Below are 50,676 nucleotides of genomic sequence, written 5' to 3'. Positions count from 1 at the left end.
CATCCAGAGGACTAAATGCGGGGGTATCTCACCTCGTGGGAGGGGGAATCGAGGGCCGGACCTGCGGGTTCCCCGGGCATGGCTTCCGCACAGCAGTTGCACCTCGGGGTCGCGCTCGACGGGGCCGGGCAGCATCCGGCCGCCTGGCGGGTGTCCGACGTCCGCCCGGCCGCCTTGTTCACCGCCGCCCACTACCTAGCCCACGCGAAGCTCGCCGAAGCGGCTTCGCTCGACTTCGTCACCCTCGACGACACCCTCGCGCTTCAACCCGGCGGTGAAGAGGTCGTCCGAGGCCGACTCGACGCCCTGCTGACCTTCGCCGCGCTAGCCCCCGTGACCAACGGGATCGGCCTCGTCCCGACGGTCACCACCACCCACACCGAGCCGTTCCACATCTCGACGGCAGTCGCTTCGCTCGACTTCGCGAGCCGCGGCCGCGCAGGCGTCCTCGCGGTTCCCTCGCGCACTGAAGCCGAGGTCGCGCACTTCGGCAGGCGCACGTTGCCGTCCGAGGTGGACGCCGAAGCGGAGAACGCCGAGGTCGTCGACGTCATCGCGCGCCTCTGGGACAGCTGGGAGGACGGCGCGATCATCCGCGACGAGCCGACCGGTCGCTTCATCGACCGCGAAAAACTGCACTACGTCGACTTCGAAGGCCGCTTCTTCAGCGTCAAGGGACCTTCGATCACGCCGCGCCCGCCGCAGGGCCACCCCGTCGTCGCGGTCTACGGCGACTCGCCCTACGCGCACGGCGCCGACATCGTCCTGATCGACGAGATCCGCGGCGTCCGCGAACGTTTCCCGGACGCCAAGCTCCTGGCCGGCCTGTCGATCGTGCTCGCCGAGACCGAGCAGGCGGCCATCGACCGCCGTCGCGCGCTCGAGGCCCGCGCACCTTTCCCGCCGGGCCTGAGTTTCACCGGCACCCCCGCCGACCTCGCCACCGAACTGCCCCGCATCGCCGCGTCGGGCGGCCTCGACGGCTTCCACCTCCGCCCCGCCGTCCTGCCCGACGACCTGGCGCTCTTCACCACCGAAACCGTCCCCGCGCTCCAGGCCGCGGGCGTGTTCCGGCGGACCTACACCGGCACCACCCTGCGCGATCACCTCGGCCTCGGGGTCGCCGCCAACCAGTACGCGGAGGCGTGACAGATGCCCAAACAGGTCAAACTCGCCGCACACTTCCCCGGCGTCAACAACACGACCGTGTGGAGCGACCCGCGTTCGGGTAGCCAAATCGACTTTTCGTCCTTCGAACACCTCGCGCGAACAGCCGAGCGGGGCAAATTCGACTTCCTGTTCCTCGCCGAGGGCCTGCGCCTGCGCGAACACGCGGGCAAGATCCTCGACTCCGACGTCGTCGGCAGGCCGAACACCACCACCGTGCTGGCCGCGCTCTCCGCGGTCACCACCCGCCTCGGCCTCGCGGGCACGCTGTCGTCGACCTTCAACGAGCCCTACGAGGTCGCGCGGCAGGTCGCGAGCATCGACCACCTCTCCGGCGGTCGCGCCGCGTGGAACGTCGTCACCTCACCGGACGGGTGGACCGGGCAGAACTTCCGCCGAGGCGGCTTCCTGAAACGCGAGGACCGCTACCGCCGCGCCGAAGAGTTCCTCGCCACCGTGCGGGAACTCTGGGACAGCTGGGCACCCGGCGCGCTGGTGGGGAACAAGGAGAACGGCGTCTTCGCCCGCGACATCGGCCATTTCGTCCACAGTGGACCGCAGTTCGACATCCGCGGCGAGTTCACCGTCCCGAGGACGCCGCAGGGACAGCCGATCGTCATCCAGGCCGGTGATTCCGACGAGGGCAGGGAATTCGCCGCCAAGACCGCCGACGTCATCTTCAGCCGCCACGGTTCACTGGAAAGCGGCAAGGAGTTCTTCGCCGACGTCAAACGACGCCTTCCCGCCCACGGCCGCGAGCCCGGCGAGCTGCTGATCATGCCCGCCGCGACCTTCGTCCTCGGCGACACCGAAGAGGACGCGCACGAGTACGCACGGGAGATCCGCTACCAGCAGGTGCGCCCGGCCACCGCGATCCAGTTCCTCGAACAGGTCTGGAGCCGCGACCTCTCCGCCTACGACGCCGACGGCCCGCTGCCCGAGATCGACCCGGACCCCGACGCCGAACCGCTGACCTGGGGTCGCGTCCGGCACGAGAAGGATCCGCTGGCCGTGGCCGCGAAGTGGCGGGCGATCGCGGAGGAGAAGAAACTCTCGATCCGCGAACTGGTCATCGAGGTCACCGCGCGCCAGCAGTTCGTCGGCACCGCCCGCCGGATCGCGGAGTCGATCGACGAGTACGTCCAGAGCGACGCCGCCGACGGCTTCGTGCTGGTCCCGCACCTGACGCCGGGCGGTCTGGACGCCTTCGTCGACGACGTCGTCCCGCATCTCCAGGAACGGGGTGTCTTCCGGACCGACTACACCGGGGACACCCTGCGGGAGCACCTTTTCAGCCGGTAGCGCCCTGGGTGCGCGCGACGTTCATCAGATATTCGCCATAGCCGGACTTGGCCAGCTTCGCGCCGAGCGCGAAGCACTGGTCCGCGTCGATGAAGCCCATCCGCAGCGCGACCTCCTCGAGGCACGCGATCCGGACTCCCGTCCGGTGTTCGAGGACCTGCACGAACTGACCCGCTTCCAGCAGCGAGTCGTGCGTGCCGGTGTCGAGCCAGGCGAACCCGCGGCCGAGGTCGACCAGGGTCGCGCGGTCCTGCCGCAGGTAGGTGAGGTTGACGTCGGTGATCTCAAGCTCGCCGCGCGGGGAGGGCTTGAGGTTCCGAGCGATCTCCACGACCTGGTTGTCGTAGAAGTACAGGCCGGTGATGGCCTTGTTCGACTTCGGCTTCTCGGGCTTCTCTTCGATGGAGACGAGCTTGCCGTCGGCGTCGATCTCGCCGACGCCGTAGCGCTGGGGATCCTTGACCGGGTACCCGAACAGCACGCAGCCGTCGAGCGCGGTCGCGGCGGCCTGGAGCCTGCTGGAGAACCCCTGGCCGTAGAAGATGTTGTCGCCGAGCACGAGGGCGACGTCGTCATCGCCGACGAAGTCCGCGCCGATGACGAACGCCTCGGCCAGCCCGTTGGGCGCGGCCTGCTCGGAGTAGCTGAAGCTGAGCCCGAACTGACTGCCGTCGCCGAGCAGCCGCCGGAAATGCGGCAGGTCGACCGGGGTCGAGATGATCAGGATCTCGCGGATCCCGGCGAACATCAGCACCGAGATCGGGTAGTAGATCATCGGTTTGTCGTAGACCGGCAGCAGCTGTTTCGAGATCGCCTGGGTGATGGGATGCAGACGCGTCCCACTTCCCCCGGCCAGCACGATGCCCTTCATGCGCAGCCCCCACTCCGTAGCCGTTCTCTCGACGACTCACACTACCGGGTGGCTCAGAACGCCGGGCCCTTCGCGAAATAGGCCTTGCAGCCCAGGTTGTACTCGGTGGAGATCTGCAACACGTTCTTGCCACCGTCGACAGGCAGGAGCGTCGAGCTGTAGTTGGGGCAGAAGTTGTTGTAGATGCCGGTGATGTGCACCGGTGCGGGCAGTTCGTACCAGTTCCCGGCACCGAAGTTGTCGTTCGCGAGCAGGACCTGGCCGTTCTTGTCCTGCGGGACCCCGGCGGCGTTGGTGTAGATCTGCCCGACCATCACCAGCCGCACCCCGTTCGGGCCGCCGGGGAACAGCGTGATCGTCTGCGCGTGCTGGAAGTAGTTGCCGCTGGCGGTGTTGACCCTGGTGCCCGGATCCTGGGGATCGCCCCAGTTGGCGCCGTCGGAGGAGATCTTGAAGTACGGGTCGCAGTAGCGATTGCCGTAGTTGCAGATCTCGTACGCCAGGTAGTACCGGCCGTCGGGGAGGCGGCGGATGATCGGCATCCCCGGCCGCACCCGATGGGGCGGGATGGCCATCGTGCGCTGCTTGGTGCCCCAGTTCACCCCGTCGGTGGAGGCGACCCGGTTCATCACCTGCGCGAACTGCGGTGCCTCGGTCTCGTCGGCGTAGTGCAGCCACAACGTGCCGCCCGCGTCGACGACGAACTCCGGCTCCCAGATGCCGTCGTGGTTGTGCGAACGGGCGGCCTCGGACAGGAACGACCAGGAGCGACCGGCGTCGCGGCTGTACCAGATCTTGATGCCGATCCGACGCTGCGGGCCGGCGTCCTGCCGGTAGCTCGCGGCCCACAGAAGGGTGCCCGCGCGGAGCCTGCCGACACGCTGAGGCAGCTCGTACAGCGTCCCGCAGCACATGCCGTAGCGGCCGTCACGGTCGCGGACCTCGCCGATCTTGTGGAAGGTCTGGCCCTCGTCGGTGCTCTCCATGATCGGCGTGAACTTGCCGCTCGCGTCTTCGCTGGTCAGCGACGCGACGATGCGGCCCTTGCCGATCGCGGAATGTTCCAGGCGGATGAGCCGGGCGTACGAACCGTAGCCGGGCACGAGCTGTTGCCGATCCGCGGCCTGCGCGGACGTGAACAGGGACGCGATCACGGTGAGTGACAGCGCGAGAGCGAGTGCTGAGCTGAAACGGCGCTTCATCGAGACCTTCCTTGAACGCGATCGCCGGATTACAACACGGGCATTTGTCCTTTTCGGACTCCAGCGAAGGCGTTGCGGCAGAAACCCACGCCTGGGTGGCCTGAATCGCTCGGCCGGGTGGACCGGTAACGCTGGGCTATCGGTCGGCGAAGATCCCATGACCGAACAACTAGGGGGAGTCCGTGATCAGGCGCTTGTGCGCGGCGTCGGCCGCCGTGCTGCTGACCGCCGGCCTGGTGGCCTGCTCGCCGTCGAATCTGGGCCGCGTCGTCCCGCAGGCGGCCGCTCCGGAAGGGCTGCGCTCACCTTCGGCGACCCCCGAACCGCCGCCGACGTCCACCACCACCCCGCGACCCGGTCCGCAGCCGGAGGAGAAGCATTCGGGCAAGGGGAACGCGTCGGTCCCGATGGCCTGGCCGACGCGCCTCGGCTTCGTGACCTTCGACTGTCCGAAGTGCTCCGGGCACGTCGCGGTCAACACCGAGAACGAGCTGATCGTCAACGACATCGGCCCGTACAAGGGCACGCAGTGGATCAACGACATGCCCGGCTACCAGGCGAAGACGTTCACCATCAAGGCCAACGCCGCCTGGACGCTGACCATCACCGACGAAAGCGGCCTGCCCGTGCTCGAACCGGGCAAGCCCCTCTCGGGCAAGAGCGAAGCGGTCTTCGCGGTGCCTGACGCTGTTTCGTCGGTCGCCGTCACCACGAAGAACAGCGGCCGCACCGCGGTGTGGGTGCACAGCGGCGACTACTCGGATCTCCCCGTAAACCAGCTCGGCGACTACAAGGGCGACGTGCCCGTGTCCGGCCCGGCTTACCTTTCGGTGGAAGGCGACGGGACCTGGACGGTCACCGGGTCGTAGGTATGACGAAGGCCACCTTCGAGACTTCCGAAGGTGGCCTTCTTCGCCGGGATCAGCGGTAGTTCGTGAACTGCGTCTGGCCTGGGGTGATGGGCTGGCGCGGGGCTCTGAGCTGCGGGTTTGTGCCCGTTGCTTGCCGTAATCGGTCGTCGCTGGTTGATGTCATCTGTACCGGATTTGTACCGGCGGCCTTGAGGATAGGACAGGACCAATGAAAGATGCCCTGATAGCCATCTCGCCATCAGGGCATCCAGTCATATGCGAGCCTCTAGACAGGCAACGCTAGCTCTCCTCTCAGGCTGTGGCGGTGTCGGCATGTGCATGACCGAAGACCATGCTTCGGGGGCTCGTCTGAACTGCACACCCTTGTCGCCACTACGCTGCTAGCGAGCTTCAGGTCGCGACTGGCCTAGCCGCGCCTGACTCCGGTGAGGTTGCCCTCAGCGGATCACTGCCCACGATACATCGCCTGCGCTATGAGCGCTACGTGCCCCTGACCACGTCGGCCAGATGGGGCTTGTGCATATGCGAGGTAGTCTTATCGGCGTCTCGGCCGCTTGGCAGTTCGGTTTTTACTGCCACTCTTCTGGGTGGTTGCTGGCCGTTCTGCTTGCCATACCAGTTTTGCTGACTTGCCCGCGCTTTGTCCTCGCCTGACGGATGCGTCGGGGTACACGTTGCAGTAGGAGTTCCGTGCGAATTTCCAAACTTCTGAACTTGTGTGGAGGCTGCTTGCGTCGTTCGAGCTGACTACATCCCAATGGAATCCTGCTCGTAAATCCACGCCTGCCACGGTCGTTTTCTCGCGGCCATGAAGGGCGTTGGGGGTGTTCCACTGACGTCCGTCTTCATCTGTTCTTTTCGTTGCTCTTCCGTGAACTTTTTCGAACTCTGTAATTCCGGTGTCAATATGGAGGTCGGACCAGTCGTGATTAGGACTTATAACATGAAGCGGCATGCAGCGTGCATCGCGCTCGCCTGCGCAATCTGTCGAGTTCATCCACGACGAGAATCCTTCAAGAAAGACTTTTGGATCGAAGTTTGAATCGACTCGGCCGAGCGGCAGCCAGAATGCTTTATAGCGCACGAACCTTTGAAGTTTCTTGGTGTTGCGCATTGTGACAGCCGCGGAGGGGTTTAGTCTTATTGCCGGGTCGCCTATTTGTATCACTGCAGTTGGGTGACGATGAATCACCTGATAGAGATCGTTTGCGTCCAAGGGTTCGATCAATTCGAGGATGCGGCCGCTATTCTCTCCTTCGAGGACGCGGGTGTCAACGGTGCGCCTCGTTCTAACGAGCCAGTCTTGCCTTTCTGCCCATGTCTGCACAGAGCGACGTCCCTGCTCCTGCTGGGAATTTTCTTTTCTTTTCGGTGGGGCGACGAAGAAAATTAGAGGCTTTGCGTTGCTCCACGGAGGCATCCTATGCTCCCGTGTTGATCGCACGCGCCATTACGCTCGGGCTAAGTCGAAGATCTGTCAGCTCTTCTTTGGTCATCACGGCAACGCATCGCTGGACAAGGGCGCGTAGCCTGGTGAGCTCCGTGTCGTTGCTAACGCTGCTGTTTGCTGCCTTGGCTGGCTGACGAGGTTCCTCGGTTAGCAAATCATCGGGTAGAGTTAATTCGTTCTCGTCGAAAAATCGACGGATACGGTCTAGAACTTCTTGGCGGAAGAAACCGGCCCATTGGCCTCGAAGGGGGCTTGGCAAAAACGTGTTGCTGTAATTCCTTTCAAGCCATTCGTTGAGAATCTGTTCGGTAATGCCGGTCGCCTTGACTTCTTCTGCGAATTTGACCCTCATTCGCGCAACGGTGTCGGAAGAAAGGGTCGGCAGTTTGGGATTCGCGTCTTCGGCGTCGGCAACGCGTGCAATACGAGCAACCGTGTCCCATACGTAGCTGTTCTCGCTACGGTAGTCTACAATCGCTCGCCACAAATCGGGCCGAACTCTGGGGTTACGCCTGTGGGCGGCTTCTTCATGCTCGCTCGAAGATGGTTCAGGAAGGGATTCGGTGGCTGTAAGTGTGACTAGTGGAGGCGTGCTAGCTGAATCTACGGAAAGCAGATCGGGGAACAGGTGGACGAATTCAAGTATTGTAGAAACGCCGTAATCGCGCTCCTTGAATGTTCGATCAGTCGCGTCGAGAATGCGATTCTTGAGGACGGCTGTAGTCATGACGTTCCAGTTCGGACGTCCTGATGAGCGTGCTTCTGTGAAGGCGGCGAGCACTAAAGTTCGACCCTGCGCGATTGAAACTGCATTGTTGACCGTCTCAGGTGTCGAATCTTCTGCGTGCTCAGACATGCTGCTTACTTTAGCTCGCTGAGGCAGTCTGTACAGTCGCGGTCCGGCGTCTGCATCCAGTAACAGCCAGGTGGGTGGCCGATGCGCCGTCGAGGTTCATCAGCTTGCCGCCCGAAGTCCTGACCGGCGTGTACCGGGCTGATCTGAACCGTCGTCCGATCACTGCGCCACTGCCCATTCCTTCACCTGCTAGTGGGTGGCCTCTCGGCATCTCGTCGACCCGGCGTGATAGCCCTCCGGGAGGTCGACGCGATGCCGTCTGTCCACCCACGGACGCAACGTGCGAGCCCCGCCGGCCATCTCGGAGACCTGCCCGTCCGGCGAGGACATCTCTTCTCGAATCCGCGGCTTACACGAACCCTTCGGCCCTCTCGCCCCGGCCGACTCGCGGGGGACCGGCCGCCAGGCCGCACGCCCCCGCGAGGGCTTGGCCGAGGCAAAGAGCTGGGGCCGAGCGGCCCCGGAGGGGCCGCCTTGATCCAGTAGAGAAAGTTCTCCAAGCGCCCGACTCACCGGCACGCGATCAACGAAGATCAGCCCGCCGGGAACTCGTAAGCAAGCTCGTACTTGTCACCGGACAACCGCATGTCGTTCATCTCAACGGCTCGACCCTCTGTGCTGTAGGCAATCCGCCGAACCGCAAAGATCGGAGTGCCGTTGTCAAGCTGCAGCATGGACGCTTCTTCGGGAGTCGGCATATCCGCCCGCCGCACAGAGTTGAGCGCCTCAGCCGGAGCAGGCTCAGCCGGGCAGCCCGCGCCGAGAACAAAGGCGCGTTCCTCGGGGATGCCGAGGCGGAAGAGGTTCACGCGCTGCACGACGCACTTCCCGAGCGATACCGGCCGATCGTCTACCTGGCGGCCGGTTGCGGCTGGCGAGCTGGCGAGATCTTCGGTCTGGAGCGCGATGCGATCAACTTCGACACGATGGAGGTCGAGGTGCGCCACCAGCTCACCGTGGTGTCCGGTCGCACGCCCTATCTGGCCCCTCCGAAGACGAAGACCAGTCGCCGGGTGAACGAGCTGCCGACACTGGTCTCGAACTCGCTGCGCGGCCATCTGGAGACCTTCCGGTCGCTGCCGGAGGAGATTGACGACGAGACCGACCCTCGCCGGCCGATTCGGCGACCCGCCGACCTGGTGTTCACGCGGGGTGATGGTCGGCCGATCCACCGGGCTGACTGGTCGTACATCTGGCGTCCGGCCGTGAACACGGCTGGCCTGCCGGAGGGCTTCGGTCTCCGCGACCTGCGGCACTACTTCGCCACGGTGCTGATTCTTCGGTGGAGCGAACGTCAAGACCGTTCAGCTCGCCATGGGGCACACGACGCCCACAGTGACGCTCAACACCTACGTCGGCTACTGGCCGGATGCCGTCGACCAGACGCGCACGCTCGTGGACTCCGCGCTGAGTTGTACCGGGGTTGTACCCACGGGCACCCGCTGACGGATACCCGCAGGTCAGAGCCCATTGATCACCGGTAGTTCGTGAACTGCAACGCGATCTCGAAATCCTTGCCCTTCAGCAAGGCGATCACGTCCTGCAGCTGGTCCTTCTTCTTGCCGGACACCCGCAGCTGGTCGCCCTGGATCTGCGCCTGGACCCCCTTGGGGCCCTCGTCGCGGATGAACTTGGCGATCTGCTTCGCCTTGTCCGACGCGATCCCCTGAAGGATCTTGCCGCCCACCTTGTAGATCTTGCCGGACAACGCCGGCTCGTCCGCCTCGAACGCCTTCAGGGAGATGCCGCGCTTGATCAGCTTCTCCTTGAACACCTCGACCGCCGCCAGCGCGCGCTCTTCGGTCTCGGACTCGATCGCGATCGCTTCCTCGCCGGACCAGTCGATCTTGGTCCCGGTGCCCCGGAAGTCGAACCGCGTACCGAGTTCCTTGCTGGCCTGGTTCAGGGCGTTGTCCACCTCCTGGCGATCGACCTTGCTCACCACGTCGAAAGAGGGATCCGCCACGTGTTCTCACACCTCGTACTCGCTTGTCAGGAGCTTCCACCCTAGCCCTGCGGAACCCGGTTGACCGGCCCGCCACGGCATTGGGTATTCTTTCGTCTCGACCGGGCTTGCCCGGCCACGGCGAGTTGCCCGAGCGGCCAAAGGGATCTGACTGTAAATCAGACGGCTCAGCCTTCGGGGGTTCGAATCCCTCACTCGCCACACAGAGCGGCCTCGTGACCTGGTCACGGGGCCGCTCTTGTTTCGTCAGGGCCCTTACCGGCCGCGATCCCGCCTCTGCGGCCAGGCCGGGTGGGGGTTCGGTTCGGCCAGGTCTTCGAGGTAGGTGTGCTCACTGAAGTCGTCGTCGGTCACGGGCGCTTTACGGGCGCGCCGGGGCGCGGCCACCGGCTCTGGTGCCGCTTCGAGTTCGGCGGCGATCTCGGCCAGCTGCGGCCACAGTTTCTCCTGGGCCTTCGGCGCGAACAACGCCTGCGCGAGCGGATGCTCGCAGGTCCCGGCGGCGACCTCTTCCCAGCTGAACTTGCCGTCCCGGACACAGCCGGCCGCCCGGGTCAGCCGCGGCGAAGCGCCGGGCCGTTCCGCCGCGAGGCGGAACACCTCGGCCGTGAACTTCGACGCGTCGACCATGAACGCCACCTCCGTCGTACCCGCGCCGCTACGCGGAGTAAGACGACCCTACCGAGCCCGGTAGCGCAACAGCACGATCCCCGAGGCGAACGCCCGATCCTCGACCAGCCGCAGCTTCGGCACGCCGGCGGCGTTCTCGAACAACCGGCGACCTTCCCCGGCCACGACCGGGTAGACGAACAGCCGGTACTCGTCGACGAGCCCCTCGGCGATGAGCGCGTGCACCAGCGAGATGCTGCCGGTGGTCACGATGTCCTTGCCCTCGGCGGCCTTCAGCCCCTCGATCTCCGAACGAAGCTCGCCGGAGAGCACCTTCGTGTTCTCCCACTCCGGCTCCGTCAGCGTGCTGGAGACCACGTACTTGCTCACTGAGTTCAGGTAAGCCGAAATCCCTGTCGTGTCTTCGGTTTGCTTCGGCCAATAGCCGCGCATGTCCTCGAAGGTGACCCGTCCGGTCAGGAACGCGTCGGCGTTCTCACGTTGTTCGCGCAGTGCGGCCAGGACATCCGGCATGTCGGCGTCCGGATCGCCGCCACCCGGGCTGAACCAGTCTCCCGTCAGTTCGATCACGCCGTCGATCGTGCAGTTCTCGGTGACGATCAGTTCCCGCATGCGCCAGACCGTACCGCCGCCCTCCGACAAGAATGGACCGATGACCGAGCCGCTGCCCTGGCCCGCCACGCCGCCGGCCCACGGATCCGTTGTCCTGCGCGAATTCACCGAAACCGACGCCTCGCTCGCCCTCGAACTCGGCGAAGACCCCTACATCCCGCTCATCGGCAGCCTGCCCGCGCATCCGACCCCGCGGGAAGCCGAAGACTGGGTGCTGCGGCAACGGAGTCGTCACAGCGAAGGACGTGGCTTTCCCTTCGTGATCACCGTCGACGGGATCGCGGTCGGCACGATCGGCCTTTGGCTGCGGAAGCTGTCCGAAGGCATCGGGATCCTGGGCTACTCGGTCTCTCCAAGGCACCGGCGACGTGGGGTCGCGACCGATGCGCTCAAGGCGATCACCAGCTTCGCTCGGACCGTCCCCGGTGTCGAGCGGATCGAGCTGTACATCGAGCCGTGGAACCGCGGCTCCTTTCGCGCGGCCGAAAAAGCGGGCTACCGGCGCGAAGGCCTGCTGCCCGCTCATCACGAGATCGGCGGGGTCGCGCGGGACATGCTCCTCTACGTGTCGCCGTGAACCGCGCGCCTCGACGGGTACCAAGTCTCACCCGCGGGCTCGCCCGCCATGTTCCAGCTCCACGACACCTTGGGCGTGACGCGCGCGTAGATGCCCGGGCCGAAGACCCCCGTGCGTTCGACGGGGTCGGCGGCCTCGCCGTAGATCCGGACACCGCGCGCGACGAACGGGTCCAGTGAGACCAGGTCGTCGATGACCAAGGCGACTTTTCGTTGCCCCGCTTGGATGTTGCGGAACTTTCGGGTCACGAGGACCGACGCGCCCGCGCCACCGACCCAGAAATGCGTCCCGTCGAACTCGAACGCCAGCGGGACGACGTCGGGCTGCTCGCCGTCCTCGGACAGGGTCGCGAGGCGAGCCAGGGGTTGGGAGCGCAGATACGCGATCTCGTCCTCGGTGAAGGCCATGACGTCATTCTCCTCGGCTATGCCGTGAGCGCCTGCGCTCCGTTGAGCACCAGCATGTCGGTCACGAAGCAGACCAGGGTGCCGTCGGCGGCTCGGCCGATCCAGGTCGGGTAGCTCCCGTCTCCCCAGCCGGTGGCGAACGCGATGATGTTGCCGTCGGCTCCCTCCGGGGTGATGTCGACGTGGGGATCCACCTCGGCGAACTTCTCCATGAGGTCGTCGTCCACCTCCTCGGGGAGGGCGTCGGCGTCGGCGAAACAGCCTGTCCCGCTGTCCACGCCGTAGCCGTAGAACTCCCCGTCGCCCAGGAAAAGCGCGTTCTGACCCGGCCAGAGCGCGACTTCCCAGGTGGCCACCTGTCCGTCGGCGACGACGAGTTTCGCGGCGGCGACCCGCTCATGGGCGGGTTCGTCGACGAACCGGATCACGGAGAGCTCGACCCGGTGTTCCCCGGGCGGGACCGTGACCGTGAAGTGGTCGGAGTCCGCGTCCAGGAAGGCCGGATCCGAGGCGACGAGCCTGCCGCTGGACATGCGGAGCCTCCCGGCGTCCTGAAGCTCGACCTCCACGAGACCGCTGCGCAACGCGAAACGCGTGCCCGCGGTGAACATCTCCACCATGCCGTTGGGCCGCAACGGAACCGACGGGCGCCAGGGACGCGCTTCGAGAGGAAGCGGTGGATCGGTTTCGGAAGCCTCCGGCGTCCGCAGCGTCAGCGGCCCCGAGTTCGCGAGAGACTCCCACTCACCGAAGGCGGGCTTCGGCGTGGTCAGCTCGGACACCGGCTTGTGCGCGCGGCCGCTGCTGGAGCCGCCCGCGTAGCCGTCGGGCGCCTGGTGCATCCAGCCTTCGCCTTCGGGGCCGAAGGACATCTCCACGCGGCCGGCGGTCTGTTTGTCGAATTCCTCCTGGTCCGGGGTTTTGTAGGTCCACTGCTCGACGCGTACGAGGAACAAGCTGCCGTCTTCGAGCAAGCGGTACTCGAACGAAGCGCGTCGCCTGCCCTGCTCGTCGACGTGCCAGCAGCGCGCGAAATGGTGCTGCCACGCGATTTCGAGCAGCACCGACGGCGACTCGGTGCCGGGACGAACCAGCGCGACGGCGTACTGCTCACCAGCGGCGTCGCGTTCCCGGGCCGTACCGGGTGCGAGCCTGCCGACCAGAACACGGGCGGCCGGATCCCAGCCCTCACAACAGATGACTTCGAACGAAGTCCCCTCAGACATGCAGCGGACCCTAGCGGGCGCCACCGACAGAACACTAGGAGTTACACGCGGATCGCGTAGTCGCCGAAGGCGGGCTCCAGCAGTTCGAAAGCGCGCTGCGTCGCCTTCGTCAGCGCTTCGGCTATCTCGTCGTTGCTCTCGCCGGCGTGAGACCGCCGCAGGACCTCGCGGAAGAGGACGCGGTCGATCGCGTTGAGTTCGGCGGCCGCCATGACCGGGGTGACGTCGTCCGCGTCGGCTCCGGTCTCGGCCGCGAGCAGCGTGGCGAGCGCTTCTTCCCGCAGTTCGTGCAGTTCACGCAGCCGCGCGGTCAACGTCGGGCTCTCCAGCACCATTTTCGCGAAAACCTGCCCGGTGAAGCCGATCACAGGCGAGTGCTCGGCGACCGCGGCCAGGAAGACGCGCCGGAGCGCGGCCAGCGCCGACTCGCCCGGCTCCCGATCGCGAACGGCGTTGGCCAGCCCGTTCGTGAACTCCTCGTGCTGATCCAGCGCCAGGTCTTCTTTGCGTGCGAAGTAGTTGGTGACTGTCTTCTTTGCGACCCTCGCCGCCGTCGCGATCTCGGCGATCGTCGTCTCCTCGAAGCCCTTCTCGATGAAGAGGAGAGTCGCCTTGTCGGAGATCAGCTGCCGTGTCTCCTGCTTCTTGAGCTCCCGTAAGCCCACATCCGTGCTGGTCATGAGCGAAGTTTACCACCGTCGTAAAAATATCCTTGACTTACCGTAGGTCGGATGTAAACTTACGTCCGTACTACCAAACAGCGAGAGAAGAGGCTCCTTGACCGCTCGAATCCCCCAAGGCAACGAAGGCACCAACCGCGCTCAGGCCCGCCGGAACGACCGCCGCCATCAGCAGCCGTTCCCCGGCCGCTCGACGCCGGTGCGCCGCTCGACCGGTGTCCCGCGCCGCCGGTCGTACTGACCGATCAGCTCGTCCCAGAACTCACCGCCGACCGAAGGGGATAGCCCATGAACGTCCTTGCCTCCACCGTTTCGCTGACCGTCGACGACGTCGCCGCTTCCAGCCGCTTCTTCACCGAGCACTTCGGTTTCACCGAGCAGATGGCCGCGGAGGGTTTCGTCTCCCTCGGGCACGAGACCGCGAAGGTGGCCATCGTCCTGCTCCAGGCGGGGATCGAGGTCCTGCCGGAGAACCTGCGACAGGTGCGCGCGTCCGGCGTGATCGTGGCCTTCACGGTCGAGAATCTCGAAGTCGAGGAAAAGCGCCTGCGCGAGGAAGGTGTCGAGATCACGCTGCCGCTGCGGGAAGAGCCGTGGGGAGAACGCCTCTTCATGGTCACCGACCCGAACGGCGTGCCCGTGGAACTCGTGGAATGGGTGCAGCAGTAAGGAAACGTCGAAGCGGGGCTCAGTCCACAGTGGACCGGACCCCGCTTTTCGGCTACTTCATCGCGGCGAGCTGGATCAGGTTGCCGCAGGTGTCGTCGAAGACCGCGGTGACCACGGGGCCCATGTCGACGGCGTCCTGGGTGAACTCGACGCCCAGTCCCTTGAGGCGCTCGACCTCGGCGTACACGTCGTCGACGGCGAACTGGGTGAACGGGATCCCGTCGTCGGCCAGGGCCTTCTTGAACGGCTTCGCCGCGGGATGCCCGTCCGGCTCCAGCAGGAGTTCGACACCGTCGGGGTTGTCGGGGGAGACCACGGTGAGCCAGCGGGCGTCGCCGGTGGGCACGTCGGTCTTCTTGGTGAACCCCAGCTTTTCGGTGTAGAAGGCCAGCGCCTTGGCCTGGTCGTCGACGAAGACGCTGGTGATGTTGATCCGGATCACGGGTTCGGTTCCTCTCGGTCGATGGGCCACCGCTCGACGATCGACCGCAGCGGACTCGTGTCGATGTGGTGGAACTTGTAGCGGCCCTGTCGCCGGGTGTGCACCAGGCCCGCCTGTTCGAGCATCGCGAGATGCTGCGAGATGGCCTGCCGCGAAGACGCCAGGCCGTGCTTCATGGTCAGCCTGCCGCAGATCTCGAACAGGGTCTGACCGTCCTTTTCGGTCAGCTCGTCCAGGATGATGCGCCGCGTCGCGTCGCCGATCGCCTTGAACAGGTCGCCGTCCACGACCCCGTTATAGGCAAGTCGTCACTTGCCTGTCAAGCCGAGGTCAGGAGCCGAGGTAGCGCAGGATCGCCAGGACTCGGCGGCTGTAACCGGCCGTGCTGGCCAGTCCGAGCTTGTCGAAGATGGCGTTCACGTGCTTCTCGACCGCGCTCAGCGACACGAACAGCGACTCGGCGATCCCGGAATTCGTGTGGCCCTGTGCCATTTTCTCCAGCACCTCGCGTTCGCGGGCGGTCAGCTTCGCGAGCGGATCGGTGTGCGTCGTCCGGGCCAGCAGCCGCCGGACCACCTCCGGATCGAACGCCGCCCCGCCCGCCGCGACCCTGTCGAGCGCGTCCAGGAATTCGCCCACCTGGGCGACCCGGTCCTTGAGCAGATAGCCGACGCGTTCGCCGTCGCCGGTGATCAGCTCGGCGGCGTAGCGCTTCTCGACGTACTGCGAGAGCACCAGGACGCCGATCCCCGGCCAGCGTTTCCGGATCTCGAGCGCCGCGCGCAGGCCTTCGTCGGTGTGGGTCGGCGGCATGCGGACGTCGGTGACGACCACGTCCGGCTGGTACGCGGCCGTCGTCGAGACGAGTGCGCCGCCGTCGCCGACCGACGCCACGACGTCGTGTCCCTCTTCGATCAGCAGCCGGACAAGACCTTCGCGCAGCAGGGTCGAGTCCTCGGCGAGGATCAGCCGCACGGCAGCACCGCCGTCACCACGGTCGGACCGCCGGGCGGACTCCTCACGATGAACCGGCCGTCCGCCGCCGCGACGCGCCGCGCGAGGCCGGAGAGGCCGCCACCGGACGCCAGCGCCCCGCCCACACCGTCGTCGGTGATCCGCACCCGCACTCCGACCTCGTCCCGCTCGGCCTCGATGTCGATCCGCGACGCCGCGGCGTGCTTGATCGTATTGGTGACCGCCTCGGAGGCGACGAAGTAGACGACGGTCTCGATGGCCGCCGGTGGCCGTTCCGGCAGGTCGACCCGCAGGTGGACCGGCACGCCGGAACGTTCCGCGAGCGCCTCCAGCGCGGGGTGCAGCCCGTCCGAGTCCAACGCGATCGGGTACACCCGCCACGAAACCTCGCGCAGGTCTTCGAGAGCGCGCTGGGATTCCTCGTGCGCCTGCCGGAGCAGGTCCGACGCGTGGTCCGGATCGCCGGTGCGCCGCGCCCGGCCGAGCAGCATCCCGAGCGCGACCAGCCGCTGCTGGACGCCGTCGTGCAGGTCCCGTTCGATCCGGCGGCGCTCGCCGTTGACCGCTTCGACCACCTCGGCCCGGCTGGTCGCGAGTGCGGAGACCCGGCGGCGCAGCTTTTCCTGTTTGCTGGGGCCGAAAAAGCGTCGTGCCAGCTTGCGGTCCAGTGTCGCCGCACCCAGAAGTCCTTGCAGAGAAAGAAAGATGAGCAGTGCGCCGAAAAGCGCGGTGGTGATGGGGTCGTACCAGTCGGCGGGCGCTCCACCTCCGGGAGACTGACCGTTGAACAGCTGATAGGTGATGATCACGCCGGAGCCGGTGCCCAGCAGGATCATCACGAAGATCCCGGCGCTGAGCAGTCCGACGACGCAGCGCGGGATCAGGTAGACCATCGCGCGGCGCTCGTCGTAGAGGATGGTGTTCCGATCGCCGAAGTACTTCTCCAGTCGTTGGCGCTCCACTTCGGACAGCACGTGGGCACCGGCGAAGACAGGCTCCCGCAGCGCGGGGATCGTGAGCGCGAGGCCGCCGAAGAGCACGTAGAAGAACTCCGCGAACGCGGTCATGGCGCCGATGGCCAGGCCCAGCGTGCCGCGGAGCGCTTTGCGCAGGTAGCGGCGCGTCGCTGCCGGAACAGGCATAACGCCAGGTTAGCGGGGTACCCGAAGATCGGTACTGCGGTTTTCCGCAGTGATCTCTGCCGCTTCACCCCAGGGTGCGGAACCCGGGCAATTCGTACGTTCGTTGATATCCGCAGACGACCACGAAAGGCCGCCATGAACCTCCTCCTCGCCCAAGCCGCCAGCGAACCGATGGGCGGCCTCGCCGGCTGGGCGGTGTCACTGATGGACGCGCTGGGTGGTCCGGGAGCCGCGATCATCGTCGGACTGGACAACCTGTTCCCGCCGATCCCGAGCGAGCTCGTGCTCCCGCTCGCCGGGTTCTCCGCCAGTCAGGGCACGTTCACCCTGGTGGAAGCGCTGGTGTGGACGACCTTCGGGTCGGTCGCGGGCGCGATCATCGTCTACTACCTCGGCCTGCTGCTGGGCCGCGACCGCACGCGCCGCTGGATGGCGAAGATCCCGCTGGTCAAGGCGTCCGACTTCGACAAAACCGAGGCCTGGTTCCAGAAGCACGGCACGAAGGCGGTGTTCTTCGGCCGGATGGTGCCGATCTTCCGTAGCCTCATCTCCCTGCCCGCCGGGATCGAGCGGATGCCGTTCTGGCGGTTCCTGGCCCTGACCACGCTGGGCAGCCTGATCTGGAACACGGTGTTCGTCCTGGCCGGGTACGCCCTCGGGGAGAGCTGGCACCTGGTCGAGGAGTACGCCGGGTTCTTCCAGTACTTCGTGATCGCCGCCGTCGCGATCGCGGTCGTGCTCTTCGTCGTGAACCGGCTTCGTGAGAAGAACCGCACCGACGCCTGAGCCCCGTGTGGGGCGCCGGGAGCAGGCGCCCCACACGGTCGTGTCAGGACCGGAACGGGCCGGTCACCTCATAGGTGATCCCGCCGGACGACGAACCGGAGGTGCCGCGTTGCGACGAGAAGTACAGCCGGTTCCCCGCCGGGGTGAACGCGGGACCGCAGATCTCCGACGAGCTCTGGCCGGTGATCCGCAGGAAGGGCGCCACGATGTCGTTCGGCGTGATGACGCAGATCTCCATGTTGCCGCCGTCTTCGGCGACGTACAGGTCACCCGAGGAGGTCCCGGTGACGTTGTCGACGCCGGTCAGCGGTGCCGAGCCGGGGCTGACCAGCGAGTCGTCGTAGGCCAGTTCGTAGGTGCTGTTCGCCAGGTTGAGCTGCCAGACGCGATTGTCGCCCTTCGTGGTGAACCACGCGGTGTCGTTGGCGTAGTGCAGCCCTTCGCCGCCGTTGAACCGCTTCGCGCCGGACACCTGGTTGCGCGTGGCGGTGGGGGAGCCGTCGGGGTCGGGCACGTTCGCCCAGGTGAAGCTGCCCGACGTCGCCGTGCCCGCCTTCAGCACCTGCAGCGTCCCGGCGGAAAGGTCACCCCAGGTCGCCGGGACGAAGCGGTAGAGACAGCCGTCCGTGGTGTCCTCGGTCAGGTAGACGACCTTGCGCACCGGGTCGGCCGCCGCGGCCTCGTGCTTGAACTTCCCCATCGCGGGCCGCTGGACGGCGGCCGAGGCGGGCCCGTTCGGCTGGCATTCGTAGACGAAGCCGAGATCGATCTCCTCGCAGGAAAGCCAGGTGTTCCAAGGAGTCTTGCCGCCCGCGCAGTTCTGGCGGGTGTTCGCCAGGACCCGGTGGGCACCGGTGATGTTCCCGCTCGCGTCGAATTTGACCGCGCTCGCTCCGCCGCCGGGCGTGATCTCCGAGTTCGACACGTAGATCCAGCCGCTGCCGTCGGCGAACACCGCGCCGCCGTCCGGCGCGCTGTGCCAGGTGTAACCGGTGCTCGCGACCTTCTGGCCGGATCGTGCGATGACGCGGCTGGTGAATCCCGCGGGCAGCTGGATCCCGTTCGCGTCAGCGGCCTGGAGCGCGCCGTACGGGCTGGGTCCGTTCTGCGCGGGCGCCGCCAGCGCGGCCCCCGAGAGCCTGTTTCCGAACGCCGTGACGCCGGCGCCGACCACGGCCGCGCGCAGGAAATTCCGTCGCTTCACTCGTGCCTCCGCTGATGTGGTGGTGCGGGAAGGAGCGGATCGGAGAGTACGGGCGAAACGGGACTTCCAGGTGAATTCGCGGCGTATTCACCGGGAGGGGAGAACTTTCGTAGGGAAGCCTCGCCCAGCACTATTTCCTTCGCCTTGCGAAGGCCCGGTGCTTCGGCTCCACCTCGTTGTTCGGCGATTTCCAGGGCGAGGAGTATCCGGTCGACCGGAGCGCAGCCGCCATCACGGTGGTGACGACGTCCGATCAGGTGACGCCAATCGGCGAGATACTCGTCGAGTCCCGGTTCGCCGGGAACGGCCCGGAGCAGGGCTCGCAACAGGACACGCATCTGGTTTTCGTTGCCGGGCAAAGTGTTCCGGGCCAAGGAATCGGCCAAGGTGCTTCGGGACTGACCGGTCGCGGCGGCCAGCGCGCGGATGCTGAGGCCGCTCCGGTCGCGGAGTTCGCGCAGCCGCGCCATGAAGTCCGATTCCGTGGTGAGGGAAATGTTCATCGGCGTGCCCGGGCGGGCACCGGGCGGACGACGGCACCGAACAGGGTGATCGCGATCCCCGCCGCGATCGGCGCACTCGTACCGGCGAAGGTCAGCGCCGTGGTCAATACGGTGAGAATGCTCAGGCAAACGATCTGACCGGCCGAAACGCAGCTTCGCCTCGGCCGCCGAGGCGGCAGGATTCCGTGACTCATGACCTTGCCCTCTCAAGGCTCAGTGGCGGCCTCCGGATGGATGGCACGGAATGTACGTTATCAAATCGTGATAGTGAGTTTAAGGAGGTTTAATGTCCGGGATCGTCCGGGTTCGTACGACGAAGGCCCCGGATCCTGGACGGATCCGGGGCCTTCGGTCTCGCGCCGTTACGCCGCTTGGGCGACCGGAGCCGTCGCCGGGGCCAGCGCGAGGTCCAGCACTTCGCGGACGTTCGCCACGGCGTGGACATCCAGCTGTGCCAGCACTTCGGCCGGGACGTCGTCGAGGTCCGGCTCGTTGCGCTGCGGGATGATCACCGTCTTCATCCCGGCCCGGTGCGCGGCCAGCAGCTTCTGCTTGACCCCGCCGATCGGCAGCACGCGGCCGGTCAGCGACACCTCACCGGTCATCGCGACGTCCGATTTCACGACCCGGCCCGAAAGCAGGGATGCCAGCGCGGTCGTCATCGTGATGCCGGCGCTCGGCCCGTCCTTGGGCACCGCGCCCGCGGGGACGTGCACGTGGATGCCGCGGTCCTTCAGGTCGCCGACCGGGAGTTCCAGCTCCGCGCCGTGCGAGCGCAGGTACGACAACGCGATCTGCACCGACTCCTTCATCACGTCGCCCAGCTGACCGGTCAGGGCCAGTCCGGTCGAGCCGGATTCCGGATCCGCCAGCGACGCCTCGATGTAGAGGACGTCACCGCCGGCGCCGGTCACCGCGAGACCGGTCGCCACCCCCGGCGTCGACGTGCGCTGGGTCGACGCGGGCAGCGAGGACTCCGGCAGGTGCCGCGGGCGGCCGAGGTAGGTCTCGAGCCCGTCGGCGTCGATCGTCAGCGGCAGCTCGACCTCGTCGAGCGCGACCTTGGTCGCCACCTTCCGCAGCACCTTCGCGATGGTCCGGTTCGCGTTGCGCACACCGGCTTCCCGCGTGTACTCGGCGGCGATCCGGCTGAACGCGCCGTCGGTCAGCGTGACGTCGTCCTTGCCGAGGCCCGCCCGGTCCAGCTCGCGGGGGAGCAGGTGGTCGCGGGCGATGGTGACCTTCTCGTGCTCGGTGTAGCCGTCGAGGGTGACCAGCTCCATCCGGTCCAGCAGCGGGCCCGGGATGGTTTCGAGCGCGTTCGCCGTCGCGAGGAACACGACGTCGGACAGGTCCAGCTCGACCTCGAGGTAGTGGTCGCGGAACGTATGGTTCTGCTCCGGGTCCAGCACCTCCAGCAGCGCGGCCGTCGGGTCGCCCCGGTAGTCGGCGCCGACCTTGTCGATCTCGTCGAGCAGCACGACCGGGTTCATCGAACCCGCTTCCTTGATGGCGCGGACGATCCGGCCGGGCAGCGCGCCGACGTAGGTGCGGCGGTGCCCGCGGATCTCGGCCTCGTCGCGGATGCCGCCGAGCGCGACGCGGACGAACTTGCGCCCCATCGCCTTCGCCACGGACTCGCCGAGCGAGGTCTTGCCGACCCCGGGAGGGCCGGCGAGCGCGAGCACCGCGCCCGAACGGCGTCCGCCGACCGGGCCCAGACCCGATTCGGCGCGGCGCTTGCGGACAGCCAGGTACTCGATGATGCGTTCCTTCACGTCGTCGAGACCGGCGTGATCGGCGTCGAGGATGTCGCGCGCGGCCGCGATGTCGTGGACGTCGGTGGTGCGCTCGTTCCACGGCAGTTCGAGGACGGTGTCCAGCCACGTGCGGATCCAGCCGCCCTCGGGGGACTGGTCCGACGTCCGCTCCAGTTTGTCCACTTCGGACAGTGCGGCCTTCTTGACCGCGTCCGGCAGTTCCGCGGCCTCGACGCGGGCACGGTAGTCGTCGTCGTTGGCGGTGCCGTCGAGTTCGCCCAGCTCCTTGCGGATCGCTTCGAGCTGGCGGCGCAGCAGGAACTCCTTCTGCTGCTTCTCCATGCCCTCCTGGACGTCCTTGCGGATCGTGTCGGTGACCTCGAGCTCGGCCAGCTGCTCGCGGCTCCATTCGAGGGCCTTTTCGAGCCGTGTCGAAACGTCGAGCGCGGAGAGCAGTTCGAGCTTCTGCTCGGTGTTCAGGTACGACGAGTTGCCCGCGAGGTCGGCGAGCGCGGACGGATCCTCGACCTCCTGGACGGCGTCGATCATCTGCCAGCCGCCGCGCTGCTGGAGGATCGCGAGGACGACGCTCTTGTACTCGGACGCGAGCTTCGCGGAGTTGTCGTCGGTGGTCTCGGTGGCGACCTCGGCGTGGACCCAGCGGGCGGCGCCGGGACCGTCGGCGATGCGGCCGACGACGGCGCGGCGGGTGCCGCGCAGCAGCACCGCGGTCTTGCCGCCGGGCACGCGCCCGATGCGCTCGACGGTGGCGATGGTGCCGAGCTCGGCGTACTCGCCGTGGACGCGGGGGACGATCAGCACCTCGGCCTTGGTGGCGGCGCCGGACCGGATCCCCGGGAAAGAAGCCTGGGCAGGCGTGTTGGCCTGGGCGGACTCCACCGCGGCGCGCGTCTCCGTGTCGGCGAGGTCGAGCGGGACGATCATGCCCGGCAGCACGACGTCGTCATCGAGCGGGAGGACGGGCAGGAGGCGGTTGTCGGTCATCTGTGCACTCCTCGGTTAGTTGAGTCTGCCTAGCTCAACTCTCCGATCGACCCGTTTGTTTCCTTCTCGCGTTCGCCGTCAGCGATCACCCACCCCTCGGACCTCCGCGCCCCAACGCGTCGCGTTTAGCGGGCTAAACGCGACGCGATGGGCCTAGACATCGGATGTCAGGGGTGGGTGGCGACACCGCACCAGGCGAACGGCCGGGCGCCTTCCTCGTCCCGCCGCAGCTCCCGCGTCGGCCGCCACTCGGGCAGATGGACGAGCCCGGGCTCCATCAGCGGCCACTCCCCGAAGAGTGGCTCGATCTCTTCGCGGTCCCGCATCCACACCGGGTTGCTCGTCTTCCGGTACTGCTCGACCATCCAGCCGAGCCCGTCCGCGTCCGGACCGGTCTGGCCGCCGAAGCTCATATGCGAAAGCCCCAGCCAGCTGCCCGGCGCCAGCGCGTTCCGGTAGGTCGCGACCAGCGCGGGCGGATCGTCGTGCGGACCGGCGAAATGCAGGACGGCCATCATCATCAGGCAGACGGGCTGCTCGAAATCGATCAACCGCCGCGTCTCCGGATGCCGCAGGACGTCTTTCGGCCGCCGCATGTCGGCCTGGACGATCCCGGCCCAGTCGGTCGCCTCGTGCCGTTCGAGGATCAGCTCCGCGTGCGCGACCGCCACCGGCTCGTAGTCGACGTACACGACCTTCGCCTCATCGCCCGGCTCCAGCTCTTCCCGGACGATCTCGTGCACGTTCCCGGCTGTCGGGACGCCGGAACCCAGATCGACGAACTGCCGGATCCCGGCTTCGAGTGCCGCGCGCACGACGCGGTTCATGAACTCGCGGTTGTGCTGCGCGCCCGGCTTCACCCACCGCCACTGCCGCTCCAGCCGCCGGGCGAACTCACGGTCCACGGCCCAGTTGTGGGTCCCGCCGAGAAACCAGTCGTAGATCCTCGCCGCGGACGGCTTTTCGGTGTCGACCCCGGTCGGCGCCACCGGGGCCGCGTCATCGTCACTGGTCACAGAAACCCCCTGCTCTCCTGGAAAAGAGCCTATCGGGATCAGTACACCGCCGGCCGCCGCTGCCAGTAGGTCCAGAGCGGCCGATAGCCCTGCGCGTACCAGAACGGCGTCGACCGCGGATTGGCCAGCGCGTGGTGCAGCAGCACGGCTTCGGTCCCGCATTCGTCGAAGATCTGGTGCGCGTGCGCGGCGAGCGCCGACCCCACGCCGCTCGACCGCGCCGGTTCGGCCACCGCCAGCGACGACAGGTACCCGACCTTCTCGGCCGCGACCCGGCCGCCGATCCACGACGTCTCGCCGGGGAACTGCACCCGCACCATGCCCAGCGGGCGCCCGTACAGCTCGGCGATCCACAACGTCGGGTTTTCCCGCTTGAGCTCTTTCGACAGGTCCGCGGTGATCGCTTCCTCCGCGCCCTCGCGCAAAGTGACAGAACCGAACTGCGCGTCATAACGCTGCAATTCCAGCTCGAGTCCGACGGCGGTTTCCAGATCATCCGCTTCGGCGGGCCGGATGTGCACTCCGGGAGTGGCGGGCGGCCCCGTCACGGCGAGCCGGTCGGCCGGGCGGACCGCGATCACCAGCACCGGAGCGAATCCGCGGCGCAGCAATTCGGCCGAGCCGGGCGAATCCCGGCTGGGCCGCACCACGGTCGCCGCCGTTTCGACATCACCGGGTGGGGCGACCGCCTTCAGATGTTCATCCCATCGGGTGAGTAATGCGTCGAGGGCCGCTTCCGGGCGAGGTCCGGTGAGCCGGGCTTCGAGCCGATGTTCGACGAGCGCCCGCCACGGAGAGTCAACAGAATCGGGGCCCGCTTCGGTTCGTACCGACATTCCGGCGGCGGCCGAGTCGCCCGCTGTCGCGGAGAGTGACACGGAGCCCTCGACAGGCTCCAGTGCAGGCATTTCGGGGAGCAGGGCGTCCACGGTGGCGAGCCGCTCGGCGTGCCCGGCGGCGATGGCGTGGCTATTCATAGGACTATTCAAGCCCCTACTGACGGGTCCGACGGGAACTTCACGAGATTGGCTCGACCGTGGCGCCAGGTGACTTCCGGTAGTCGGCGGGAACGCGAATATCGCTCCCATTTCACCCCTTGGTCCACGCAGGTCAGCGCGACGCGCCCATTGTTAACCCTGGGGTGATCTCATACTGTCTCGAATGGGACTTGGGTACGCCCTCCGGGGTACTGTATTGCCCTCGTCCCCGAGGTCGCGGTAGGACAGGACCGGTTGGGCAGCCGGGAAGGAAGGTCGGATGCCGGACACGAACGGCAGGCCCGCGAGCGCCGCACAGACGGCGGCGGGCAAGGGAGGCGCCGTTACGGAGGCTCGTACCGACGAGCGACGGTTCCGCGTCTACACCTTCGCGGTACTCACCATGGGCATCGCCGCCGCGGCCGCGGTCAGCCTGTGGCTGGACTTCGAGGCCTCGGACGATCTGCTCTGGATCGGGCCGATCCTCGCGCTCGCGTTCCTGCTCGCCGAACAGCTCGGGATCAACGTCGACGTCCGCAGCGGCATCTCGTGGACGATCTCGTTCACCGAGATCCCGCTGGTCATCGGATTCTTCGTCGCTCCCTTCGAAGTCGTCCTCGCCGCGCATCTCGCGGCGGGCATCGGAACCCTGCTGGCGCGCAAGGTCGCGGGCCGGGTCCTCTACAACGCCGGCGCCTTCCTGCTGGAGATCACCGGCGCGTTCGCCGTGGCGGGACTGGTGAAACAGGCCTCCGGCGCCCACGACATGACCTGGATCGCCGCGCTGGCAGGCACTTTGACCGCGCCGCTGGTCAGTACGCTGCTCGCGCTCGCCGCCGTCCGCGTGCTGCGCCGCCGCATGCGGGTCAGCACCGCGATCCGGCTGACCGGCCGCATCCTCGTCGTCGGCTTCGTCAACGCCTCGGTCGGTCTTTCCGGTTATTTGGTCATTTCCGGTACGCCGAAGGCCTGGCCGCTCGTGCTGGCCGTGTTCCTCGGGCTCACCGCGTTGTACTGGGCGTACTCCGACCTGCTCCGCGAGCAGCGCGACATGGAAGCCCTGTCCGACGTCAGCCTGATGGTCGCGCGATCCGGCCAGCAGGCCGCCGCGCGACCCGCCGGGCGCGCCGACGAACTCGTCGGCGGTGTGGACGTCCGCGAGTGGGCGACCATCGCCGAACGCGTCAAAGACCAGCTCGCGGCCGGCCGTGTCGTGCTCAGGCTGCGACTGGAACCCAAGGACACCATGCGGATGGTCGTCGCGGGTGACGAACTGCCGCCCGTCGACCCGGCCGCCGACGACCCGCTGCTGCGTCTGCCCGGCGCGCACGTCCGGCATTTCCGGATCACCGAAGCCAATCCCGACGTCCGCTCCGCCTTGCTCGACCGCGGCGCACAGGAGGCGCTGGTCGTCCCGCTGCGGAGCGCGAACCAGCTCCTCGGCGTCGTCGAAGCGCACGACAGGCTGTCCCGCTGGCGTGGTTTCGGCAAGTACGACATCCAGCTGCTCGGCACCATGGCCAGCCATCTCGCGACGTCGCTGGACAACCGGCGCCTGCTCGCGACCCTGCGCCACGACGCCTACCACGACCCGCTGACCGGCCTGCTCAACCGGCCGGGCTTCCGCCAGGTGGCCAAGGAACCGCTGCGAGAACAGGTCGACGCGGTCGTGCTGAGGGTCGACCTGGACGTCTTCTCCACCGTCAGCGACGCCCTCGGGTACGTGTGGGCCGACCGGATGGTCATCGCGGCCGGACGGCGGATCCGCGACGCGCTCGGCCCCGACGTCCCGCTCGCCAGGCTCGAAGGCGCGTCCTTCGCGGCGCTTCTCGTCGGCTGCGCGCCGGAGCGCGCCCAGGCCGCCGCGGAACTGCTTCGCGCGGAGCTCGTCGCCCCGTACCCGGTGGACCGGCTCTCCGTCGAAGCCAACGCGATGATCGGTTTCGCCACGTCGTCGGCGGAGGACGACGAGCAGGTCGACGTCGACGGGCTCCTGCAACGCGCCGACGTCGCCGTCCGGGCGACCAAGGGCGGCGAAGAGGTCCGCGGCTACATGGCCAGCATGGGCCAGATCTTCATGCGCCGGTTCCAGATGGTCACGCAGTTCCGGCAGTCGCTGGAAGAAGGCCAGCTGAGCGTCCACTACCAGCCGAAGATCACCTTGCCGAACCGGCAGATCCAGGGTGTCGAGGCGCTCGTGCGCTGGGTGCATCCGGAGTTCGGCAGGCTCGGGCCGGACGAGTTCGTCCCGGCGATCGAAGCCGCCGGCCTCATCGGCGTCCTGACGTCCTTCGTGCTCGAAGAGTCGTTGAAGCGCGTCCGGAAGTGGCTCGACGAAGGCCTGCGCATCTCGGCGGCGGTGAACCTGTCGGTGCGCAACCTGGCCGACGAGGACTTCCCGACGAAGGTCGCGCGCGAACTCGACCGCTTCGGCATCCCGCCGGAACTGCTCACCTTCGAGCTGACCGAATCCGGTGTGATGTCCGACCCGCAGAAGGCGCTGCCGATCCTGCGGGAGCTGCACTCGCTGGGCATCGTGCTCGCCGTCGACGACTTCGGCACCGGCTACTCGTCGCTGGCCTACCTGCGGCAGCTCCCGGTCGACCAGGTCAAGATCGACAAGAGCTTCGTCCTCGGGATGGGCACGGACCTCGGCGACCTCGCCGTCGTGCGGTCCATCGTCGAACTGGGCCACTCGCTCGGCCTCACGGTCGTGGCGGAGGGGGTCGAGGAAGACGTCGCGCGGGATCAGCTCGAAGCGATGGGCTGTGACGTGGCTCAGGGCTACCTCATCTCGCGGCCGCTGCCGGAGGACCGCCTGGAGGCGTGGCTCCAGGCGCGCACGGCGCGTTCGCCGGGTCGACACTCCGAGACCGTCTTGACCCTGCTGACCTGAGGTTTTGCGGTAACGTACCCCCCTGTTTCAGGCGTCGCCGAGGACTTGCTAATCTTTCCAAGTCCTCGCGAGAGGCAAGGCCCCTTTAGCTCAGTCGGCAGAGCGTTTCCATGGTAAGGAAAAGGTCTACGGTTCGATTCCGTAAAGGGGCTCGCGACCTCAGCCGCGTCACGCAAGCGTGTCGCGGCCAGGTTCATGTAAGGCGGTGTAGCTCAGCTGGCAGAGCAAGCGGCTCATAATCGCTGTGTCGCCGGTTCAAGTCCGGCCACCGCTACGCGGTAATCCTGGGTATCCCAGGCCTAGTAGAGAAGGAAATGCTGTGGCTGCCACTGACGTGCGACCGAAGATCACGCTCGCGTGTGAGGAGTGCAAGCACCGCAACTACATCACCAAGAAGAACCGGCGCAACAACCCGGATCGCCTGGAGATGAAGAAGTTCTGCCCGAACTGCGGTACGCACCGGACTCACAAAGAGACCCGCTGAGCGTTCAGCGTTCTCCAAGCGCGGTTCTACCTGTCTCACCCGAAGCCGTCCTGGTCACCAGGGCGGCTTCGGGTCTTTTCCGGGTTCGGTAGCCTGCTCGGGTGGCCTTGGACCAGTCGTTCACCGGGCGGGCGTACCCGCCGACCAGTACCTATGAAGTGAGTCGCGAGAAGATCCGGGAGTTCGCCGACGCGCTCGGCGACACGAACCCGCTCTACCGCGACACCGAAGCGGCGAAGGCGGCCGGCTACCCCGACGTCATCGCGCCGCCGACGTTCCTCACGATCATCAACCTCGCCTCGATCAACGCGATCGTCTCCGACCCGGAGCTGGGTCTCGACTATTCGCGGATGGTCCACGGCGACCAGCGGTTCACCTACATGCGGCCGGTGCACGCGGGCGACGTCCTGTCGCTCACCACGTACATCGACAACATCATGACCCGCGCCGGGAACGACTTCATCAACCTGCGCGCCGAGATCTCCGGCGCCGACGGCGGCCTGATCGCCACCACGTACGCGCAGCTCGTGGTTCGAGGGGAGGGCGCGTGAGCACGTTCACCGCCGGGGAAGAACTGGCTCCGCTGACCGTCGAGATCACCAGGGACCAGCTGGTGCGCTACGCCGGGGCTTCGCTGGACTTCAACCCCATCCACTGGAACGAGGCCTTCGCCAAGGAGGTCGGCCTTCCGGACGTCATCGCGCACGGCATGCTGACCATGGCGCTGGGGTCGCGGCTCGTCACGGACTGGCTCGGCGACCCGGGCCGCCTCGTCGACTATTTCGCGCGCTTCACGCGCCCCGTGGTCGTGCCGAACGACGGCGCCGCGACGATCGAGTTCACCGGGAAGGTCGCCGTGGTCAACGACGACGGCACCGCGCGGGTGGACATCACCGCCAAGTTCGAGGGCAAGGCGGTCCTCGGAAAGGCGCAAGCGGTCGTCCGCGCCTGACCCCAAAGCGATAGCAAGGGACCCTTGCTATCGCCTCTCTCAACGTTGAGATAGGTGATAGCAAAGGTCCCTTGCTCTCTTTTCGCAGGTCGGCGAGGGTGCGGAGAACCCGGGTCGGCTCGCGAAGCCGACTGTGTGGATTTTGGTGCGTCAGATGACCAGAAATCCACACAGTGCGCCCGGCCGGTCCAGTCACGCGGGCTGGATGGACAGGTGTGTGGAGATAGAGACGTTCAGTGTCCCTATTTCCACACACCCCTCGCTGGGGATACCGCCGCAACCCCAAGCCGCGACCCGACACGCCGCTTCGCGCCCTACGCGACCTTCAGCAGCTTCCCGATGACCTCCGCCATCCCTTCCTCGCCCCGCGCGTTCGGGTGCAGCGGTGCGGCGGGGACCGAGGGCGCCGGGCCCTCCACCCATCGCCGGTTCGCGGCGCTGCACATGTCCCGCCCCTTGCTCGCGGTCGACATGTCGGCGAAGCCCGCTTTGTGCTCCTTGGCCGTGTCCTGAAGCGTGGTGTTCAGCCGCTTCAGCGAGTCGCGGAAGTAGGCCACGTCCCCCTCGCCGACCGGCAGGACCGGCCAGCAGCCGGCGTTGTCGTCCGGAAGCACCGTCGGGTACCCCACGACCACGATGCGCGCTTCAGGCGCCTTCGAGCGGATCTGGTCCAGGATCCCGCCGAGCCGGTCCGCCGCGGCGGCGATCCGCTCGGCCAGCTGGTCGCGTCCGCCCGCGGTCAGCTGGGTCTTGCAGGGCGAAGCGGTCTGCTGCTGCGTCGCGCACTGGCCCGCGAGGTCGGCGAGGCCCGCGTCGTTGCCACCGATCCCGACGGTCACCAGCGTCGTGTCCCCGTTGATCGCGTCGAGCTGCGGAGCGTTCGTGCCGTCCCGGGTCTTCTGCTCGCCGGTGAGATGCTCGGTCGTCGCGCCACCACAGCTGACATCGACGAACTCCGCCGGACGCAGCTTCGCGGCGAGCAGGCTCGGGTAGTTGTTGTCCGAACGGTCGCAGCCCACCGGTGAGCCCACGGCCCGTCCGGTGCCCGGCGAGGCCGTATAGGAGTCACCCAGTGCCACGTACCGGCCCGTGCCCTCCGAAGTCGTCACCCCGGCCGGTGTCACCGACGTCCCTCGCTCCCAAAGGTGGTAAGCGATCCCCAGGACGGACAGCACGATCACCAGGAAGAGGCAGCCGCCGCCAGTTCTCCGCTGCGTCACCCGTTCGTTGTACGCGACCCGGGTCACTCTTGTCATCGGTCCGACCGTCGGTGAACTACGCGTGAACGGGTGATCACCGGTTGCCTGAGACGTGGATCACGTTCAGGGTGAGGCGCGTACCTGGCACCGAGGAAAGGCGAAAGACGTGAGCCTGAACTTGAACAAGCTGGTCGACAAGGCGTGGGAGGACAAAGGCATCAACGAGCTGCTGGACGCTCCGCCGTCCGCGCTCGAGGGCCTGACCAAGAAGCACGACGAACTCCTCGCCGAGCTCAAGATCAAGACCATTCGGGACCTCGGCAACTGGAAGTACGCCGCGAAGGCCCACGCACTCGTCCAGCTCGCCGACGGCGAATCCTGACCGCTGGAGGCCCTTCCCCGTCCGGGGAGGGGCCTTCAGGCCTTCGGGACGAGATCGCGCAGCTCAGCGGCCAGATCGAGGGCATGGGCGACGTCCCGCGCGAGGTAGTGCGGGTCGACGAAGGCCTCGCTGATCCCGGTTTCGGCGGCGGCCTCCAGCTGCGCCGCGACGTCCTTGAGATCCGAGCCGGGTTTCGGGTTGATCCGCAGCACCCGCCGCAGCGTGCCGGGGTCGCGGCCCGCATCCTCGGCCGCGTTCGCCACGGTCTCCCACAGCTTCGCCAGATACGGCGCGGGCAGTCCCGCGGGCAGCCAGCCGTCCGCGCGGCGGCCGACGCGCTCCAGCGCCGTCACCGACAGCCCACCCAGCAACACCGGCGGATGCGGGCTCTGGGCCGGCCGCAGTCCCACCTTCGACGCCGGGATCCGCCAGCGTTCGCCCTCGTGCTCGAAAGGACCCTCTGTCCAGAACTTTCGTAGGATTTCCAGAAGTTCCTCCAGCTGCCCGCCGCGACCCTTCCAGGGCGTGCCCGTCGCGGTGTACTCGTCGCGTAGCCAGCCGGTGCCCAAGCCGACGTCCAGACGGCCCCCACTCACCTGATCCAGTGAAGTGAGCATCCGCGCGAGCACCACGGCCGGATACACCGTTCCGGTGAGCGTGCTGGTGCCGAGCCGGACCTTCTTCGTGACGCTCGCGGCCGCCGTCAGCAGGATCAGCGGATCGCCGAAGGTGACGAATTCCGGTGGGTACGGCCGTTCCGGGGTGCCGCCGGGATAGAAGTCCGACGGTGAGACCGGGGCCAGCACCCGATCCCCGACCCACAAGGACTCGTACCCGAGTTCTTCGGCCGCCGTGGCGAAACCGGTGACGGCGTCCAGCGACGCGAGGGGACCGTACTGCGGAAGGGTGATCCCCAGGCGCATCGTGGTCACCGCGCTTCCGCGAGCAGACGGCCCATCCTGGTGATCCCCTCGGCGAGATCGTTTTCGTTCAGCGCGTAGGAGATCCGGAAATACCCGGGTGTCCCGAACGCCTCGCCGGGTACCACGGCGACCTCGGCCTCGCGCAGGATCAGATCGGCCAGCGCCACCGTATCGGCCGGTCGCTCCCCGCGAATCTCCTTGCCCAGCAAAGCTTTGACCGCCGGGTAGACGTAAAAAGCGCCGAGCGGCACCGGAGTTTCCACTCCCGGGATCTCGGAAAGCAGGGAGAGCGCCGTTTTGCGCCGGGTGTCGAAGGCGTCGCGCATCGCGTGGACGGCGTCGAGCGGACCGCTCACCGCCGCCAGCGCGGCCCGCTGCGCGACGTTCGAAACGTTGCCGCACAAGTGCGACTGGTACGCCGTCGCCGCCTTGATCACGTCCTGCGGGCCGAGCATCCAGCCCACCCGCCAGCCGGTCATCGAGTACGTCTTCGCGACCCCGTTGAGGACGATCGTCCGGTCGGCGAGCTCCGGGACCAGGACAGGCATCGAAGGCGCTTCGGTGCCGTCGTAGACCAGGTGCTCGTAGATCTCGTCGGTGATGACCCAGAGGCCGTTCTCGTGCGCCCAGCGCCCGATGGCCTCGACCTGCTCGCGTGGGTACACCGCGCCCGTCGGGTTCGACGGCGAGACGAACAGCAGCACCTTCGTGCGCGGCGTCCTGGCGGCTTCGAGCTGCTCGACGGTGACCAGGTAGCCCGTCGTCTCGTCGGCCGTGACCTGCACTCCGACGCCGCCGGCGAGGGCGATCGACTCCGGGTAGGTCGTCCAGTACGGCGCGGGCAGCAGCACCTCGTCGCCCGGGTCGAGCAGCGTCGCGAACGCCGAGTAGACCGCCTGCTTGCCGCCGTTGGTCACCAGGACACGGCCGGGGTCGACCTCGAAGCCGGAATCGCGGACTGTCTTCGCCGCGATCGCTTCGCGCAGCTCCGGCAGCCCGCCCGCGGCGGTGTAGCCGTGGTTCACCTTGTCCCGGACGGCCGCTTCGGCGGCTTCGAGCACGTTGTCCGGGGTGGGGAAATCGGGCTGACCGGCGCCGAAGCCGATCACCGGACGGCCCTGCGCCTTGAGCTCCCGGGCCTTCGCGTCGACGGCCAGCGTGGCCGACGGCGTGATGCCGCCGATCCGGGCCGAGACGCGGGTGGCGGCCGAAGGCGAGGGTGCGGGAGCGCTCATGGCCACATCGTGGCACGATCATGGGGTCGGCCGTGGGGGAGTTTCCCCGCGGAAGGCTGCTCCGCGCCGCTTTGAGGGGGCGCGGTTGCGAAGCTGTTCGGGGGTTGCCGTAGACTTCTGGTCTCGGAACGCACTACGGTCATCCCCGCCACGGCGGTGGGGACGATGGAATGCGTCCTCGGGAGCTCCAGACCATCGGAGCTCCAAAGGGGTGTAGCTCAATTGGCAGAGCAGCGGTCTCCAAAACCGCAGGTTGCAGGTTCAAGTCCTGTCACCCCTGCGTAAGCGAACTGGTGAAGGCGGAGGAGTGGTCGTGAGCGACAGCGACGCCAGCGGTGAGAAGGCGCAGGACGACGCCGGGCAGAAGCCCGACGAGCAGTCCCGCCCGGTGACCGCCGCTGCCCGGCGTGAGCGCCGTGCGTCCGCGCGCCCGTCCGGTAAGGCCGACGCCAAGTCGGACGACAAGACCCGCCCCGCCGGCAAGGCGAAGGCCGGGGACAAGACCGAGAAGTCCAAGGACGCCAAGGGCACGGCGACCCCGAAGCGCGACCGCAAGCCGAAGCAGGCGTCGATCTTCGCCCGGCTGATGCGCTTCATCCGCGAGGTCTGGGCCGAGCTGCGCAAGGTCATCTGGCCGAACCGCAAGCAGATGGTCACCTACACCGCGGTGGTGCTGGTCTTCGTGGTGTTCATGGTGGCGCTGGTGAGCGGCCTCGACCTGGCCTTCAAAGAGGTCGTCGGTGCCGTCTTCGGCAGCTGAGGCAGCCGGTCGCGGTGCTTGAGCGCACCGCACGGTGGCCTGCGCCACGGCAACCGATCAACTGAGAGGACGGAACGTGACCTCCGACAACGGCACAGCAGCCGGTCATGAGCTGACCGAGCTTTCCGACGAGCAGGTGCACGCGGCACTCGGCGACGAGCAGTCCGAGCACCTGGACTCCGTCGAGGTGCCCGCCGCAGGCGACGAGGTCGACGAAGCCGGAGATGTCGCGGAGGCCGACGAGGCGTCCGTCGAGACCGACGACACCGCAGCCGACGACGCCGAGCCCGTCGAGGCCGAGGCCGACGAGAACGTCGATCCGGTCGCGAAGCTGCGCGCGGAACTCAACGCCGCTCCCGGTGAGTGGTACGTCGTGCACTCGTACGCGGGTTACGAGAACAAGGTGAAGACCAACCTCGAGACCCGGACCCAGACGCTGGACGTCGAGGACTACATCTTCCAGATCGAGGTCCCGACCGAAGAGGTCACCGAGATCAAGAACGGCCAGCGCAAGCAGGTGCAGCGCAAGGTGCTGCCCGGCTACATCCTGGTCCGGATGGACCTGAACGACGCCTCGTGGAGCGCGGTGCGCAACACGCCGGGTGTCACCGGGTTCGTCGGCGCCACGTCGCGTCCGTCGCCGCTGACCGTGGACGAGGTGCTCAAGTTCCTCGCGCCCAAGGTCGAGACGGCCGCCCCCGCCAAGCCCGGCAAGGGCGAGGCCGCTTCCGCGGAGTCCCAGCTGGGCGCCCCCGCGGTCGAGGTGGACTTCGAGATCGGCGAGTCGGTCACCGTCATGGACGGCCCGTTCGCGACGCTGCCCGCGACGATCTCCGAGGTCAACGTGGACGGACAGAAGCTGAAGGTCCTGGTGTCGATCTTCGGCCGGGAGACCCCGGTCGAGCTGTCGTTCAACCAGGTCTCCAAGATCTGACGGCCGCCAGACGGCCGGCAGTCCCCGCGTACTGGCAGGTGTGCGGGGGACTCAAGTCAGTAAGAAGGATCAAACGAAATGCCACCCAAGAAGAAGAAGCTTGCGGCGATCATCAAGCTGCAGATCAAGGCGGGTGCGGCCAACCCCGCGCCGCCGGTCGGCCCCGCGCTGGGTCAGCACGGCGTCAACATCATGGAGTTCTGCAAGGCCTACAACGCCGCGACCGAGTCGCAGCGCGGGGACGTCGTCCCGGTCGAGATCTCCGTGTACGAAGACCGTTCGTTCGACTTCAAGCTCAAGACGCCGCCGGCCGCGAAGCTGCTGCTGAAGGCCGCGGGCGTGGAGAAGGGCTCCGGCGAGCCGCACAAGACCAAGGTCGCCAAGGTCACCTGGGACCAGGTCCGCGACATCGCGAAGACCAAGGAATCCGACCTGAACGCGCACGACATCGACCAGGCCGCGAAGATCATCGCCGGCACCGCCCGCTCCATGGGCATCACGGTCGTCGACTGAGTTCCACCCCGCTCCACCGTGGGAGAGCCAGTGCTGGCTCCAACACCACACTGATCCGTTGAAGAGTTAAGGACAGAAGCAATGCCCAAGCACAGCAAGGCCTACCGTCAGGCTCTTGAGCTGGTGGACCGCGAGCGGCTCTACGCCCCGCTCGAGGCCGCGAAGCTGGCCAAGGAGACCTCCTCCAAGAAGATGGACGCCACCGTCGAGGTCGCCATGCGCCTCGGTGTCGACCCTCGCAAGGCCGACCAGATGGTCCGCGGCACCGTGAACCTGCCGCACGGCACCGGTAAGACCGCCCGCGTCATCGTTTTCGCCGTTGGTGACAAGGCCGCCGAGGCCGAGGCCGCTGGCGCGGACGTGGTCGGTACGGACGAACTGATCGAGCGCATCCAGGGTGGCTGGCTCGAGTTCGACGCCGCGATCGCGACGCCGGACCAGATGGCCAAGGTCGGGCGCATCGCCCGCATCCTCGGCCCGCGTGGCCTGATGCCGAACCCGAAGACCGGCACCGTGACCCCCGCGGTCGCGAAGGCCGTGGCGGACATCAAGGGCGGTAAGATCAACTTCCGCGTGGACAAGCAGGCCAACCTGCACTTCGTCATCGGCAAGGCCTCGTTCGACACCGACAAGCTGGTGGAGAACTACGCGGCCGCGCTGGACGAGATCCTGCGCGCCAAGCCGTCGTCGGCGAAGGGTCGCTACCTGAAGAAGGTCACGATCTCCACGACGATGGGCCCGGGTGTCCCGGTCGACCCGGCCCGGACCCGCAACCTCCTCTCCGAGGACGCGTGAGTCTGAGTTAGACATCACTGACAAGGGGGCGGTCCCGCTACGGCGGGGCCGCCCCTTTTTCGTGTTTGCTGGAGGGCATGCCTACCTTCGCGTCGTTCGACGGGCTTCAGCTGAACTACACCGCTTGGGAAGGTGAAGGGCGCCCGGTACTGCTGCAACACGGTTTCGCCGCGGACACGAACGCCAACTGGATCGCGCCCGGCGTCGTCGACACCCTCCAGGACGCGGGGCTGCCCGTGATCAGCCTGGACGCGCGTGGGCACGGACGGTCGGCGAAGCCGCATGACGAGGCCAGTTACGGCGACGACGCGATGGTTCGCGATGTGTCGGCTCTGCTCGACTGCCTCGGTCTCGACGAGGTTTCGATGGTGGGCTACTCGATGGGCGCGATGATCGCGCTCGGCGCGGTGGCCGCCGACCCGCGGATCCGGTGCCTCGCGATCGGCGGGGTCGGCTCGGGGATCGTCGACTTCGGGGGCGTGGACACGCGGGTGGTCACGCCGGAGGCGATCAGCGAGGCGATGCTCGCTTCGGACCCTTCGACGCTGCCGCCGTCCTCGATGCCTTTCAGGGTGCTGGCCGACGGTCTGCGGGCCGACCGGATCGCGCTGGCCGCCGTCGCGCGCGGGACGGCGAACCCGAAACTGGACCTGACCGCGATCGCCGTGCCGACCCTCGTCCTGGCCGGGGACGCCGACCCGCTGGCCGCCGAGCCCGAACGTCTGGCCGCCGCCATCGCCGGCGCCCGCCTCGTCCGGATCCCCGGCGATCACATGACCGCCGTCATGCACCCCGCCTTCGGCTCCGCCCTGACCGGCTTCCTGGCCTCGCACGACCTCTGACCAGACCCGCGTTTAGCCCCCTAATCGCGATCCGGCCCCCGCACTTGCGTTTCGCGGGCTAATCGCGACGCGGGGCGCGCGTCGCCTTTAGCGGGCTAAACGCGATCCGGCGGGCACTTGCGTTTAGCCCGCTAATCGCGATCTGGTGGCAGGAAGACCAGGTCAGAGCGGGGGTCAGTTGCCGGTGGGAGGGGCGGGGCAGGGCTCCGGGGAGTTCGCGTGGCCGGTGATCAGCCACTGCCCCATCTCGACTTCCTGCAAGGTGAAGCTGCCCAGCAGCGGGCCGCCTCGGATGCTGTACCAGCACGAGTGGATCGTCAGGTTCTGCCGCGGGACCACGCTCGACATCGGGCGCACCGCGTAGATGTACGGCGTGATGTCGGTGACCTTGGCGTTCAGTGCCGGGACGGCGGTCGCGCAGTCCGGGTAGCCGAGGTCCCGGGCGAACTGGACCTGCGCCTGTTCGCTCATCGACAGGCAGACCTTCTCGACCCGGGTGGCAGGCGGGTACGGCTTGCCGATCGTGTCGTAGATGGCCCGCACGGCTTCCCAGGGGTTGGTCGAAAGCACCTGGTTGGTGTGGTGCTTGCCGCCGCCGCCCTGCACGAATTCCGCAGTGGTCTGCCCGGCGTCACTGGGGAAGATCTGCCGGTAGGCGATCGTCGCCCCGACACAGATCAGCACGATCACGATCACCCAAGCGAGAAGCTTCCCGCCCAGACGTCGCAGCCAGCGCGGCATGCGGGGCCGGGGGGCGGGCACGAGTTCGCCGGGCGGCGGGCCAGGAGGCGCCGGCGGCTGGCCTCCGTAGTGCTGGGTCACGGGCTGCGCGGGCTGGGCCGGAACGAGGCCCTGGTTCTGCGCCTCGGTGAACTTCAGATAGTCCTGGAACTGCTGAAACTGCTGGAACTGACGCAGTTGCTCCTCGTCCAGCCGAGGCGCGGGCTGACCTCCCGCCTTGGGCTCGATGTCCGTGCCGGGCTCGTTGCCCGGCTTTCCGTCATCACGCTGCTCCGCCACGTCACCATGATGCCTCGCGAGACCTCCGGCGCACTCCGCCGGTCGCGTTTAGCCCGCTAAACGCGATCTGGTGGGACCCAGTGCGAGTGGTGGGAGAGGGTCGCGTATTCTTGTCAAGGTTCTACCGAAGACCGCTGGTCTTCTCCTGGTCATCTGGCCCGGAGAACGAAGGCCCCGCTAGGGCGGGCGACCCGCGCAGGAGGAACGAGGCTCGCACACGACGCACGTCGTCGTGTGCCCTGACGCCCCGCGCCTGTCTGCGCTGGGGCGTTTCGTCGTTTCAGGGCTCTCAAGGCCAGTGGACCACTAGCCAAGAGAGGAGGCGACCATGGCGAAGCCCGACAAGGAGGCGGCCGTCGCCGAGATCGCGGAGAGCTTCCGCAGCAGCTCGGCCACAGTCGTTACCCAGTACACCGGCCTCTCCGTGTCCCAGCTGTCCCAGCTGCGCCGCGCTCTCGGCACCAGTGCCAAGTACCGGGTCGCGAAGAACACCCTCGTCAAGCGTGCCGCCACGGACGCGGGCATCGAGGGCCTTGAAGACCTGTTCGTCGGCCCGACCGCGATCGCCTTCGTCGAAGGTGAAGCTGTTGACGCCGCGAAGGCGCTTCGCGACTTCGCGAAGGACAACAACGCGCTTGTGATCAAGGGCGGCTTCATGGACGGCAAGACGCTGTCCGTGGACGAGATCAACCAGATCGCCGATCTCGACAGCCGTGAGGTCCTGCTCGCCAAGGCGGCGGGCGCGTTCAAGGCGAAGCTGTCCCAGGCCGCCGCGCTGTTCCAGGCGCCGGCGTCCCAGGTCGCTCGCCTGGCTGCCGCGCTGGAGGAGAAGCAGCGCAACGCCGGTACCGAAGCAGCCGAAGCACCCGCCGAGAGCTGAACACCCCCCACCCCGAACTTTTAGTTCGTTTCAGAGAGGAAAGCCACCATGGCGAAGCTGAGCACCACCGAGCTGATCGACGCCTTCAAGGAGCTCACCCTTCTTGAGCTGTCCGAGTTCGTCAAGGAGTTCGAGACCACCTTCGATGTGACCGCGGCCGCCCCGGCTGCCGTCGTCGCCGCCGCCCCGGGTGCCGCCCCCGCCGCGGCCGCCGAGGAGCAGGACGAGTTCGACGTCGTTCTCGAGTCCGCCGGTGACAAGAAGATCCAGGTCATCAAGGTCGTCCGTGAGGTCGTCTCGGGTCTGGGCCTGAAGGAGGCCAAGGAGCTGGTCGAGGCCGCTCCCAAGGCCCTCCTGGAGAAGGTCGACAAGGAGGCCGCCGAGGCCGCCAAGGAGAAGCTCGAGGCCGCGGGCGCCAAGATCGCCATCAAGTGATCTGAGGCGCGTCAGCGCCTACCGCAGCACCGTCGAAGGGGCGGGCATCCACTCTGGATGCCCGCCCCTTCGCTGTCTCCGGCCCACCGCCCCGACCTGCGTTTAGCCCCCTAATCGCGACGCGTAGCCACGCTAAGCACCTGGGCTCGCGCAGGGCACCGGATCGCGTTTAGCCCGCTAAACGCGATCCGGCGGCGCGAGGGCGCTGACCTGCGTTTAGCGGGCTAAACGCGACGCGGCGCCGCGGGAAGCGGAGAGGGGGCCTGTCGTGGATCTGCGGCCGAGGGTGACGTGCACTACGGTGCCGCTAGCGGTGCACGGGCAGGCGGCGGGCTGCGCGAAAAGTTACCCGCGGGTCTGGCCAGAAAAGAAAACTGGTGAGTAACCTGTTCGCACTCAGCTCGTTGCACCTGGTTGACGCGGGTATCGCTGCGCGAACGCATGCGTCCTCCCGGGCCAGTGGCACGGGACGGCAGTGCGCGACGACGCGGAACAGCTCCTGGAGGTGCGATGGGTGCCGAGGTGGTCATCGAAGGTCTTTCCAAGTCCTTCGGTAAGCAGGCCATCTGGCGGGACGTCACGCTGACCCTGCCTCCGGGCGAGGTCTCGGCGATGCTCGGACCGTCCGGAACCGGTAAGTCCGTCTTCTTGAAGTCGATGATCGGGCTGCTCAAGCCGGACAAGGGCCGGTGCATGATCAACGGCGTCGACATCGTGACGTGCTCCGAGCACCAGCTCTACGAGGTGCGCAAGCTCTTCGGCGTCCTCTTCCAGGACGGCGCGCTGTTCGGCTCGATGAACCTCTACGACAACGTGGCCTTCCCCCTGCGGGAGCACACGAAGAAGTCGGAGACCGAGGTCCGCCGGATCGTGCTCGAGAAGCTCGAGATGACCGGTCTCAACGGCGCCGACAAGAAGCTGCCCGGCGAGATCTCCGGCGGTATGCGCAAGCGCGCCGGCCTCGCCCGCGCACTGGTGCTGGACCCGCAGATCATCCTGGTCGACGAGCCGGACTCCGGCCTCGACCCGGTCCGCACCACCTACATCTCCCAGCTCTTCCTGGACGTCAACGCGCAGATCGACGCGACGTTCCTGATCGTCACGCACAACATCAACCTCGCCCGCACCGTCCCGGACAACCTGGGCATGCTCTTCCGCAAGGAACTGGTCATGTTCGGCCCGCGCGAGGTGCTGCTGACCAGCGAGGAGCCGGTCGTCAAGCAGTTCCTCAACGGCAAGATGGACGGCCCGATCGGCATGAGCGAGGAGAAGGACTCGGCCCAGCTCGCCGCGGAGCGCGCGATGTTCGAGGCCGGTCACCACTCGGGCGGTGTCGAGGACGTCAGCGGGGTGCCGCCGCAGATGCAGCCGACGCCCGGCGTGCCGACCCGGATGGGCGCGGTCCGCCGCAAGGACCGCGTCATGCAGATCCTGTCCGGTCTCCCGCACGAGGCGCAGCAGAGCATCATCGAGTCGCTCTCCCCGGAGGAGCAGCAGCGCTACGGCGTCCGCCCGCAGCGGCTCGCCGCCGCCGGCCACCGTTCCGCGCCGCAGAACGACGGCCCGATGCCGAACCACCACCAGGGTCAGCTGCCCGACGATCAGGTCGCCTCCATCCCGCATCCGGGGAGACCGGGCAACCACCGTTTGCGGCCACATGATCCGGGGTCAGGTGGCGCGTGAGCTCTCCCGCTTCATCGGCGAAGATCCCCGGGATCGGCATGTTGCGCGAGACCGGGAACCTGTTCGCCCTTGGCCTCGACATCGTTCGTGGCATTTTCCAGCGCCCGTTCCAGCTGCGGGAGTTCATCCAGCAGGCCTGGTTCATCGCGAGCGTCACGATCCTGCCGACGGCGCTCGTCGCGATCCCGTTCGGCGCGGTCATCTCGCTCCAGTTCGGTTCGCTCGCCCGCCAGCTCGGCGCCCAGTCCTACACGGGCGCCGGGTCGGTGCTCGCCACCGTCCAGCAGGCCAGTCCGCTGGTCACGGCGCTGCTGGTCGCGGGCGCCGGCGGTAGCGCCGTCTGCGCCGACATCGGCGCGCGGACCATCCGTGAAGAGATCGACGCCATGGAGGTGCTCGGCGTCTCCGCGGTGCAGCGGCTGATCGTGCCGCGCGTGCTCGCGATGATGCTGGTGGCGCTCCTGCTGAACGGCATGGTCAGCGTCATCGGCGTGCTCGGCGGCTACTTCTTCAACGTCGTCCTCCAGGGCGGGACGCCGGGCGCGTACCTGGCGAGCTTCTCCGCGCTGGCCCAGCTTCCCGACCTCTGGGTCGGCGAGCTGAAGGCGCTGATCTTCGGCTTCATCGCCGCTGTCGTCGCCTCCTACCGGGGACTGAACCCGTCCGGCGGCCCGAAGGGCGTCGGCGACGCGGTGAACCAGTCGGTCGTCATCACGTTCCTCATGCTGTTCGTGGTGAACTTCGTGATCACGCTGATCTACCTGCAGATCGTGCCCGGAAAGCTGGACTGACGGATGACTTTTCTCCAGGGCGCCAAGCGGGTCGCCAACCGTCCTTTGCAGACTCTGGACAACCTCGGTGACCAGATGTCGTTCTACGGCCGCGCGTTGCTGTGGACGCCGCGGACGTTGCGCCGCTACACCAAAGAGGTCCTGCGGCTGCTCGCCGAAGTGAGCTTCGGTTCCGGCTCGCTCGCCGTCATCGGCGGCACGGTCGGCGTGATGGTCGGCCTGACGCTGTTCACCGGTGTGCTCGTCGGCCTGCAGGGCTACTCGGCGCTGAACTCGATCGGCACCTCGGCCTTCACCGGCTTCCTGACCGCGTTCTTCAACACCCGCGAGATCGCCCCGCTGGTCGCCGGCCTCGCGCTTTCGGCGACGGTCGGCGCCGGGTTCACCGCCCAGCTGGGCGCGATGCGGATCTCCGAGGAGATCGACGCGCTCGAGGTCATGGGCGTGCCGAGCCTGCCGTACCTGGTGACGACGCGGATCATCGCCGGTTTCGTCGCGGTCATCCCGCTGTACGTCATCGGCCTGCTCAGTTCGTATCTCGCGTCCCGGTTGGTCGTTATCTACATCTACAACCAGTCAGCGGGTACCTACGACCATTACTTCGACCTGTTCTTACCACCACAGGATGTGCTGTATTCGTTCATCAAGGTGCTGTTGTTCAGCGTCTTGATCATCCTGTCCCATTGCTATTTCGGATACCGGGCCTCCGGTGGCCCCGCCGGTGTCGGCGTGGCTGTCGGCAAGGCGGTGCGGCTGAGCATCGTCACGGTGTCCATCATGAACTTCTTCATCGGTTTCGCGATCTGGGGAACCGACGTCACGGTGAGGATCGCAGGATGATCGCGACAGTCCGGCGCAGGCTGTTGGGCTTGCTCTTGGTCGCCGTGCTCGTCGGTGGCGTGGCGCTGAGCATCGCGCTGTACCAACGGGCTTTCACGCCCGTGGTGAGCGTGAAGCTCCAGTCCGGCAGCATCGGGAACCAGTTGCTGAAGCAGTCCGACGTGAAGGTCCGCGGCCTCATCGTCGGTTCGGTGAAGGACATCGCCGCGACCCCGGACGGCGCGGAGCTCACTCTCGCGTTGAACCCGGAGTCGGCGAAACTGATCCCTCAGAACGTTTCCGCGCGATTCCTGCCGAAGACGTTGTTCGGCGAACGCTTCGTTTCCCTCGAAATCCCGGACGCTCCTTCGACGACGACGATCGCCGAAGGCGACGTGATCACCCAGGACCGCACGTCCGGCGCCGTCGAGCTGGAGCAGGCCTTCGCCCATCTGATGCCGGTGCTTCAGGCCGTCCAGCCGCAGAAGCTGTCGAGCACGCTTTCGGCGATCTCCACCGCCCTCAACGGCCGCGGTGGCCAGCTCGGCGACACCCTCTCGCAGCTCGGCAGCTACGTCGGGGACCTGAACCCGCACGAACCCCAGCTCCAGCAGAACCTCAAGGAACTGGCGAAGTTCTCGGACAACCTCAACGCCGTGGCCCCGGATCTGGTGCAGACCTTGGACAACCTGAGCACCACCACGCGCACCGTGGTGGACCAGAAGATGAACCTGCAGAACCTCTACGGCAGCGTCACCCAGGCCTCGGTCGACCTGCAGACCTTCCTGCGGAACAACGCCGACAACCTGATCCGGCTCGCCGACACCGCCCGCCCGACGGCGGAGCTGCTGGCGAAGTACGCGCCGGAGTACCCGTGCGTGATCGGGCAGATGGCGGACAACCTGCCGAAGATCGACAAGGCGCTCGGCAAGGGCACGAACCGGCCCGGTCTGCACGCGACCATCGAGATCACCGTCAACCGCGGGCCGTACCTGCCGGGCAAGGACGAGCCGAGGTTCGAGGACAAACGCGGTCCGCGCTGTTACGACCTGAAGCAGTTCCCGGACCCGTTCCCGCAGTACCCGCCGGACGGCCCGATCAAGGACGGCAGCACGGTCAAACCGCCGGCGCGGTCGGCCAACGACGGCCTTTCGCCCTCGAACGGCTACGCGAACGTCGGCGGTTACAACGGCGGGGGAGCGCCCGGCGGTAGCCCGTCCTACAGCGCTTCCGAATCGGACTTCCTCGCGCAGCTGGTCGCGCCGCAGGTCGGCATGTCCGCCTCGGACGTCCCCGGCTGGGGTTCGCTGCTCGTCGGCCCGCTCTACCGTGGGGCGGAGGTGCACGTCCAGTGAGGGGACTCCTTGCACCGCTGATCAAGCTCTGCGTCTTCGTCGTGGTCACCGTGCTGTTCACGACGATCCTCGGGATCAGCATCGCCAACATCAACACCACCAGCACCAACGCCTACAAGGCGCGGTTCAGCGACGCGACCCTGTTGCTGCCCAACGACGACGTCCGCATCGCGGGGGTCCGGGTCGGGCAGGTCAAGGACGTCCGCATCGTCGACCGGCGCCAGGCCGAGGTCGAGTTCGAAGTGGACGCCGGCCGCAAGCTGCCCGCCGGGGTCACCGCGCAGATCAAGTTCCGGAACCTGGTCGGCCAGCGCTACGTCTCGCTCGCGCAGGGCACCGATTCCTCCGGGAAGAACCTGGAGCCCGGCGGCAACATCCCGCTGGAGCGGACCACGCCCGCGCTCGACCTGACGCAGCTGTTCAACGGCTTCAAGCCGCTGTTCACCGCGCTCAACCCGGACGACATCAACAAGCTGTCCTACGAGGTCATCCAGGTTTTGCAGGGCGAAGGCGGCACGGTCGAAAGCCTGCTGAAGCACACCGCCTCGCTGGCCACCACGATCTCCGACAAGGACCAGGTGATCGGTGAGGTCATCGACAACCTGAACTCGGTGCTCGACACGGTCAACGCGCACACGCCGCAGCTGAACGACCTGATCGTCAAACTGCAGCAGCTGGTCTCCGGGCTGGCCGCGGACCGTGAGCCGATCGGTGACGCCATCGACTCGCTCGGCACTCTCGCCCAGACCACGTCCGGTCTGCTCGGCGAGGCCCGCGAGCCGCTCAAGCAGGACATCGCCGCGCTCGGCACGCTGACGAAGAACCTCAACGACAGCCAGCCGATCGTCGAGCACTTCATCCAGTTCCTGCCGCAGAAGGTGACGGCGCTGACCCGCACGGCCGACTACGGCTCCTGGTTCAACTTCTTCGCCTGTGAGCTGAAGGGGGCCGTCGCCCTGCCTCCGCTGATCAACGCGCCGATCGACCTGCCGCTGCTGCCGGTGAACCGGGCGAGGTGCACGGCATGAAGTCCTTCCAGAAACGCAATCCGATCCCGATCGCGCTGGTCGGTATCTCGGTGCTGCTGCTCGGTTTCCTCGCCGCGCTCAACTCCGAGGACCTGCCGGTGATCGGCGGCGGCACGACCTACACCGCGGACTTCAGCGAGGCCTCCGGTCTCCAGCAGGACAACGACGTCCGGGTCGCCGGGGTGAAGGTCGGCAAGATCTCCGACATCAAGCTCGACGGCGACAAGGTCCGGATCTCGTTCAAGGTCAAGGACGCCTGGCTTGGCGACAAGACCAGCGCGGCCATCAAGATCAAGACCGTGCTCGGCCAGAAGTACCTGGCGCTCGACCCGCAGGGCCAGCGCACGCTCGACCCGAGCGCGACCATCCCGCGTGAGCGCACGATGTCGCCGTTCGACGTCCTCGACGCCTTCCGTGGGCTTTCGCAGACCGTGGACGACATCGACACGACGCAGCTGGCGAAGAGCTTCGACGTCATCACGGAGACCTTCGCCGACACCCCGGCCGACGTGAAGGGCGCCCTGAACGGCCTTTCCCGCCTCTCGGACACCATCGCCAAACGTGACTCGCAGCTGTCGAGCCTGCTCGCGAACACGCGGCAGGTCTCGCAGACGCTCGTCGACCGCGACGCCGAGTTCCAGAAGCTGCTGGCCGACGGCAACAAGCTGCTCGGCGAGGTGTCCCGCCGCAAGGACGCGATCACCGCGCTGCTGGACGGCTCGCGCAACCTCGCCACCCAGCTCAAGGGCCTGGTCGACGACAACGACGCGCAGCTCGACCCGGTGCTCACCCAGCTCGACCAGCTGACCTCGATGTTGCAGCGCAACCAGGACGCCCTCGGCCAGGGCGTCGCCCGGTTCGCGCCGTTCATCCGGGTGTTCACGAACACGATCGGCAACGGCCGCTGGTTCGACAACTACATCTGCGGACTGGTCCTGCCGTCGTTCGGGCCGATCAACGACAAGGGGTGCTACGAGAAATGAGTACCCGTCTCGGTTCCAGCCTCGCCCGCGGCTTCACCATCGCGATCGTGCTCGCGCTGGTCGTCGCCGGCGCGCTGTGGTGGACGCTCAAGGACGCCGGCCGCAATCACGTGACCGCGTACTTCGCCGGCGCCGTCGGCCTCTACGAAGGCAACAGCGTCCGCATGCTCGGCGTCGACATGGGCACGGTCACCAAGATCCAGCCGATGGGCAACCAGGTCCGCGTCGAACTCGAATACGACCGCTCGGTGGCGGTGCCCGCCGACGCGAAGGCGATCATCGTGTCGCCGTCGCTGGTCAGCGACCGCTACGTGCAGCTGGCCCCGGCCTACAAGGGCGGCGCGCGGATCGCCGATGGCGCCGTCATCGGCCTCGACCGTACCGAGGTCCCCCTCGAGGTCGACGAGCTCGCCGCCAGCCTCTCCCGGGTCAGCAAGTCGCTCGGGCCCAACGGCGCCAACAAGAACGGTTCGCTGTCGAACCTGCTCGACACCGCCGCGAAGAACTTCGACGGCAACGGGCAGGCGCTGCACGACACGATCACGAAGCTCGGCCAGGCCGCGGGCACGTTGTCCGGCAACAAGGACGACCTGTTCAAGACGGTCGAGAACCTCGGCTCCTTCTCGCAGACGCTGGTCAACAGCGACTCGCAGGTCCGCGACTTCGAGCGGCAGCTCGCCGACGTCAGCGGATTCCTCGCGGGGGAGAAGGACAACCTCGCCGCGACGGTGAAGCAGCTGTCCGACACGCTCACCGCGGTGCAGGGGTTCATCGAGAAGAACCGCGACCGGCTCAAGTCCAATGTGGACAAACTGGCCAGCGTGACCAAGGTGCTCGTGGACCAGCGCGGCGCGCTCGCCGAGATCCTCGACGTCGCCCCGGTCGGCCTCGGGAACCTGGTCAACACCTACAACGCCTCGTCGGGCACGCTCGACGCGCGGGCCAACCTCAACGAGCTCACCCAGCCGCCGCTGGTGATGGTGTGCAACCTGCTCAAGCAGACCCCGGACGCGCTCGACGCCCTCGGCGACGCGTGCAAGGGGATCGCCGGACTGGTCGACGGGCTGGTGCCGCTGCCGTCGATCGCGCAGGTGATCCAGTCCTCGCAGGCGGGCCAGTTGCCGCCGCTGCCGCTGCCCATCGCCGGTCAGCTCTACGGAACGGCGGCCAAGTGATGAGGAAACTTGCTCTTATCGCCTCCGGAACGGTCGCCGCGCTGACGTTGAGCGGCTGCGGGTTCAGCGGGATCTACGACGTCCCGCTGCCCGGTGGCGCCGAACTCGGCGACCATCCGTACACGGTCAAGGTGCAGTTCCGGGACGTGCTCGACCTGACCCCGCAGGCCGGGGTGAAGGTCAACGAGGTCTCCATCGGCCGCGTCGAAGCGATCGGGCTGACCCAGGACGGCTGGAACGCCGAAGTCACCCTCCGGGTGAACGGTGACGTGAAACTGCCGGCGAACGCGCTGGCCAACGTCAAGCAGTCGAGCCTGCTCGGTGAGAAGTACGTCGAGCTGGCCGCGCCCGCCGACGGGCAGGGCAAGCTCGCCGACAACGCGGTGATCCCGCTGGCCCGCACGAACCGCAGCGTCGAGGTCGAAGAGCTGCTCGGCGCGCTTTCGCTGCTGCTCAACGGCGGCGGGGTCGAGCAGCTCAACACCATCACCAAGGAACTCAACAACGCCACCAGCGGCCGTTCGCCGGAGCTGAAGGCGTTGCTGAACAACACCAACGAGCTGGTCACGAACCTGGACAAGCAGTCCGCGAACATCACGCGGGCGCTCGACGGGCTGAACCGGCTCTCGCTCACCCTGAACGGCCAGAAGGACAAGCTGGTCGGCGCGGTCGACAACCTCGGTCCCGGCCTCGGCGTGCTGGAGCAGCAGCGCGGCCAGCTGGTGACCATGCTGAACGCGCTCAACAACCTCTCCGGTGTCGCCGTCGACACGGTGAACAAGAGCAAGGAAGACCTCGTCGCCGACCTCAAGGCGCTTCAGCCGACGTTGCAGAAGCTCGGCGAGGCCGGTTCGGATCTGCCGAAGGCGCTGGAGATCCTGCTGACGTTCCCGTTCAGCGACGCCGCGTACGACGGGGTCAAGGGTGACTACTTCAACCTGTTCGCGAAGGTCGACCTGAACTTGAACGAGATCCTCAAGAACCTCGGCCGAAGCAGGCAGAACCCGCTCCAGGACGTCATCCCGGTGCCGGGGCTGACCGGCGGGACCGAAGGACCGGGCGTGAACCCGCCGCTGCCGATCCCCGACAGCGTCGGCGGTGTCGCCGGTAACCAGGCGAGCGCGCCGCAGGGCGGCGGACAGCCGCGACAGACCGGACCCGCCGGGATCTTCGGCCTGCTCTCGGGAGGTGCCGGCTGATGCTGGTCCGTAGGACGAAAATCCAGCTGGTCGCTTTCGCGATCATCTCCGTGGTCTTCATCGTGTACGCGCTGATCCGGTTCGCCGGGCTCGGCCAGGTCTTCGGCGACGAGGGCTACACGGTGAAAATGCAGCTCAAGCAGTCCGGCGGCATCTTCGAGAACGCCGAGGTCACCTACCGCGGCTTCAACATCGGCCGGGTCGGCCAGCTGCGCCTGACCAAGACCGGCCTGGAGGCCGACCTCAACATCGCTCCGGACGCCCCGCAGGTGCCCGCCGATCTGGACGCCGTGGTCGCGAACCGGTCGGCGGTCGGCGAGCAGTTCGTCGACCTGCGGCCCAAGAGCGAGAAGGGGCCGTTCCTGAACGCGAGCTCGGTCATCCCGGCCGACAAGGTCAAGACGCCGGTGCCCACCGAGCAGCTCATCGGTGACCTCGACAGCCTCGCGGCGTCGGTGCCGACGGACTCGCTGCGCAAGGTCGTCGACGAGTCGTACGACGCCTTCAACGGCACCGGCCCGGACCTGCAACGGCTGCTCGACACCGCGCGGAGCTTCACCGCGACCGCGCAGGAGTACCTGCCGCAGACCGTCCAGCTGCTGGAGAAGGGCGGCCAGGTCCTCGAGACGCAGAACGACATGGCGAGCTCGATGAAGTCGTTCAGCGCCGACCTGAACAAGCTGTCCGGCACGCTGAAGAACTCCGACGCCGACATCCGGAAGCTGATCGGGATCACCCCGCAGGTGGCGAACCAGATCAGCTCGGTACTCGCCGAATCCGGGCCCGGGCTGGGCGCGCTGACGGCGAACCTGCTCACGACGTCCAACCTGCTGGTGACCCGGCTCGACGGCCTCGAGCAGGGGCTGGTGACCTACCCGATGCTGGCCGCGGGCGCGAACAGCGTCGCCAACGACGGCACCGCGCACCTGGGTCTCGCGCTCAACCTGTTCAACCCGCCTTCGTGCACCAAGGGCTACATCGGCCTCGACAAGTACCGCGAAGGCACCGACACGACGGTTCGCCCGCCGAAGGACGACGCGTACTGCGCCGAGCCGAAGGGCAGCCCGATCAACGTGCGCGGCTCGCAGAACGTGCCGTACAACGGGGTTCCGCAGATCCCGTCGGAAGGTGACGTCGCGAAGAACGCCGGCCGGTCCGCCGAGGAGCTGGCGGCCTTGCGCGCGGCGCAGGGCATGCCGAGCGTCCTGCAGAGCCCGGGGGTCAGCCTGGCCAGCCTGGGCGCGCTGCTGGGCCTGCCCGGCTGAGCCCGAGACCGTATACCTACCCTGGAGTGTCATGAGTTCTTCTCGATCGCGGACCCTGGTCCTCGGGGCGGCGGCGTTCGCCCTGGCCGCCTTCGTCGCCGCGGCGATCTTCGGTGTCCAGTGGGCTGTGGCCGCGTCGGACGACAACGCCGACCTGGCGCGCTCGCGCGACGAAGTGGTCGACGCGGGCGGCCGCGCGATCAAGGCGTACACCGAGGTCGACTTCGAGAACCTCGACGCGTTCTTCAATCAGCAGAAGGCCGTCTCCGACGACAAGATGAGCCAGCAGCTGGCGCAGCTGGAGCCGACGTACCGCAAGGCGCTCAGCGACGCGAAGACCAAGGTCGTGACCACGATCCAGGACATCGCGGTCGAGGAACTCGACGACCACGAGGGCAAGGCGAGCTTCCTCGCCGCCATCACCACCCAGGTCACCCAGGGCGACAAGGCGAGCTCGAAGGCGTTGCGCCTGGAGGTCTCGATGACCCGGGTCGGCGACGAGTGGAAGCTGTCCGGGATCGACAACGTGCCCCTCGTCGCGGCCGGTCAGTAAGAGCGTCACCTAGAACGGAGCCTCGTAGTGCCCCCCTCCCGTCGCCAGCCCCCTCGCAGCACTCCACCGGTGCGCCGCCCCCGGGTGGCCGGTCTGCGACGGCCCGCTTCCGCTTCCGAGGTGCCCGCCTCGGAAGCCTCCTCCACGGATGTGTCCGCGCCGGAGGTTTCCGCGCCGGAGGTCGTCTCCGAGGTCGACGAGACGCCGGTGGCGAAGCCGGCGCCGGTGCGGCGTCCGAGGCCTGCTCCTCGCCCCGCTCCTGTGGTCGAGCCTGAGGCCGTCGAGCCTGAGGTCGCCGAGCCTGCTTCGGCTGTTAAGGCCACTGAGCCCACTGAGTCCGTTGAGGACACTGCTGAGGTCGTAGAGACCCCCGAGGCGCCTTCGGAGGTCGAGGAGGCCCCAGAGGACTCTGACGCCCCTGAAGACGAGGTCGTCGCGAAGCCGAGTCCGCGGGCGAAGGCGCGTGCGGTCGCCGAGGAGAAGCCGGACGACATCGAAGAGGCCGAAGCCGAGGTCGCCGACGAGTCCTCCGAGACGAAGGCGAAGAAGCCGGGCTCCGGCAAGCTGATCCTGGCGGGCGCGCTGGTCGTCGTCGGGCTGCTGCTGGCCGCGACAGCGGTGCTGTTCAAGATCCAGGCCGACGACGTGTCCGGCTCGACGGACAACACGGCGCTGCTGGACGTCGCGAAGACAGCGCAGGTCAAGGACCAGGTCTCGAAGGCGACCGAGGCGCTGTTCTCGTACGACTACAAGAACATCTCGAAGACCGAGACCGCGGCGGGCGATCTGCTGGTCAACGACGAGGTGCGGGCGAAGTACAACCTGCTGATGGGCGAGGTCAAACGGCTGGCCCCGCAGCAGAAGATGGTCGTGACCTGCAAGGTCACCCGCAGCGCCGTCATCCGGCTGGAGGGCGACCGGGCCGACGTGATGGTGTTCGTCGACCAGAGCTCGACGCGGGCCGACACGAACAAGACCACCGCCGGGAGCGCGCAGCTGCACTTGAACGCGGAGCTGCAGGGTGACAAGTGGAAGATCACGGCGATGAACACCTACGCCGCTCCGCCGAACCCCGCGGCCTCCTCGGCCCCCGCCTCCGCGCCCCCCTCCAAGTAACCCCCGGATCGCGTTTAGCCCGCTAAACGCGATCCGGTGCCGTCACGCCCCTGTCGCCCGGACCTGCGTTTAGCCCCCTAATCGCGATCCGGCGCCACGCTCACCCGCGGGCCCGTGTCCGGTCCGTGAAGGCCTCCTTGAGGGACTCAGAGTCACTCAAGG

The 50,676-nt window shown here is 67.3% G+C and carries 55 protein-coding genes and 4 tRNA genes; 35 read left to right on the top strand and 24 right to left on the bottom strand.

Going from position 1 to position 50,676, the window contains the following annotated elements; translation table 11 throughout:
• Nucleotides 1-78: 78 nt before the first annotated feature.
• Both ACFWMR_RS24380 and ACFWMR_RS24375 read left to right on the top strand, forming a co-directional pair.
• A complete protein-coding gene (locus ACFWMR_RS24380) occupies nucleotides 79-1,149 on the top strand; it encodes an LLM class flavin-dependent oxidoreductase (RefSeq protein WP_378380017.1) in 1,071 nt (356 codons plus the stop codon).
• 3 nt (nucleotides 1,150-1,152) lie between these two features.
• Nucleotides 1,153-2,469, top strand: a complete 1,317-nt coding sequence (locus ACFWMR_RS24375) for an NtaA/DmoA family FMN-dependent monooxygenase (protein ID WP_378380016.1) — start codon at nucleotides 1,153-1,155, stop codon at nucleotides 2,467-2,469.
• Here ACFWMR_RS24375 and rfbA read toward each other — a convergent pair.
• Both rfbA and ACFWMR_RS24365 read right to left on the bottom strand, forming a co-directional pair.
• A complete protein-coding gene (gene rfbA / locus ACFWMR_RS24370; protein WP_378380015.1) occupies nucleotides 2,459-3,340 on the bottom strand; it encodes a glucose-1-phosphate thymidylyltransferase RfbA in 882 nt (293 codons plus the stop codon). The two genes, ACFWMR_RS24375 and rfbA, sit on opposite strands and share 11 nt — an antisense overlap.
• A 53-nt stretch (nucleotides 3,341-3,393) precedes the next feature.
• Nucleotides 3,394-4,542 (bottom strand): sialidase family protein, encoded by a 1,149-nt coding sequence (locus tag ACFWMR_RS24365; RefSeq protein WP_378380014.1) that lies wholly within the window; start codon nucleotides 4,540-4,542, stop codon nucleotides 3,394-3,396.
• 182 nt (nucleotides 4,543-4,724) lie between these two features.
• On the opposite strand from ACFWMR_RS24365, the gene ACFWMR_RS24360 reads away from it, so the two are divergent.
• Entirely contained in the window at nucleotides 4,725-5,411 is a 687-nt protein-coding gene (locus tag ACFWMR_RS24360; RefSeq protein ID WP_378380013.1) for a hypothetical protein, read from the top strand.
• A 538-nt stretch (nucleotides 5,412-5,949) separates the two neighbouring features.
• Here ACFWMR_RS24360 and ACFWMR_RS24355 read toward each other — a convergent pair.
• From ACFWMR_RS24355 to ACFWMR_RS24345, 3 genes are all read right to left on the bottom strand, one after another.
• Nucleotides 5,950-6,834: a hypothetical protein gene (locus ACFWMR_RS24355; RefSeq protein ID WP_378380012.1), complete on the bottom strand. Its 885-nt coding sequence runs from the start codon at nucleotides 6,832-6,834 to the stop codon at nucleotides 5,950-5,952.
• A gap of 1 nt (nucleotide 6,835) precedes the next feature.
• Nucleotides 6,836-7,720 carry a hypothetical protein gene (locus ACFWMR_RS24350; RefSeq protein ID WP_378380011.1) on the bottom strand — a complete coding sequence of 295 codons (885 nt, stop codon included), beginning with the start codon at nucleotides 7,718-7,720 and terminating at the stop codon, nucleotides 6,836-6,838.
• Nucleotides 7,721-8,253: 533 nt separating this feature from the next.
• Nucleotides 8,254-8,667 carry a UTRA domain-containing protein gene (locus ACFWMR_RS24345; protein WP_378380009.1) on the bottom strand — a complete coding sequence of 138 codons (414 nt, stop codon included), beginning with the start codon at nucleotides 8,665-8,667 and terminating at the stop codon, nucleotides 8,254-8,256.
• On the opposite strand from ACFWMR_RS24345, the gene ACFWMR_RS24340 reads away from it, so the two are divergent.
• The gene (locus tag ACFWMR_RS24340) at nucleotides 8,566-9,204 is read left to right on the top strand and encodes a tyrosine-type recombinase/integrase (protein ID WP_378380020.1); all 639 of its coding nucleotides are present in this window, start codon (nucleotides 8,566-8,568) and stop codon (nucleotides 9,202-9,204) included. The two genes, ACFWMR_RS24345 and ACFWMR_RS24340, sit on opposite strands and share 102 nt — an antisense overlap.
• Here the strand turns inward: ACFWMR_RS24340 and ACFWMR_RS24335 are convergent.
• Nucleotides 9,195-9,686, bottom strand: coding sequence for a YajQ family cyclic di-GMP-binding protein (locus tag ACFWMR_RS24335; RefSeq protein WP_005152002.1), 492 nt, complete (start codon nucleotides 9,684-9,686; stop codon nucleotides 9,195-9,197). The genes ACFWMR_RS24340 and ACFWMR_RS24335 overlap by 10 nt on opposite strands.
• 119 nt (nucleotides 9,687-9,805) lie before the next feature.
• On the opposite strand from ACFWMR_RS24335, the gene ACFWMR_RS24330 reads away from it, so the two are divergent.
• Nucleotides 9,806-9,887: transfer RNA gene (locus ACFWMR_RS24330), tRNA-Tyr, on the top strand.
• A gap of 54 nt (nucleotides 9,888-9,941) precedes the next feature.
• Here the strand turns inward: ACFWMR_RS24330 and ACFWMR_RS24325 are convergent.
• Nucleotides 9,942-10,316 (bottom strand): hypothetical protein, encoded by a 375-nt coding sequence (locus ACFWMR_RS24325; RefSeq protein ID WP_093931998.1) that lies wholly within the window; start codon nucleotides 10,314-10,316, stop codon nucleotides 9,942-9,944.
• Nucleotides 10,317-10,364: 48 nt separating this feature from the next.
• Complete coding sequence (locus tag ACFWMR_RS24320) at nucleotides 10,365-10,928, bottom strand: dihydrofolate reductase family protein (RefSeq protein WP_378380008.1); 564 nt, start codon at nucleotides 10,926-10,928, stop codon at nucleotides 10,365-10,367.
• 40 nt (nucleotides 10,929-10,968) lie between these two features.
• On the opposite strand from ACFWMR_RS24320, the gene ACFWMR_RS24315 reads away from it, so the two are divergent.
• Entirely contained in the window at nucleotides 10,969-11,505 is a 537-nt protein-coding gene (locus ACFWMR_RS24315) for a GNAT family N-acetyltransferase (protein ID WP_378380007.1), read from the top strand.
• Here the strand turns inward: ACFWMR_RS24315 and ACFWMR_RS24310 are convergent.
• From ACFWMR_RS24310 to ACFWMR_RS24300, 3 genes are read right to left on the bottom strand one after another with little or no spacing between them, the layout of a single operon-like run.
• Nucleotides 11,490-11,912: a PPOX class F420-dependent oxidoreductase gene (locus tag ACFWMR_RS24310; RefSeq protein WP_378380006.1), complete on the bottom strand. Its 423-nt coding sequence runs from the start codon at nucleotides 11,910-11,912 to the stop codon at nucleotides 11,490-11,492. The two genes, ACFWMR_RS24315 and ACFWMR_RS24310, sit on opposite strands and share 16 nt — an antisense overlap.
• A gap of 17 nt (nucleotides 11,913-11,929) precedes the next feature.
• Nucleotides 11,930-13,138 (bottom strand): DUF4241 domain-containing protein, encoded by a 1,209-nt coding sequence (locus ACFWMR_RS24305; protein ID WP_378380004.1) that lies wholly within the window; start codon nucleotides 13,136-13,138, stop codon nucleotides 11,930-11,932.
• 41 nt (nucleotides 13,139-13,179) lie between these two features.
• Nucleotides 13,180-13,818 (bottom strand): TetR/AcrR family transcriptional regulator, encoded by a 639-nt coding sequence (locus ACFWMR_RS24300; RefSeq protein WP_093932002.1) that lies wholly within the window; start codon nucleotides 13,816-13,818, stop codon nucleotides 13,180-13,182.
• Nucleotides 13,819-13,915: 97 nt separating this feature from the next.
• Between ACFWMR_RS24300 and ACFWMR_RS24295 the strand changes: the two genes are divergently transcribed.
• Together ACFWMR_RS24295 and ACFWMR_RS24290 are read left to right on the top strand one after the other, a co-directional pair.
• Nucleotides 13,916-14,059, top strand: a complete 144-nt coding sequence (locus ACFWMR_RS24295) for a hypothetical protein (protein ID WP_378380003.1) — start codon at nucleotides 13,916-13,918, stop codon at nucleotides 14,057-14,059.
• Nucleotides 14,060-14,106: 47 nt separating this feature from the next.
• Entirely contained in the window at nucleotides 14,107-14,487 is a 381-nt protein-coding gene (locus ACFWMR_RS24290; protein WP_378380002.1) for a VOC family protein, read from the top strand.
• A gap of 52 nt (nucleotides 14,488-14,539) precedes the next feature.
• On the opposite strand, the gene ACFWMR_RS24285 is transcribed toward ACFWMR_RS24290, so the two are convergent.
• From ACFWMR_RS24285 to ACFWMR_RS24270, 4 genes are read right to left on the bottom strand one after another with little or no spacing between them, the layout of a single operon-like run.
• Nucleotides 14,540-14,929, bottom strand: coding sequence for a VOC family protein (locus tag ACFWMR_RS24285; protein WP_378380001.1), 390 nt, complete (start codon nucleotides 14,927-14,929; stop codon nucleotides 14,540-14,542).
• On the bottom strand, nucleotides 14,926-15,216 hold the full coding sequence (locus ACFWMR_RS24280; protein ID WP_093932005.1) for an ArsR/SmtB family transcription factor: 291 nt from the start codon (nucleotides 15,214-15,216) through the stop codon (nucleotides 14,926-14,928). Before ACFWMR_RS24280 ends, ACFWMR_RS24285 begins: the two co-directional genes overlap by 4 nt.
• A 43-nt stretch (nucleotides 15,217-15,259) precedes the next feature.
• Nucleotides 15,260-15,904 carry a response regulator gene (locus ACFWMR_RS24275; protein WP_378380000.1) on the bottom strand — a complete coding sequence of 215 codons (645 nt, stop codon included), beginning with the start codon at nucleotides 15,902-15,904 and terminating at the stop codon, nucleotides 15,260-15,262.
• A complete protein-coding gene (locus ACFWMR_RS24270) occupies nucleotides 15,895-17,046 on the bottom strand; it encodes a sensor histidine kinase (protein ID WP_378379999.1) in 1,152 nt (383 codons plus the stop codon). The genes ACFWMR_RS24275 and ACFWMR_RS24270 overlap by 10 nt, the downstream gene beginning before the upstream one ends.
• Nucleotides 17,047-17,181: 135 nt before the next feature.
• Here ACFWMR_RS24270 and ACFWMR_RS24265 point away from each other — a divergent pair, with 135 nt between their 5' ends.
• Nucleotides 17,182-17,832 carry a DedA family protein gene (locus ACFWMR_RS24265; RefSeq protein WP_378274542.1) on the top strand — a complete coding sequence of 217 codons (651 nt, stop codon included), beginning with the start codon at nucleotides 17,182-17,184 and terminating at the stop codon, nucleotides 17,830-17,832.
• Between the two features lie 43 nt (nucleotides 17,833-17,875).
• Here ACFWMR_RS24265 and ACFWMR_RS24260 read toward each other — a convergent pair whose 3' ends face one another.
• From ACFWMR_RS24260 to ACFWMR_RS24240, 5 genes are all read right to left on the bottom strand, one after another.
• Nucleotides 17,876-19,036: an alkaline phosphatase PhoX gene (locus tag ACFWMR_RS24260; RefSeq protein ID WP_378379998.1), complete on the bottom strand. Its 1,161-nt coding sequence runs from the start codon at nucleotides 19,034-19,036 to the stop codon at nucleotides 17,876-17,878.
• The gene (locus tag ACFWMR_RS24255; RefSeq protein WP_378380019.1) at nucleotides 19,033-19,506 is read right to left on the bottom strand and encodes a helix-turn-helix domain-containing protein; all 474 of its coding nucleotides are present in this window, start codon (nucleotides 19,504-19,506) and stop codon (nucleotides 19,033-19,035) included. The genes ACFWMR_RS24260 and ACFWMR_RS24255 overlap by 4 nt, the downstream gene beginning before the upstream one ends.
• Before the next feature lie 395 nt (nucleotides 19,507-19,901).
• The gene (lon, locus tag ACFWMR_RS24250; protein WP_378379997.1) at nucleotides 19,902-22,304 is read right to left on the bottom strand and encodes an endopeptidase La; all 2,403 of its coding nucleotides are present in this window, start codon (nucleotides 22,302-22,304) and stop codon (nucleotides 19,902-19,904) included.
• 167 nt (nucleotides 22,305-22,471) lie between these two features.
• Nucleotides 22,472-23,320 (bottom strand): SAM-dependent methyltransferase, encoded by an 849-nt coding sequence (locus ACFWMR_RS24245; protein ID WP_378379996.1) that lies wholly within the window; start codon nucleotides 23,318-23,320, stop codon nucleotides 22,472-22,474.
• Nucleotides 23,321-23,358: 38 nt separating this feature from the next.
• Complete coding sequence (locus ACFWMR_RS24240; RefSeq protein WP_378274538.1) at nucleotides 23,359-24,297, bottom strand: GNAT family N-acetyltransferase; 939 nt, start codon at nucleotides 24,295-24,297, stop codon at nucleotides 23,359-23,361.
• A 280-nt stretch (nucleotides 24,298-24,577) separates the two neighbouring features.
• Between ACFWMR_RS24240 and ACFWMR_RS24235 the strand changes: the two genes are divergently transcribed.
• The 6 genes from ACFWMR_RS24235 (at nucleotide 24,578) to ACFWMR_RS24210 (ending at nucleotide 28,629) form a co-directional block, all read left to right on the top strand.
• Nucleotides 24,578-27,193, top strand: a complete 2,616-nt coding sequence (locus ACFWMR_RS24235) for a putative bifunctional diguanylate cyclase/phosphodiesterase (RefSeq protein ID WP_378379995.1) — start codon at nucleotides 24,578-24,580, stop codon at nucleotides 27,191-27,193.
• 79 nt (nucleotides 27,194-27,272) lie between these two features.
• A tRNA-Thr gene (locus ACFWMR_RS24230) sits at nucleotides 27,273-27,345 on the top strand.
• 49 nt (nucleotides 27,346-27,394) lie between these two features.
• Nucleotides 27,395-27,467, top strand: a tRNA-Met gene (locus tag ACFWMR_RS24225).
• A gap of 45 nt (nucleotides 27,468-27,512) precedes the next feature.
• Complete coding sequence (rpmG, locus tag ACFWMR_RS24220) at nucleotides 27,513-27,677, top strand: 50S ribosomal protein L33 (RefSeq protein ID WP_005152047.1); 165 nt, start codon at nucleotides 27,513-27,515, stop codon at nucleotides 27,675-27,677.
• Nucleotides 27,678-27,778: 101 nt separating this feature from the next.
• Nucleotides 27,779-28,228, top strand: coding sequence for a MaoC family dehydratase N-terminal domain-containing protein (locus tag ACFWMR_RS24215; protein WP_378379994.1), 450 nt, complete (start codon nucleotides 27,779-27,781; stop codon nucleotides 28,226-28,228).
• Nucleotides 28,225-28,629 carry a MaoC family dehydratase gene (locus ACFWMR_RS24210; protein ID WP_093932017.1) on the top strand — a complete coding sequence of 135 codons (405 nt, stop codon included), beginning with the start codon at nucleotides 28,225-28,227 and terminating at the stop codon, nucleotides 28,627-28,629. Before ACFWMR_RS24215 ends, ACFWMR_RS24210 begins: the two co-directional genes overlap by 4 nt.
• Nucleotides 28,630-28,943: 314 nt before the next feature.
• Here the strand turns inward: ACFWMR_RS24210 and ACFWMR_RS24205 are convergent, their stop codons facing one another.
• Complete coding sequence (locus ACFWMR_RS24205; RefSeq protein ID WP_378380018.1) at nucleotides 28,944-29,876, bottom strand: SGNH/GDSL hydrolase family protein; 933 nt, start codon at nucleotides 29,874-29,876, stop codon at nucleotides 28,944-28,946.
• A gap of 118 nt (nucleotides 29,877-29,994) precedes the next feature.
• Here ACFWMR_RS24205 and ACFWMR_RS24200 point away from each other — a divergent pair, with 118 nt between their 5' ends.
• Nucleotides 29,995-30,210: a hypothetical protein gene (locus ACFWMR_RS24200; protein WP_378379993.1), complete on the top strand. Its 216-nt coding sequence runs from the start codon at nucleotides 29,995-29,997 to the stop codon at nucleotides 30,208-30,210.
• A gap of 35 nt (nucleotides 30,211-30,245) precedes the next feature.
• On the opposite strand, the gene ACFWMR_RS24195 is transcribed toward ACFWMR_RS24200, so the two are convergent.
• Both ACFWMR_RS24195 and ACFWMR_RS24190 read right to left on the bottom strand, forming a co-directional pair.
• The gene (locus ACFWMR_RS24195; protein ID WP_378379992.1) at nucleotides 30,246-31,142 is read right to left on the bottom strand and encodes a TIGR03619 family F420-dependent LLM class oxidoreductase; all 897 of its coding nucleotides are present in this window, start codon (nucleotides 31,140-31,142) and stop codon (nucleotides 30,246-30,248) included.
• A complete protein-coding gene (locus ACFWMR_RS24190; protein ID WP_378379991.1) occupies nucleotides 31,139-32,368 on the bottom strand; it encodes a pyridoxal phosphate-dependent aminotransferase in 1,230 nt (409 codons plus the stop codon). The genes ACFWMR_RS24195 and ACFWMR_RS24190 overlap by 4 nt, the downstream gene beginning before the upstream one ends.
• A 207-nt stretch (nucleotides 32,369-32,575) precedes the next feature.
• Between ACFWMR_RS24190 and ACFWMR_RS24185 the strand changes: the two genes are divergently transcribed.
• The 6 genes from ACFWMR_RS24185 to ACFWMR_RS24160 all read left to right on the top strand — a co-directional run bounded on the left by ACFWMR_RS24185 (nucleotide 32,576) and on the right by ACFWMR_RS24160 (nucleotide 36,212).
• Nucleotides 32,576-32,648, top strand: a tRNA-Trp gene (locus ACFWMR_RS24185).
• 27 nt (nucleotides 32,649-32,675) lie between these two features.
• The gene (gene secE / locus ACFWMR_RS24180) at nucleotides 32,676-33,128 is read left to right on the top strand and encodes a preprotein translocase subunit SecE (RefSeq protein WP_037332751.1); all 453 of its coding nucleotides are present in this window, start codon (nucleotides 32,676-32,678) and stop codon (nucleotides 33,126-33,128) included.
• Nucleotides 33,129-33,204: 76 nt separating this feature from the next.
• On the top strand, nucleotides 33,205-34,062 hold the full coding sequence (gene nusG, locus ACFWMR_RS24175) for a transcription termination/antitermination protein NusG (RefSeq protein ID WP_093932022.1): 858 nt from the start codon (nucleotides 33,205-33,207) through the stop codon (nucleotides 34,060-34,062).
• Nucleotides 34,063-34,140: 78 nt separating this feature from the next.
• Nucleotides 34,141-34,575 carry a 50S ribosomal protein L11 gene (rplK, locus tag ACFWMR_RS24170; RefSeq protein WP_020633284.1) on the top strand — a complete coding sequence of 145 codons (435 nt, stop codon included), beginning with the start codon at nucleotides 34,141-34,143 and terminating at the stop codon, nucleotides 34,573-34,575.
• 81 nt (nucleotides 34,576-34,656) lie between these two features.
• Nucleotides 34,657-35,370, top strand: coding sequence for a 50S ribosomal protein L1 (rplA, locus tag ACFWMR_RS24165; protein ID WP_191257301.1), 714 nt, complete (start codon nucleotides 34,657-34,659; stop codon nucleotides 35,368-35,370).
• Between the two features lie 77 nt (nucleotides 35,371-35,447).
• Nucleotides 35,448-36,212 (top strand): alpha/beta fold hydrolase, encoded by a 765-nt coding sequence (locus tag ACFWMR_RS24160; RefSeq protein WP_093932024.1) that lies wholly within the window; start codon nucleotides 35,448-35,450, stop codon nucleotides 36,210-36,212.
• Nucleotides 36,213-36,386: 174 nt separating this feature from the next.
• Here ACFWMR_RS24160 and ACFWMR_RS24155 read toward each other — a convergent pair whose 3' ends face one another.
• Nucleotides 36,387-37,232, bottom strand: a complete 846-nt coding sequence (locus tag ACFWMR_RS24155) for a hypothetical protein (protein WP_378379989.1) — start codon at nucleotides 37,230-37,232, stop codon at nucleotides 36,387-36,389.
• A 328-nt stretch (nucleotides 37,233-37,560) separates the two neighbouring features.
• Between ACFWMR_RS24155 and rplJ the strand changes: the two genes are divergently transcribed.
• From rplJ to ACFWMR_RS24090, 13 genes are all read left to right on the top strand, one after another.
• A complete protein-coding gene (gene rplJ, locus ACFWMR_RS24150) occupies nucleotides 37,561-38,112 on the top strand; it encodes a 50S ribosomal protein L10 (protein ID WP_005152070.1) in 552 nt (183 codons plus the stop codon).
• 48 nt (nucleotides 38,113-38,160) lie between these two features.
• The gene (rplL, locus tag ACFWMR_RS24145) at nucleotides 38,161-38,547 is read left to right on the top strand and encodes a 50S ribosomal protein L7/L12 (RefSeq protein ID WP_191257298.1); all 387 of its coding nucleotides are present in this window, start codon (nucleotides 38,161-38,163) and stop codon (nucleotides 38,545-38,547) included.
• A 510-nt stretch (nucleotides 38,548-39,057) separates the two neighbouring features.
• On the top strand, nucleotides 39,058-40,230 hold the full coding sequence (locus tag ACFWMR_RS24140; protein WP_005152073.1) for an ABC transporter ATP-binding protein: 1,173 nt from the start codon (nucleotides 39,058-39,060) through the stop codon (nucleotides 40,228-40,230).
• Nucleotides 40,231-40,268: 38 nt separating this feature from the next.
• Nucleotides 40,269-41,021, top strand: a complete 753-nt coding sequence (locus ACFWMR_RS24135) for an MlaE family ABC transporter permease (RefSeq protein WP_020633292.1) — start codon at nucleotides 40,269-40,271, stop codon at nucleotides 41,019-41,021.
• 3 nt (nucleotides 41,022-41,024) lie between these two features.
• Nucleotides 41,025-41,861, top strand: coding sequence for an MlaE family ABC transporter permease (locus ACFWMR_RS24130; RefSeq protein WP_005152080.1), 837 nt, complete (start codon nucleotides 41,025-41,027; stop codon nucleotides 41,859-41,861).
• Nucleotides 41,858-43,195 carry an MCE family protein gene (locus tag ACFWMR_RS24125; RefSeq protein WP_378379988.1) on the top strand — a complete coding sequence of 446 codons (1,338 nt, stop codon included), beginning with the start codon at nucleotides 41,858-41,860 and terminating at the stop codon, nucleotides 43,193-43,195. The genes ACFWMR_RS24130 and ACFWMR_RS24125 overlap by 4 nt, the downstream gene beginning before the upstream one ends.
• Entirely contained in the window at nucleotides 43,192-44,223 is a 1,032-nt protein-coding gene (locus ACFWMR_RS24120) for an MCE family protein (protein WP_378379987.1), read from the top strand. The genes ACFWMR_RS24125 and ACFWMR_RS24120 overlap by 4 nt, the downstream gene beginning before the upstream one ends.
• Nucleotides 44,220-45,206: an MCE family protein gene (locus tag ACFWMR_RS24115; RefSeq protein WP_093932028.1), complete on the top strand. Its 987-nt coding sequence runs from the start codon at nucleotides 44,220-44,222 to the stop codon at nucleotides 45,204-45,206. Before ACFWMR_RS24120 ends, ACFWMR_RS24115 begins: the two co-directional genes overlap by 4 nt.
• Nucleotides 45,203-46,381, top strand: a complete 1,179-nt coding sequence (locus tag ACFWMR_RS24110; RefSeq protein WP_378379985.1) for an MCE family protein — start codon at nucleotides 45,203-45,205, stop codon at nucleotides 46,379-46,381. Before ACFWMR_RS24115 ends, ACFWMR_RS24110 begins: the two co-directional genes overlap by 4 nt.
• Complete coding sequence (locus ACFWMR_RS24105) at nucleotides 46,381-47,580, top strand: MCE family protein (protein ID WP_093932030.1); 1,200 nt, start codon at nucleotides 46,381-46,383, stop codon at nucleotides 47,578-47,580. The genes ACFWMR_RS24110 and ACFWMR_RS24105 overlap by 1 nt, the downstream gene beginning before the upstream one ends.
• Entirely contained in the window at nucleotides 47,580-48,845 is a 1,266-nt protein-coding gene (locus ACFWMR_RS24100; protein WP_378275872.1) for an MCE family protein, read from the top strand. The genes ACFWMR_RS24105 and ACFWMR_RS24100 overlap by 1 nt, the downstream gene beginning before the upstream one ends.
• Nucleotides 48,846-48,876: 31 nt before the next feature.
• A complete protein-coding gene (locus ACFWMR_RS24095; RefSeq protein ID WP_378275873.1) occupies nucleotides 48,877-49,398 on the top strand; it encodes a hypothetical protein in 522 nt (173 codons plus the stop codon).
• 120 nt (nucleotides 49,399-49,518) lie between these two features.
• Nucleotides 49,519-50,514, top strand: coding sequence for a hypothetical protein (locus ACFWMR_RS24090; protein WP_378379984.1), 996 nt, complete (start codon nucleotides 49,519-49,521; stop codon nucleotides 50,512-50,514).
• Nucleotides 50,515-50,676 lie beyond the last annotated feature (162 nt).

Source organism: Amycolatopsis thailandensis (genome assembly GCF_042723255.1).
Lineage (GTDB): Bacteria > Actinomycetota > Actinomycetes > Mycobacteriales > Pseudonocardiaceae > Amycolatopsis > Amycolatopsis thailandensis.
The sequence above is the reverse complement of the archived record's forward strand: the minus strand, read 5'-3'. Positions and strand labels throughout refer to the sequence as shown.

Bases quoted from the DNA above. Each gene is read 5' to 3' on its own strand.
- ACFWMR_RS24380 (WP_378380017.1), top strand. From the start codon at position 79: ATGGCTTCCGCACAGCAGTTGCACCTCGGGGTCGCGCTCGACGGGGCC.
- ACFWMR_RS24375 (WP_378380016.1), top strand. From the start codon at position 1,153: ATGCCCAAACAGGTCAAACTCGCCGCACACTTCCCCGGCGTCAACAAC.
- rfbA (WP_378380015.1), bottom strand. From the start codon at position 3,340: ATGAAGGGCATCGTGCTGGCCGGGGGAAGTGGGACGCGTCTGCATCCC.
- ACFWMR_RS24365 (WP_378380014.1), bottom strand. From the start codon at position 4,542: ATGAAGCGCCGTTTCAGCTCAGCACTCGCTCTCGCGCTGTCACTCACC.
- ACFWMR_RS24355 (WP_378380012.1), bottom strand. From the start codon at position 6,834: ATGCCTCCGTGGAGCAACGCAAAGCCTCTAATTTTCTTCGTCGCCCCA.
- ACFWMR_RS24350 (WP_378380011.1), bottom strand. From the start codon at position 7,720: ATGTCTGAGCACGCAGAAGATTCGACACCTGAGACGGTCAACAATGCA.
- ACFWMR_RS24325 (WP_093931998.1), bottom strand. From the start codon at position 10,316: ATGGTCGACGCGTCGAAGTTCACGGCCGAGGTGTTCCGCCTCGCGGCG.
- ACFWMR_RS24320 (WP_378380008.1), bottom strand. From the start codon at position 10,928: ATGCGGGAACTGATCGTCACCGAGAACTGCACGATCGACGGCGTGATC.
- ACFWMR_RS24315 (WP_378380007.1), top strand. From the start codon at position 10,969: ATGACCGAGCCGCTGCCCTGGCCCGCCACGCCGCCGGCCCACGGATCC.
- ACFWMR_RS24310 (WP_378380006.1), bottom strand. From the start codon at position 11,912: ATGGCCTTCACCGAGGACGAGATCGCGTATCTGCGCTCCCAACCCCTG.
- ACFWMR_RS24305 (WP_378380004.1), bottom strand. From the start codon at position 13,138: ATGTCTGAGGGGACTTCGTTCGAAGTCATCTGTTGTGAGGGCTGGGAT.
- ACFWMR_RS24300 (WP_093932002.1), bottom strand. From the start codon at position 13,818: ATGACCAGCACGGATGTGGGCTTACGGGAGCTCAAGAAGCAGGAGACA.
- ACFWMR_RS24290 (WP_378380002.1), top strand. From the start codon at position 14,107: ATGAACGTCCTTGCCTCCACCGTTTCGCTGACCGTCGACGACGTCGCC.
- ACFWMR_RS24270 (WP_378379999.1), bottom strand. From the start codon at position 17,046: ATGCCTGTTCCGGCAGCGACGCGCCGCTACCTGCGCAAAGCGCTCCGC.
- ACFWMR_RS24265 (WP_378274542.1), top strand. From the start codon at position 17,182: ATGAACCTCCTCCTCGCCCAAGCCGCCAGCGAACCGATGGGCGGCCTC.
- ACFWMR_RS24255 (WP_378380019.1), bottom strand. From the start codon at position 19,506: ATGGCGCGGCTGCGCGAACTCCGCGACCGGAGCGGCCTCAGCATCCGC.
- lon (WP_378379997.1), bottom strand. From the start codon at position 22,304: ATGACCGACAACCGCCTCCTGCCCGTCCTCCCGCTCGATGACGACGTC.
- ACFWMR_RS24240 (WP_378274538.1), bottom strand. From the start codon at position 24,297: ATGAATAGCCACGCCATCGCCGCCGGGCACGCCGAGCGGCTCGCCACC.
- ACFWMR_RS24235 (WP_378379995.1), top strand. From the start codon at position 24,578: ATGCCGGACACGAACGGCAGGCCCGCGAGCGCCGCACAGACGGCGGCG.
- ACFWMR_RS24190 (WP_378379991.1), bottom strand. From the start codon at position 32,368: ATGAGCGCTCCCGCACCCTCGCCTTCGGCCGCCACCCGCGTCTCGGCC.
- rplK (WP_020633284.1), top strand. From the start codon at position 34,141: ATGCCACCCAAGAAGAAGAAGCTTGCGGCGATCATCAAGCTGCAGATC.
- rplA (WP_191257301.1), top strand. From the start codon at position 34,657: ATGCCCAAGCACAGCAAGGCCTACCGTCAGGCTCTTGAGCTGGTGGAC.
- ACFWMR_RS24160 (WP_093932024.1), top strand. From the start codon at position 35,448: ATGCCTACCTTCGCGTCGTTCGACGGGCTTCAGCTGAACTACACCGCT.
- rplJ (WP_005152070.1), top strand. From the start codon at position 37,561: ATGGCGAAGCCCGACAAGGAGGCGGCCGTCGCCGAGATCGCGGAGAGC.
- rplL (WP_191257298.1), top strand. From the start codon at position 38,161: ATGGCGAAGCTGAGCACCACCGAGCTGATCGACGCCTTCAAGGAGCTC.
- ACFWMR_RS24140 (WP_005152073.1), top strand. From the start codon at position 39,058: ATGGGTGCCGAGGTGGTCATCGAAGGTCTTTCCAAGTCCTTCGGTAAG.
- ACFWMR_RS24135 (WP_020633292.1), top strand. From the start codon at position 40,269: ATGTTGCGCGAGACCGGGAACCTGTTCGCCCTTGGCCTCGACATCGTT.
- ACFWMR_RS24130 (WP_005152080.1), top strand. From the start codon at position 41,025: ATGACTTTTCTCCAGGGCGCCAAGCGGGTCGCCAACCGTCCTTTGCAG.
- ACFWMR_RS24125 (WP_378379988.1), top strand. From the start codon at position 41,858: ATGATCGCGACAGTCCGGCGCAGGCTGTTGGGCTTGCTCTTGGTCGCC.
- ACFWMR_RS24115 (WP_093932028.1), top strand. From the start codon at position 44,220: ATGAAGTCCTTCCAGAAACGCAATCCGATCCCGATCGCGCTGGTCGGT.
- ACFWMR_RS24110 (WP_378379985.1), top strand. From the start codon at position 45,203: ATGAGTACCCGTCTCGGTTCCAGCCTCGCCCGCGGCTTCACCATCGCG.
- ACFWMR_RS24105 (WP_093932030.1), top strand. From the start codon at position 46,381: ATGAGGAAACTTGCTCTTATCGCCTCCGGAACGGTCGCCGCGCTGACG.
- ACFWMR_RS24100 (WP_378275872.1), top strand. From the start codon at position 47,580: ATGCTGGTCCGTAGGACGAAAATCCAGCTGGTCGCTTTCGCGATCATC.
- ACFWMR_RS24095 (WP_378275873.1), top strand. From the start codon at position 48,877: ATGAGTTCTTCTCGATCGCGGACCCTGGTCCTCGGGGCGGCGGCGTTC.